The following is a 57,671-nucleotide window of genomic DNA, read 5'->3' on the forward strand; positions in this document are numbered from 1 at the left end:
CCTAAGACCTCAAAACGCACGCCATCAAAAAACTCCCCAACTGTTTTACTTCCCGCGGAAAATCTGGCGCGGGTGAGAGCTTGGTGCTCCCAAACCCATGCGGCGTTATCACCCTCACGCAGTTGGTATTTTTTAAACGCGTCGGCATTCGTTACTAAAAATCCTGCAGAACCATTAGGACGAAGGCGTGTATCGATTTCAAAGAGGCTGCCAGCGGATGTATAGGCAGTTAACCAATTAATCATCCGCTTAGCGAGTAAGGCATAAATTTCTTGAGCAGCAAAATTAGCTTCTTCAGCTTGATATAAGAAAACGATATCTAAGTCAGAGGCGTAACCCAACTCTTTGCCGCCCAACTTGCCATAGGAGATCACTGCAAATGGCACTGCTGCATCGGGCGGTAACTCAAACTTCTGAGCGACACTAGGCCAAACACGCTCAAAAGTAGTCTGCAATATTAAGTCCGCTAAAGCAGATAAATGATCGCTGACCTTTTCAACCGATAGTTCGCAATCAACACCAATACCCAAATCTGCCAACAAAGTAATAAAGGTTTCAGTGTGGTGAGTGATGCGCAAAATATCCATGGCCTGCTCTGAGCCATCACCATCAGCCATCACATCGTCCAGACGCATATCTAAAGTCGCCTTTACTTCCCGCCAATATTGCTCCGGATGTTCAATCAGCGCCTTCTCGGTGCGCGAGTTGAGTAAGTAATCCAATAGATGCGGATGCCTGGTTAAATACTCCGCACCCCATTGAGAGGCTTTGAGCAAAGCCAATACATTCGACAGCGCCTGTGGATACTCGGCAAGAATCGACAAATAAGCGCTACGGCGGGCAACCGCCTCCAATAAATCAAAGAAGCGGAGCAGGGTCTGATCCGAACTCATTCCAACAGGCTGCTCCGCTTGCAAACTATCCGCAGCTTTACGAATGAGGTTGTTGAAAATGATTCTGCTTTTCTCTGGTAACTGTCTTTGCTTGGAACCATCCGTCCAAGATAGCCAACGTGCTGCAGACTCCGGGAACAGCGTGCTATCTGGCTCCCACCCAGCAGGCAAGGATGTACTGTCTAGACGCGCAGCATCATCGAGTACAAATGCTTTCTCAAAATACTGGGCCACGGCCGCTTGGTGTCGGTCAAGCCCAGATAGGAAATTGGACTGCTCTTGAATTTGATTGGGGCCAGCCATGCTTCCCGCTAAACGAGTGCGAGCACCCTCATCTTCAGGCAAATAATGTGTCTGCTGATCCTCCCATACCTGGATCCGATGCTCTAAGCGACGCAAGTAAACATAGGCTGTCTTGAGGTCATCCACTTCATCGGCCGGCAAAATTCCCTGCTGCTTTACCAAGTCCAACACCTCTAGAGTAGGTCGAATACGAAAGCGGGGATCCGTACCCCCGCGCATCAATTGAAACATTTGTGCCAAGAACTCAATCTCTCGGATACCGCCCCGGCCCAACTTAATATCTCTAGATCGACCATGATGATTGGATGAGCGCTTCTCAGCCTCATGCTGTATCTGTGCATGCAATTCACGGATGGAAGCAATCACGCCGTAATCCAAATGACGGCGATAGACAAAGGGACGAATCAGTTGATCGAGCTCGCGTTCACAATAGGCAAAAGCTGGTGAGTCCGGTAAGGGCGAAATTAATCTACCCTTAATCCAGGCGTAACGCTCCCACTCCCTACCCTGAACCAACAGATATTCTTCGAGCATATCGAGACTGCAAACCAGTGGGCCTGAATCTCCATTGGGTCTGAGGCGCATGTCTACCCGAAATACAAACCCGTTTGCATCGTGCTCTGCCAATAACTTAATCAGGCGCTTACCCATTCGAGTAAACCACTCGTGATAAGACAAGCTCTTAGGACCGCCCCGAGTATCACCTTCGTGCTCGTATAAAAAGATGAGGTCGATATCTGAAGATAGATTGAGCTCGAGACCACCTAACTTACCCATGCCCACCACCATCAAGGGCATCTCTGAATCTGTCACGGTACTCCACGGCAAGCCGAAACGACGTCGCAAATCTTCGCGGATGTAGGCAATTGATAGAGCCACCACCTCTCCAGCAAAATGACTCAATGCGTGGGTCACCTCACTCAGATCCGCCATCCCATTGAGATCTCGGTAGGCGATCCAGAGCATCAGACGCTGTCTTGCCAGCCTCAGATCAGCCATAAACTGAGCCTCATCTTGCTCCGGCAAGGCCAAAGCGTCCTGGCAAGGTCTCAATAAACTCCGAATCCCGGCAATATCCACTTTGGAATCTCTTTTTGACTCGAGCCAATCGACCCATTCAGGGCGAGAATGAAGCCAACGTTGAGCGTAGCTAGAGTGCTGCTTGAGGAATTCAATTTGGGCAGAAAAACTGGTCATTTACCCATCTTAATCCGACTCTGGACCCAAATGACAGAAGCTTGAAGATGAGCCAATAGGTGACGGATAATAGGGCTCATGCTTCGAAACATCATCCGGACTCGCCTGCAGAGCGTGCTTCAAAAACGTCCTCCAGGATCTGGCGGTCGTTGGCGCAAGCGCGCCCTCATCCTTGCCGGCGTTACGGTGGCATTTTTTGTGCTTGGCCATCTTGGAGTGCGTTTTGTTTTGTGGCCTCAAATTGAGAAATCAAAACCCACCTTAGAGCGCTTAATGAGTGCTCGCTTAGGCACCAGCGTTACGATGGATGCGGTGCAAGTTTCGTGGACCGGAATTCGTCCCAGCTTTGCGATTGAAGGACTGCGCTTTAACAACACAAACGCTGCTACTCCAGCCCTACTCATTAAAAATATCCAGGGGCAACTGAGCTGGCTATCTTTTTATCACCTGGCACCCTATTTTCACGAGATCACATTTGATCAGGTTCAGCTATACGCTCAACGAAATGCAAAAGGCGTAGTTACGATTGCCGGAATTCCGATTCATGGCAATGCAGATAATTTTGCGACCGAAAACTGGCTGCTTGCTCAAAACGATATCCAAATTAACAATGCCACAATTTTTTGGGAAGACCAACAAAGTCGCAAGTTAAAAACTTCAATTGATATTCTCAGCCTGCAACTGAGTAATGGTATTCGTAGTCATGAAGGACGGCTAATCGCACAAACACCCTGGAGCCCAAAACCAATTAACCTCCAAGCTGACTTTGTGCATCATCTTGCTGGGCAAGCAGGCGATTGGCGCGATTGGGTCGGAAATTTTTCATGGGACCTCGCAGAACTTAACCTCGATCAAATTTCTCAAGACTTAAGTCTTCCGCTGTATGACCTAGGAGGTAAGCTCAACTCCAAGGCTAGTCTAAAGCTCGACGGCGGCAAGGCCAATGGCGGACAAATGTCTTTAGCCGCCGACAATCTACGAGTTCAACTATTCAAAGGTGAGGATCCTGTTGAGTTAGGCAGACTAGAAACTAACCTAGTGCAAGAAACGGATGGTGGACTCAATTCCATTACAACCAAAAATCTGGCCTGGCGCAATATTGACAGCCCGAAAACCGCTCCTCTTGAAAAAATAAGCCCAATTACTTTCCGTTGGCGTCCTCCAAAAGATGGTGGTGAGATCAAAGAGTTCGGCTTCTCCTCACCCAAAATACAAGTAGAAGATATTGCACTCTTCGCGCTCAACCTTCCTCTTCCAAAAAAGATTCATCAGTGGATCAAGATTTCTGAAGCGGATGGTGAATTGCAGAACTTGGAAATTAATTGGTCTGAGAGCCAATCTGCTTTATCAGCTTTACCTATTCCAGGGAATTGGTTCTCTGCTAACAAGCTTGATTTCACTATCAGCGCAAGACTCAATGACATTAGCTTTACAGGGGTCAACAAATCGATGCCCTCAGCCTCGAATTTATCTGGCAACTTAGTTAGCAATCAGAAGCAAGGTAACTTCACGCTAGATTCAAGCAATCTTGAGTTGGAGATGTATGATTTTCTATCCGATCCCGAGATTCAATTAGACCGCGCAAAAGGCGATATCAATTGGTCAAAACAAAAAGGGGGGTGGCTGATCAATGCTAAAAAAATGCAGCTCAGTAACCCTGAAATCACTACCAATTTTGACCTAAGCTATTTCATCGGCGCAGCTCAGCAGCCTGACCAAATGACTCTAGATATGACGTTCGCTAAAGCCAAGTTAGCGACCGCACATCGCTACCTTCCAGTTGGGATGGATAAAGACAGCCGCCTGTACCTGAGCAAAGCTTTTGAATCCGGCGAGATTCAAAATGGTGTTTTGCACATTAAAGGGGATCCAAATCAGGCGCCTTACCCAAGCGGAACTCTTGGTGAACTTAGCCTGCACTTACCTTTCTCTAAGGCCAGCTTTAAGCCAGCACCCTTGCTTCCAAAAAGTCAGGGGGTTTGGCAAGCATTTAGCAATGTCAGCGGCAATATCGACATGAAGCAGTCCACCCTCATGATTGATGTTGATAAAGCAAGCTACAAGAAGGTAGCCCTTTCGAATGTCAAATCGCAAATTCCCAATCTCAGCGCTAAAAACTTGACCCTACTCATTGATGGCTCGGTTAATGGTGACGGATCTGAAATCCTGGAATATCTATTTACTTCTCCAGTAGGTGTGCAGCAAGCCAATCTAGCTAAAAATCTCACCTTAAAGGGTCCGGTTAGCGTAGGTCTTGATTTAAAGGTTCCGCTATCCGGAGTTGGTGATGTCAATTTCGATGCAAAAATTAACCTCCCCGGAAATCAAGCTCAATGGGGGCAAGCTCCCCCATTAGACAATCTGCAGGGTAAGGTGCGGATTACCGAAGTCAACCCAGAGTTTGAAAATGTCACCGCAAACTTTTTGGGCGGAGCTTTGAAGATTGCTAGTGCGCCCTCCACCGCCGGCAACACCAGCTTTAGCATTAGCGGGGATATCAATGCTAGCTTTATCAAGGATTACATTTCGGGAAATTTAAAATCTCAAGCCCATTCAGCATTACTGGCTGCGATGAGTGGCTCAGCTAAATATGAAGGCTTTATCAACTTTAATAAGGCGGGGAGTCAAACTAATCTGAAATTTGATTTACGAAATTGGGCGAGTTCAGCGCCTACGCCAGCTAAGAAAATAGCTGGAAGCCCCATGCTCGGCGAGCTCAACTTCAAAACTTACCCAGCAAGTAAAGGCAATTTAGTTCGCGCTGATTGGTCTGGAAAATTGGGTGATCAGTATTTTCTGCAAGGAAACCTAAATTCCTCTAATGATGTAAAAAATGCATTGGGAGTGGGATCTCCAACACCTTTGCCCCAACAAGGACTTTCTCTACATGTAGCAAGTAATGAGCTAGATCTCGATCAGTGGGTAGAATTTTTAGGCGCAGGCAAATCAAAAAATAAGGTGGGTGTCTCTAAAAATTTAGATACCTCTGATGAAGACATCCAAGTCTCTGCCCAAATAAAAAAATTAATTGCCTTTGATCGCGAATGGACTGATGTCAATCTGCAGTCTCAGAAAAAAAATATGGCTTGGCAACTGCGTTTGAATGCGCCCCAAATTGCGGGTCAAGTTCAATGGCAGACCAGCAGCAGCGATCATCCTAGTGGATTTATTTCCGGAAGACTTGCGCGCCTGAAAGTCCTAGATCAGCGCACGTTTTCAGAATCACAGACTAAGCAAGATGGGTCACAAAAACCCTCTCCTCCGAAGACCCCAGTCAGCCCAAATGCTATTCCTAGTCTAGATTTGGTGATTGATGATTTAAGCTGGACAAGGGCGAAACTTGGCGCAGTAAAGATCAAGTCTAGAACTAGTCAGGACCTCTTGAAGGTCGAGTCTATTCAGATCAACAACCCCCAAGGCAACTCAATCATTAAAGGTCAATGGAGTGGCCGCACTGCCAATACTGCAGATCAGAGCGCTATCACCGTAAATATGAATATCCAAGATGCCGGCCAAGTTATTGCACACTGGAGCAATACCAAATCCGTAGAGGGCGGGGAAGGAAAGCTGAACGCCTCACTCTCATGGTCTGGACCACTCTTTTCTCCGGACTACAACTCCCTTGCTGGCGACATCAGTCTTGATCTTGCCAAAGGTCGCTTACTCGAAGTCAATACCGATGGCGCTAAATTGCTAGATGTTCTGAGTCTACAAAGCTTATTTAGATTTGCAACTCTAGACTTAAAAGGTAGTCTAGGAAACCTAGCCACTAAAGGCACACCGTTTAACTCTATTAATAGTAATTTTTCAATCTCACAAGGCATTGCACAAACCAAGCAATTCACCATGATTCTGGATCAAGCTCGTGTTGCAATGGCGGGCCAGATTAATGTTCCTAAAGAAACTCAAGATTTACGTATCACCATCTTCCCAACTATTGATGCCACAGCCGGCTCACTGGCAGCATTTGCGATTAATCCCATCATTGGTCTGGGGGCGGTCGTAGGTCAGTACCTCATTACCAATCAAATTAATCGCAGCATGCAAACGGATTATTTAATTCAGGGCTCCTGGGACAATCCAGAAGTGATTCCGCTCGATCAAAAGGGTCAACCGCTTGATGCAAAGACGCTAGAGACAATTCGCACTAAAAATCTTTTAAAAGAACAAACTAAACCCAGTTCACCGAACTCTGCACCGGCAAGCCCACCTGTGAACCAGAATACCTCCACCCAAATATCAGGCTAAAGAGATGAATGCATTTAGCGATCCCTCTGAACTCAATTTGGCATCGATACAAATGGTATCGACTCCCAAGCTTAATGAGAATCTAGACGTTGCAGCAAGTTTGATAAAAGCCGCTGCGAATAGCGGAGCTCAGCTTGCCGTTCTTCCAGAATATTTTTGTTTGATGGGTCTGAAAGATACCGATAAGGTAAATGCGCGCGAGGCTCCAGGCTCAGGCCCAATTCAAGAGCGTCTTGCCGCGATTGCTAACGAAAATAATATTTATCTCGTTGCCGGCACCATTCCGTTAGAGGCAAAAGAGTCCAACAAAGTTCTGAATACCTCTCTGGTGTTTGATCCTCACGGCAAACAAATTGGTCGTTACGACAAAATGCATTTATTTGGCTTTCAAACTGTGACGGAGCGTTACGAAGAATCAGAAACGATTGCAGCAGGCAATCACCCAGGTCAATTCAAAATTACAGTTAGTGAAATTGAATGGTATTTCGGTTTAAGTATTTGTTATGACTTACGTTTTCCAGAGCTGTATCGCGCCCTTGGGTCTGTAGATTGCCACATCATCCCAGCTGCGTTTACCTACACAACCGGCAAGGACCATTGGGAAATTCTGTTGCGTGCCCGCGCTATTGAAAACCAGTGCTATGTACTATCTTCAGCTCAAGGTGGCTTACACTTAAATCAGCGTCGCACCTGGGGTGAAAGCATGCTGATTGACCCTTGGGGTCAAATATTGAGCAATCTTCCTGAGGGGGAGGGTTTTATTCAGGGCACACTCAGCAAAGATAAATTAAAAGAGGTACGCTCTAAGCTACCTGCACTAAAACATCGCAGGCTTTAAACCAGAAAGTTCAGCAAAATCAAGATGAGAGCACCAGAAGCATTATTTCCGAGTGATTGGACTAAACCCAAAAAACAGGCCGACCTTCTTAAGCTAGCTAAATCCATTCTGCTCGAGCCAACTGGCCTTTCTGAGCAAGATTTGCATCACACCTTCGGCAATATGTTTACGCACCAACTAGATGATGCTGACCTTTACTTCCAGCACACTCGTAGCGAAAGTTGGAGTCTTGAAGAAGGTATTGTGAAATCCGGTAGCTTCAGCATTGATCAAGGCGTCGGCGTACGCGCGATTTATGGCGACAAAACTGCCTTTGCTTATTCAGATGAAATTAATCTAGAGGCATTAAATAAGGCGGCCAAATCCACTCGCGTAATTGGCCCCCAAGGCGGCACACGTGCCGTAGCGAGCAAAATTTTTACACCCGTTTCCAATGGGCTCTACTCAGACTTAAATCCCCTGGATTCACTAGCGCCCCAAGAAAAGATCGCCTTGCTTGAAGGTATTGAGCGTCGTGCAAAAGCGCGTGATCCTCGGATTATTCAGGTTATGGCTAGCCTAGCTGGCGAGTTTGATGTGGTGCTTGTAGTTCGTGCGGATGGCTTACTAGCTGCTGACGTTCGTCCGTTGGTACGTGTATCAGTACATGTGATCGCCGAACAAAATGGTCGTCGCGAATCTGGATCATCGGGCGGTGGTGCGCGCCATGATTACCACTACTTCAATACCGAACTCGTCAATCAATATGTTGATGAAGCAGTTGATGGCGCACTGATTAATCTAGACTCTCGCCCCGCCCCCGCTGGCCCAATGACAGTAGTCATGGGCCCGGGATGGCCTGGAGTGTTGTTACACGAAGCGGTGGGTCATGGCCTTGAGGGCGACTTCAATCGCAAAGGTTCATCTGCTTTTGCTGGTTGCATTGGACAGCGTGTTGCAGCTAAGGGTGTCACCGTGGTCGACGATGGCACACTTTCTGGTCGTCGCGGCTCACTCAATATTGATGATGAAGGTACGCCGACCCAGTGCACCACGCTGATTGAGGATGGTATTTTGAAGGGCTATATTCAAGATAGCTTGAATGCTCGTCTTATGAATATGCCTCTGACCGGAAATGGTCGACGCGAAAGCTTTGCATCTCTACCAATGCCTCGCATGACTAATACCTATATGTTGGGCGGCAAAGATGATCCCCAAGAAATCGTGGCCAGCATTAAACGCGGCCTGTATGCAGTCAACTTTGGGGGCGGCCAAGTTGATATTACTAGCGGCAAATTTGTGTTTTCAGCCTCAGAAGCCTATTGGGTAGAAAACGGCAAAATTCAATATCCAGTCAAAGGCGCAACCATTATTGGCAGTGGTCCAGAGTCCTTAAAACAGGTCTCCATGATCGGAAATGACCTGAAATTAGACGGCGGTATTGGGGTTTGTGGCAAAGAAGGTCAGAGCGTTCCGGTGGGCGTTGGACAGCCAACTTTACGTATCGATAGCCTAACTGTCGGAGGAACTGCTTAATACGGCTTAAAATAGTCGTATGAGCCAACAAAACACCAATCCCGCAAACTGGTACGCTGCCGTCGACAAAACGTCAGACACAGATGATCAACGCATTCACAACATTACTGTTCTGCCACCGCCAGAGCATTTGATTCGCTTCTTCCCAATCTCGGGAACCCCTACTGAAGCACTCATTAGTAAAACGCGTAAAAAGATTCGCGACATTATTCATGGAAAAGATGATCGTCTACTCGTCATCATCGGACCTTGCTCGATTCATGATCCTCGTGCAGCAGTAGAGTATTGCCAACGATTACTAGCTGAGCGCGCGCGCTTTGCTGGCGAGCTTGAAATTGTGATGCGTGTTTATTTTGAAAAACCACGCACGACTGTTGGCTGGAAGGGTTTGATTAACGACCCTTACCTAGATGAGAGCTATCGCATTGAAGAAGGTTTGCGCATTGCCCGTCAAGTATTGATGGAAATTAATCGCCTAGGTATGCCCGCTGGTAGCGAATTCTTAGATGTGATTTCTCCACAGTACATTGCTGACCTTATTTCTTGGGGCGCTATCGGAGCTCGCACAACTGAGAGCCAAGTTCATCGCGAACTCGCTTCAGGCCTCTCCGCACCAATCGGCTTTAAGAATGGAACCGACGGCAACATCAAGATTGCTACCGATGCAATTCAAGCAGCTAGCCGTCCTCACCACTTCTTGTCAGTCCATAAGAATGGTCAAGTTTCTATTGTAGAAACTAAAGGCAACAAAGACTGTCACGTTATTTTGCGTGGTGGTAAAGAGCCAAACTATGAAGCGCAGTATGTTCAAGTAGCCTGCTCCGAGCTAGAAGCAGCAAAGCTTCCAGCCAGCCTGATGGTTGACTTGTCGCATGCAAACTCCAGCAAAAAACATGAGCGTCAAATTGTGGTGGCAGAAAATATTGCCGAGCAAATTGAATCTGGTTCAAATCAAATTTTTGGTGTGATGATTGAAAGCCACCTTAATGATGGCGCCCAAAAATTCTCACCAGGTAAAGATGATCCAAGCAAATTGGAGTATGGCAAGAGCATTACTGATGCCTGCATTAACTGGGAAGACTCTGTTAATGTCTTGCAGCGCTTAGCTTTGGCCGTGAAGAATCGCAGAAAAGCAAAGAAGTAAGTTAAAAGTAAAGCAAGACTTCCCTACCAGCATCAAAAGAGACTAATTTATTTAGCCTCTTTTTTTTCGTGCTTCCAGAGAACGTCTTGACCACCCGCCGCACGATTGAGAACGCGTGCTAATACAAACAGCAGATCGGATAAGCGATTAACGTATTGGCGCGGAGCATCGTACAGAGGCTCTTCCCAACCCAAACGCACAATCGAGCGTTCGGCACGTCGGCAAACAGTGCGACAGACGTGCGCCTGAGCTGCTGCACGAGTACCGCCTGGAAGAATGAATTCAGTTAAAGGGGGTAAAGTCGCATTGTATTTTTCCAGCCAAACGTCTAACTGGGCTACATGCTCTGGCTTGAGCAAGGTGTAATTCGGAATACAAAGCTCGCCACCCAAGTCAAATAAGTCATGCTGCACTTGCAAAAATAAGACCCTCAACTCCTCTGCCAGACTCTCAGGGATCGATTCAGTCATCAAAACACCGATTTCGGAGTTCAATTCATCGACATCGCCCATGGCGCAGATGCGCAGATGATCCTTTTCCACTCGGCTACCATCGCCAAGCCCGGTCATGCCTGCATCACCAGTTCTGGTGGCTATTTTTGAAAGTCGATTTCCCATAAAACTAATTATAGGTAAATGGCTAAAATGATTCCTATGAATATGGTGACCCCACCCCCCGAGCTTGCGGCAATTACCGCCCTTCAATCCAAACTGGTATCGGCCTTGCGCCCCATCCTCCCAGAGCATGCCTTGCTATGGGAGCCTGAGGATACGATTCCCTATGAATGTGATGGCTTGGCAGCCTATCGACGCATGCCTTTGGCGGTTGCCCTGCCAGAGACTGAGGAGCAGGTTGCCCAGATCCTGAAGATTTGCTTTGCAATGCAGGTGCCCATCGTTCCTCGCGGATCTGGCACAGGCCTATCTGGCGGTGCCATGCCCATTTCCCAGGGTTTAGTGCTCTCATTGGCAAAGCTCAAAAAGATCATCAGCATTGATCCCTTCACCAGAACTGCAGTGGTGCAACCAGGCGTACGAAATTTAGCTATCTCAGAAGCGGTTGCCCATCTCGGCCTGTATTACGCTCCAGACCCCTCTTCACAGATTGCCTGCTCTATTGGTGGCAATGTGAATGAAAACTCTGGTGGTGTGCACTGCCTCAAATACGGACTCACACTTCACAACGTACTCAAAGTTCGCGGCATTTTGATGAACGGTGAAATTGTAGAGTTTGGCAGCCTTGCGCCAGATGCTCCAGGACTCGATTTATTAGCAATCGTGATGGGCAGTGAAGGCATGCTCGCAGTGGTGACTGAAGTCACAGTCAAGCTGATTGCTAAACCAAAATTGGCACGCGTCATCATGGCGAGTTTTGACGATATTGAAAAAGGCGCCGACGCGGTTGCTGCCATCATTGCCGCAGGTATCATTCCCGCCGGCCTAGAAATGATGGACAAGGCGACTACTCGTGCCGTAGAGGAGTTCGTGCACGCGGGCTATGACCTTGAGGCTGAGACTATCCTCCTATGCGAGTCTGATGGCACACCTGAAGAGGTTGCAGAAGAAATTGAACGCATGACTAAAGTGTTGGAACAAGCAGGTGCTAGCGGCATTCAGATTTCTCAAAATGAAGCGGAACGCCTGAAGTTTTGGAGTGGGCGAAAGAATGCCTTCCCTGCAGCCGGAAGATTGGCTCCCGACTACTACTGTATGGACGGAACAATTCCACGTAGAAATATTGGCACCTTACTCAGACGTATTCAGGGCATGGAAAAGAAATATGGTCTTGCCTGCTTAAATGTATTTCATGCTGGTGATGGCAATATGCATCCCCTCATTTTATTTAACGGCGCCGACCAAGAAGAATGGCATCGTGCTGAAGAATTCGGCACTGCAATCTTAGAAGCCTGTGTTGAGCTTGATGGCACGATTACTGGCGAGCATGGTGTTGGCATTGAGAAGATCAATTCCATGTGCGTTCAATTCGGCGAAGGTGAACGTGAATCTTTCTGGGGCGTTAAAGCCGCATTTGACCCAGAAAAACTCCTTAATCCCGATAAAGCGATTCCAACTTTAAATCGCTGCGCTGAATACGGTCGCATGCGTATTAGTGGCGGCAACTTACCGCATCCAGAGTTGGAGCGCTTCTAATGTCTACATCTCACAATACGCACATTGATTTATTTCGCGAACACATTCTGGCGGCAGCTAAAAATAAAACACCTCTATCAATTGAAGGTGGTGGCACGAAGTCTTGGTATGGCAATGCTAATTCCTTTGACAAGTTAGATACCCGTCCGTACTCTGGGATCTTGGAGTACCAGCCTGAAGAGTTGGTAATTACGGCTTGTGCTGGTACACCATTAAAAGAAATTGAAGCAGCTCTGGCTGAGAAGAATCAAGTACTGGCTTTTGAACCACCCCATTTTGGTGATAACGCAACTTTTGGTGGCGCCATTGCTGCAGGCTTAGCAGGGCCCGGCCGAATTAGCGTTGGCAATTTACGTGACTTTGTTCTTGGTGCACGTATCCTGGACGGCAAAGGGCAAGACTTATCGTTTGGCGGCAAGGTCATGAAGAACGTAGCTGGATATGACGTTTCACGCTTGCTGCCTGGATCCATGGGAACCTTATCACTACTGCTCGAAGCCTCCGTAAAGGTACTGCCACGACCAGCCGCCACAACATCCCTACGCTGCAACATTACTCAGGCACGCGCACTACAACTCTTAAATGAATGGGCAGGACAACCTTTACCACTTTCAGCCAGTTGCTGGATTGGAAACTCAAAAGGCGGTGATGGTGAGCTCACCATTCGATTGGCTGGTGCAGCTGCTGCCGTTAAGGCAGCAATTCCTTTGATGGGTGCAACAGTCAATGCAATAGAGTTAGACCCAACGGTGGCAACGGCATTCTGGAATAATTTACGCGAACAACAATTACCTGCATTCACAAATCTTCAGGCTGATGAAACTTTGTATCGTCTCGCACTTCCTGCGGCCTGCGGACCACTCGCTTTAGAAAATGTAAGTGGTGACATTGTTTTGGAATGGCATGGTCAACAACGTTGGTTTGCAGCGCCAAGTGATGATGCTACCTTTGCATCCATTAAAGCTTTAGCTAATTCCAATGGTGGACATGCGACACGCTTTAAGCAAGGAAGCAGTGTGGACCAAAGCAAGCAACGCTTTACTCTTCTGAGTGAGCAAGCGCACTCAACTGCTTTAGAGGCAGTACAAGTACGCCTACGAGCCGCCTTTGATCCAGCAGGCGTATTTGCTACTTCACGCCTACCTTAAGTACTTTAAGTCTTCCTATGCAAACTCAACTCGCTCCCCAATTCGCCAATACTCCCGAAGGTATAGAAGCTGCTCGGATTCTTGGAAAATGTGTGCACTGTGGTTTCTGCACCGCAACTTGCCCTACTTATCAAATTCTCGGGGATGAACTCGACGGTCCGCGTGGTCGCATCTATCTAATCAAACAGATAGCAGAAGGCCAAGCTCCAACTGAAAAAACACGCTTGCATTTAGATCGCTGCCTCACTTGTCGTAATTGCGAGAGCACTTGTCCAAGCGGTGTGCAATACGGCAACTTAGTCGATATCGGTCGCAAGTGGGCAGAAGAAAATACACCTGAGCGCCCCATTGGTCAGCGCCTCACCCGCTGGGCACTCAAAGAAGGCTTAACTAGTCCTAAATTATTTAATTCAGCATTGGCAATTGGTCGCTTAGTTCGCCCACTCATGCCGGCCGGTATCCAACGCAAGATTCCAGAAGCTAAAAATAAAGCGTTAGCTAGCAGCACAGATCCCTACGCTAGGCCACAAGTAAGTCACTCTCGCAAGATGCTATTGCTCGAGGGATGTGTCCAACCAGGCATGCTGCCAAATATCAACTCTGCGACAGCTCGTGTCTTAGACGCACTCAAGATTGAATTGATTAGCGCGCCTAATGCTACTTGCTGTGGCGCATTACGCTACCACCTCAATGATCAAGCTGGCGGCCTAGATAACGCCAAACAGAATATCGATGCCTGGTGGCCGCAAGTCGAGCAAGGTGTTGAAGCCATTGTGATGACTGCGTCTGGTTGTGGTGTGATGGTCAAGGACTATGGACATCTCTTTGCTAATGATCCGCAATATGCAAGTAAGGCAAAAAAGATCTCCGATCTCACTAAAGATATTTCAGAAATCTTGCCAGCACTTGAGGCTGAACTGATTTCTCTAGTAGGAGCAGATCCAAAGCCTGGCGTGGTGTATCACCCGCCCTGCACGCTACAACATGGTCAACAAATTCGAGGCAAAGTTGAAGGTCTTTTGACTAGCATTGGTATTGGTGTTCGCCTCTGTGCTGATAGTCATCTGTGCTGTGGCTCAGCAGGAACCTATTCGGTCACCCAACCAGAGCTATCGGAGCAATTACGCAAGAACAAGCTTGCACACCTCAATGCCGCTTGCGAAGAATCGGGTGCCGAGGTAATTGTTTCTGGAAACATTGGTTGCATCACCCATCTCCAGCAGCAAGATACTCCGGTCTTGCATTGGATCGAGATCGTTGATCAGCTCGTCAGCCAAGCAGGCCGAACTAAATAATGAGTCAAGTTACCACCAACCTGATGTTGGTAAAACAGCGCCTTGAATTAGCAGCACTAGCAGCCAAGCGCGAACCCGAAGATATTTTGCTGCTTGCGGTAAGCAAAACCTTTCCTGCTCTAGCAGTTGAGGAAGCAATGCATGCTGGACAGACTGCTTTTGGCGAGAACTATGTTCAAGAAGGTGTTGAGAAAATTCAGCAACTTGCTAAATTACGACCTTGGCTAGAGTGGCACTTCATTGGCCCACTTCAAAGCAATAAAACACGCGATGTTGCAGAACATTTTGACTGGGTACACAGTATTGACCGCCTCAAAATTGCAGAGCGTCTATCCAGCCAGCGTGGAGAGTTTCCAGACTTGGGTGACTTGCAAGTATGCGTTCAAATCAATGTGAGTGCAGAAGAGTCCAAAAGTGGTATAGCGCTTGATGAAGTAGAAGAGCTCTGCACCGCCGTTACCAAGTTACCGCACCTTGTACTTCGCGGACTCATGGCCATTCCCGCACCTAGCGTTAATGTCATTGAACAGCGTCAAGCTTTCGCCGCCGTTCGGGAGTGCTTTGTTGGGATTAAAGCCAAGCATAGCCATGATCTTGGGTATGATTTCTTTGATACCCTTTCGATGGGGATGTCGGATGATATGGAGGCTGCAATTGCTGAAGGCAGCACCATGGTACGTATAGGAAGCGCCATTTTTGGGAAGCGCGATAAGATAAAAGCATGAGCACACAACAAATGAACCAAAACGCGCACATCACCTTTATTGGTGGTGGCAACATGGGTCGCGCTTTAATTAGCGGATTATTGTCTAATGGCTTTGAGGCTAATCAAATTTCCGTAGTGGAAGCCAATGCCAGCACTGGTTTGCAATTGCATCAAGATTTTGGCGTGCAAATCATTGGTGCTCTGGATCAAATTGCTTTTAACTTCATCAAGAACAATGTCGTAGTGATGGCTATCAAGCCTCAGGATTTCAATGTAGTTGCCAAATCCTTGAGTACCAAGCTCAAGAATGCAACAGCACCGGGTCCATTGATCCTTAGTATTGCCGCAGGTATCCGCCTCAAAGATATGAGTCGTTGGCTTGACCACGAGCGTTGCGTTCGCGCTATGCCAAATACCCCTGCCCTCATTGGTAAAGGCATTACCGGTTTATTTGCAGATGCTGCAGTCAACGCATCCGATCGCGCCCTTGCAGAAACGATTTGTAATGCAGTAGGACAAGCAGTCTGGGTTAATGAAGAGAAACTGATGGATGCGGTTACTGCTGTTTCTGGAAGTGGTCCTGCCTATGTCTTTGCTTTCTTAGAAGCATTGCAATCGAGCGGCGAGAAGCTTGGGCTTGATGCGGCTACTGCTCGCAAACTTGCTTATGCAACTTTGGAGGGCGCTACACAGCTTGCCCATAACTCTGATGAGCATGCAGGTGTATTGCGCGAACGTGTTACCTCAAAGGGTGGCACAACTGCTGCCGCACTAGATACGCTTAAGCAACTCGATTGGCATGGCGCACTTGAGAAAGCAATTGATGCTGCCAGCCAACGTGGCAAAGCCATGGGCGATGAACTAGGCAAGAGCTAAAAGCGAGCCAGGCCCAATAGGATTCCTAGAAATAGGAATCCACCCAGCCAGTTATTGTGGCGGAATGCTTTAAAGCACTCTTCGCGCTTGCGAGTAGAAACCAATTTGAGGTGATATACAGCGCAAGCTAGAGCTAAGAACCAACCTACCCAAAAGTAATTGCTGAGATTTGCCAACTGCGTAACCCAGATCTGACTTAGAAATAGCACGCTGTAACTCAGGGCAATTGCGATCACATCAAAGCGTCCAAATGTAATGGCTGAGGTTCTCAAGCCTAAACGCAAATCATCATCACGATCGACCATGGCATAAGCCGTGTCATAGGCGATAGCCCAGAAAATATTACCGATAAACAAAACCCATGCCTCTAGCGGAATAAAGTCCAATACCGCCGCATAGGCCATCGGAATCCCAAAGCCAAAGGCAATACCAAGGACCGCCTGTGGGATAGAAAAAAAACGCTTGGTAAAGGGGTAGAGAATCGCAACTGCCAAGGCAAAGAAAGAGAGTTCTTTGGTGAGTGTATTCAGAGGTTGAATCAGCAGGAAGGCCATTAGAGCAAGAGTGCCGGCCACCATCAACGCCTCTTTCCCAGAAATCTTGCCACTGGTAATGGGGCGATCTTTAGTTCTCAAGACATGGCGATCAAAATCTTGATCCGCATAATCATTGATAGCGCAGCCCGCGCTACGCATTAAAAAAGTTCCCAAGGTGAAAATAATCAAGAGTTGCCATTGTGGAAAGCCGCCGCTCGCTAGCCAAAGCGCCCATAATGTTGGCCACAATAGAAGCAAAGTTCCGATCGGCTTATCCAAACGGATCAAGTGGGCATAAACAACAATGCGATCACGCATCAGATCAATCGTCTTTCTTAATTACAGTCATGATGTCATTATCAAGCTTTTAGAAATTCTGCACGAGAACCTAACCAGCGCTCAAGATGTCTTTCCACGAGATCACCATGCTCAGCTAGTAAACGCTCTGCTGCAGTCTGCGCCAACTCAATCAACCAGGCATCGCGCTGAAGATCCACAAACCGGAGCATTGCATCACCCGACTGCTTTGCCCCCAATAATTCACCAGGGCCCCGCAACGAGAGATCTCGCTCTGCAATCACAAAGCCATCTGAAGTTTCTCGCAAGGTTTGCAGGCGCTCCTTAGCAGCCAAAGATAGGGGTTCTGCATACATCAAGATGCAGACCGAATCTGCTGAACCACGCCCTACACGTCCCCGTAACTGATGAATCTGCGCATAACCAAAACGCTCCGCATGCTCGATCACCATCAGCGCCGCATTGGGTACATCAACCCCGACTTCAATTACCGTTGTTGCCACTAATAGTTGGATTTCATTGGCTTTGAAGGCCGCCATTACCGCTGCTTTTTCTTCGCTCTTCAAACGGCCATGTACTAAACCCACTTTGAAATTCGGTAGCGCTTGCGTGAGCTGCTCAAAACTTTCAACCGCTGTTTGCAATTGCAATACTTCAGACTCTTCAATTAAGGGGCAAACCCAATAGGCTTGCAATCCCTTAGCCAGCCAATCGTGCAGCCCGCTGATCACCTCATCCCTGCGCGCTGCCTTTACCACTTTGGTGGCAATTGGTTTGCGCCCCGGAGGCAACTCATCAATCACAGAAACATCTAGGTCAGCGTAGTAGGTCATCGCCAAGGTCCGCGGAATTGGAGTGGCTGACATCATTAATTGGTGACAATAAAATAATTCCGAACCAACCCGTTGCTGAATTTCTAAACGCTGTCTCACACCAAAACGATGTTGCTCATCAATCACAGCCAAACCTAATTTAGCGAAACTCACCTTATCCTGAATCAGGGCATGAGTACCAATAATGAGTTGAGCTTCACCACTCTCAATCATTTCTTGTGCAAGTCTTTTTTCCTTGGCCTTCAAGCTACCCGAGAGCCATGCAATCTTGACCCCTAAAGGCTCAAACCACTCCTGCATTTTGAGATAGTGCTGCTCAGCCAGAATTTCTGTGGGCACCATGATGGCAGCCTGGTAGCCATGATCCATCGCACGCGCAGCAGCCAATGCCGCAATCACTGTTTTTCCGCTACCCACATCACCCTGCAATAAGCGGTTCATTGGAAAGGTGTTTGATAGATCAAGTCCAATCTCAGACCAGACACGAGCTTGGGCACCAGTCAGCTCGAACGGCAGGACTTTCAGTAAGCCATCTTCAATACTGGCATTTGTTTTTTTTGTTTTACTTGCTTGCTGATCCCTCGCAAAACTAGGGGCACGCCTCTCTCTCCGAATAGCATGGGCTCGCTTCAAAGAAATCTGCTGTGCGAGCAACTCTTCAAACTGCACCCGGCGCCACGCAGGATGCGTCCGCTCCAGAAGTGATTGGGTATTAGCATCTGCAGGGGGTTGATGCAAATAGGTAATTGCGTCTTGCAGCGGCGGCCAATCATTGGTTGGCAAAATTTCTGCCATGAGTTTGGGCGGCAAAAATTCAGCCAAACTCTCTTTCAAACTAGCGTCACGCAAAGCTTGTAATACCGCCTTACGAATAATGGTTTGTGAGATACCAGCGCTAGCTGGGTATACCGGGGTTAAGCTTGCCGGTAATGGAGAGTCTGGCGTAACCGCACGGACGGTGGGATGAACCATCTCAGAACCTTGATAACCCTCGCGAACTTCACCTCGAACCCGCACATGCGCACCGACTGCCATTTGCTTTTGCTGACTGGGGTAGAAATTGAGGAATCGGAGCTGCAACGAAGCAGTGTCATCTTCAATCGTGACTAAAAGTTGCCTTCTAGGGCGGAACATGACCTGATTGCGAATCACGACACCCTGAGTCTGAATGGCATGGAATCTTCCAAACCCCAAAGCTTCCTCGATAGTGAAGAGCTCAGTCTCGTCCTCGTAACGGGATGGCAGGTGCAAAGCAAGTGCCATAGGGCTGTTTAAACCCATCTTTTCGAGTGCAGTTGGCGGTCGCTTAGTCGTCATCGTTAAAATCCAATACCTGATGGTAATGCTATGCAACTTTCCGACTTCAATTACGACCTCCCACCCGAACTAATTGCCCAGCATCCCCTGGCCAATAGAACGGATAGTCGCCTCCTAGAACTGAGGGTGAATGGGGATAAGGCCGCCCAATTGATCGATCGGCAGTTCTCCGACATTCTTAACCTTATCAAGCCTGGGGATTTACTCGTCTTTAATGACACCAAGGTTATTCCAGCTCGCCTGCACGGTAAAAAAGAGACTGGTGGCAATATTGAACTCCTAATTGAACGCATTAGCGGAGATAAACAGGCCTGGGTACAAATTAGAGCCTCGAAGGTTCCTAAGACTGGCAGCATTGTTCATATACACAATAAGGCTGGGGAAACCTTCCCAGTAGAAATGATTGGCTATGATGGCCGATTCTATGAAGTGCGCTTCCCTGAGAATGTATTTGAATTGCTTGAGCGCTTCGGTGAATTACCACTACCGCCATATATTGAGCATCAGCCAGATCAAGAAGATGCTAATCGCTATCAAACCGTCGTTGCCAAGAATCCCGGTGCCGTCGCGGCTCCTACAGCAGGATTGCACTTTGACGAAGCGATTCTCAAAAAGCTAAATGAACTCGGGGTTAGGCAAGCTACCGTTACCCTACATGTGGGTGCTGGCACCTTTACGCCAGTTCGTGAAGAAGACCTCAGTAAACACAAAATGCACTACGAGTGGTTTTCGGTTCCAGCGGAAACTATTGAGGCAATAGAGGTTACTCACAAAGCAGGCGGCAAAGTCATTGCAGTCGGGACAACCAGCCTGCGCGCCCTAGAGAGCCAAGCTCAAAGCCAACAAGCTAGCGGCGAAACGAATTTATTTATTACGCCTGGCTACACATTCAAAATCGTCGATTGCTTGCTCACAAACTTTCATCTGCCAAAATCAACCCTATTAATGTTGGTGAGCGCCTTTGCTGGCATAGACAATATCCGCAATGCCTATCAACATGCCATTCAAAATGAATATCGCTTTTTTAGCTACGGCGATGCGATGTTCTTAACCAGACAAACTCATGACTAAACCTGTTCACTTCAATATCTTGGCGCGTGACTCTGCAAGCCCTGCACGTCTTGGCCAGCTTGACCTTCCCCATGGTAGTGTGCAAACGCCGATCTTTATGCCGGTCGGAACTTATGGCACCGTGAAGGCTATGACACCTCGCGATTTAAATGAGGCCAAAGCCCAAATTATTTTAGGTAATACCTTTCATCTGTGGCTACGACCTGGTTTGGATGTGATTAAAAAGCATGGTGGCTTACACCGCTTTATGGGTTGGGACAAGCCGATCCTCACTGACTCTGGCGGCTTTCAGGTCTTTAGCTTGGGTGCTCTGAGAAAAATTTCTGAAGAAGGTGTGACCTTTGCCTCCCCGATCAATGGCGATAAATTATTTATGTCACCAGAAGTGTCGATGGAAATTCAGGCGGTACTCAATAGCGATATTGCTATGCAATTTGATGAGTGCACGCCTTACGAAGTTAAGGGGCAAGCAACTTCAGAAAAAACTGCGCGCGCTTCACTAGAAATGTCCCTGCGTTGGGGTGATCGCTCCTTAAAGCGCTTTCGCGAGCTCGAGACAGGCAATGGCCTTTTTGGCATTGTCCAAGGCGGCATGTTTGAGAATTTGCGTGAGTTTTCTTTGGATGCGGTCAGTCAACAGGGTTTTGACGGCATTGCCATCGGCGGCCTCTCCGTTGGCGAGCCGAAACCTGAGTTTGAGCGCATTCTCAATTTCACAGCCCCTAAGTTGCCGGAGCACATGCCCCATTACTTGATGGGCGTTGGTACGCCTGAAGATCTGATGCTAGGCGTCAGCCTGGGTATCGATATGTTTGACTGTGTGATGCCAACTCGCAATGCCAGAAATGGTTGGCTCTTTACCCGCTTTGGCGACTTGAAGCTGCGCAATTCAGGGTACAAGGACGACGATCGTCCTGTTGACCCTACCTGCGCCTGCTACACCTGCAAAAACTTCACCAGATCCTACTTAAATCACCTCCAAAAGGCGAATGAGATCCTGGGATCACAGCTCAACACCATCCACAATCTCTCCTACTACCTCCAACTCATGGAAGAGGTCCGAGAATCCCTGGCCAAAGACCGTTTTAGCGCCTATCGAGAGGAATTTCATCGGAATCGCCAGCGTGGCGTTGAGCCTGGACAGGATTAATAGCCTCAGGGCAGTAAATCAGCCCTCAAACCCCCATACAGTTTAGAATTGCGGGTTTACGGCTTCGCTTTAAAAGCCTAAAACTGAAGCAGTTTCCAATTGGTAATTAATGGAGGTTTTGTATGTGGATTAGTAACGCTTTTGCCCAGGCTCCAGCCGCGGGTGCAGATTCTGGCGGCTTGATGAGCTTCCTTCCCCTCATTTTAATGTTTGCAGTGTTGTACTTCATCATGATTCGCCCACAAATGAAGCGTCAAAAAGAAACTAAAGCAATGCTTGAGTCTCTTGCAGTTGGCGACGAAGTAGTGACTGTTGGCGGCATCATCGGCAAAGTAACTGCATTGAAAGATCAGGTAGTGACTGTTGAAATTTCTGCTGGTACTGAAGTGCAAATGCAAAAAGGCGCCATCACAACAGTATTGCCAAAAGGCTCACTGAAGTCCGCTTAATACGTTTGTTTAAAAGTATCTCAATATGAATCGCTACCCTCTCTGGAAATACATAGTCATCCTATTTGCTTTATTAATTGGAGGACTATATTCATTACCCAATTTCTACGGAGAGGCACCAGCGGTTCAAGTCTCGTCCGCCAAACCAACCATCAAGGTTGATTTGGCGACACAGTCTCGTGTCGAAAAGATTCTGACTGAGGACAACATCAGCAACACCGGGATATTTTTTGAATCTACTGGCAATGTAGGCTCAATCAAAATTCGTTTTAACAATACCGATATTCAACTGCGTGCTCGCGACTTGTTGCAGCAGAAATTGAACATCGATCAAAATGAACCCAATTTCACAGTTGCATTAAATTTACTCTCCAATACGCCAAGCTGGTTAAATGCACTCAATGCATTACCAATGCCTCTTGGTCTTGATTTGCGTGGCGGGGTTTACTTCTTGCTGCAAGTAGACATGAAGGGCGCCGTTCAAAAGAAGGTAACTTCCTTGGCAACGGATATTCGTAGTCAGCTTCGTGACAAATCGATTCGCCAACAAGGTATCGAGCGTGGTCAAGACTCCATCACCCTGACTTTTGGCAGCACAGAAGATGCTGAAAAGGCGCGCTCCGTCTTGATGACTAGCCAGCCTGATCTGACCTGGCAAATTAAGCCAACTGGCCTATCCCCAAAACTCATTGGCGAATTTAAACCCACTGCCTTAAAAGAAATTCAAGATAACGCGGTTAAACAAAATATTGTCACGCTCAATAAGCGTGTAAATGAATTGGCTGTTAAAGAGCCAGTCATACAACAACAAGGTGCTGAACGGATTGTCGTGCAGTTACCAGGCGTGCAGGATACCGCTCGTGCAAAAGACATTATTGGCCGCACTGCCACCCTCGAATCTAGACTCGCTGATCCAATCGTTTCCACGATTGCGGTTGGTGAAACTCCACCTCCAGGTATGGATGTTTTCCGTTTTGGAGAAAATCGTCAGGGCGTGTTCAAAAAATCAGTCATCTTTAGTGGTGATCGCATTACGGATGCGAGCGCCGGCTTTGATCAAAACCAACGCCCTGCTGTCAACATCTCGTTGGATGCTGCGGGTGGTCGGGTGATGCAAGAAGTTACCCGCGAGAACATCGGCAAACCGATGGGCATGATCTTGTTTGAAAAAGGCAAAGGTGAGGTTCTCACGATCGCCACCATTCAAGGTGAGTTTGGCTCTAAGTTTCAGATTACTGGCCAGCCAACTACTGAGAGTGCCAATGACTTAGCTCTCTTGTTGCGCGCAGGCTCATTAGCGGCACCAATGGAAATCATTGAGGAGCGCACGATTGGACCAAGTCTGGGCGCAGAAAATATTGAGAAGGGTTTCAAGTCCCTCATCATTGGTTTTGCGGCAATCTCTGTCTTCATGATTGCCTATTATTTATTGTTCGGCACGTTCTCCGTAGTAGCTCTAGCAGTGAACTTACTCCTCTTGATTTCTGTGTTGTCGATGCTGCAAGCCACCTTAACCCTGCCAGGTATCGCTGCGATGGCTTTGGCGCTGGGTATGGCGATTGACTCCAACGTCTTGATTAATGAACGTATTCGTGAGGAGCTGCGCAATGGCGCCGCTCCGCAAACAGCTATTGCCGTTGGCTTTGATAAGGCTTGGGCAACCATCTTGGATTCAAACGTCACCACCTTAATTGCTGGTCTTGCATTACTTGCATTTGGCTCTGGACCAATTAAAGGCTTCGCTGTAGTGCATTGCCTTGGTATCTTGACCTCCATGTTTTCAGCAGTCTTTTTCTCACGTGGCCTGGTTAACCTCTGGTACGGCAGAGGTAAAAAAGTTCAGAAACTCGCTATCGGCCAAGTTTGGCGCCCACAGGAGAAATAGGCCATGGAATTTTTCCGGATCAAAAAAGATATACCTTTTATGCGCCATGCATTGGCGCTCAATGCGGTTTCTCTAATTACCTTCTTAGCAGCGGTCTTCTTCCTCTGGCATAACGGACTGCATCTTTCGATTGAGTTCACTGGCGGCACGGTAATGGAAGTTACCTATCCACAAACCGCGCCTTTAGACTCGATTAGATCGAATGTCGAAAAGTTAGGTTATTCCGATACGCAGATTCAGAATTTTGGTAGCTCACGCGATGTGATGATTCGCTTGCCACTACAAAAAGATGCCGAAGGCAAAATGATTTCCTCTGCGGATCAGAGTGCCGCAGTGATGCAAGCACTTGAGCCAGCTACTTCTGGCGTAAAGCTACAACGCGTCGAGTTTGTAGGCCCTCAAGTTGGACGTGAGCTCGCAATTGATGGATTGATGGCATTGCTATTTGTGATTATCGGCATCGTGGTTTACCTCTCCTTCCGCTTTGAGTGGAAGTTTGCAGTCGCCGGCATCATTGCGAACTTACATGACATTGTCATTATTCTGGGCTTCTTCGCATTCTTCCAGTGGGAGTTTTCACTCTCCGTACTAGCTGCGGTATTGGCGGTATTGGGTTACTCAGTAAACGAGTCAGTGGTGATCTTTGACCGTATTCGCGAGAATTTCCGCAAGTATCGCAAGATGAACACCCGCGAGATTATTGATAACGCTATTACCAGCACAATCAGTCGTACCGTGATTACTCACGGCAGTACTGAGATGATGGTTTTGGCGATGTTGATTTTTGGAGGCCCCACCCTCTTCTACTTTGCTTTAGCCCTCACCATCGGCATTTTGTTTGGCATCTACTCTTCAGTATTCGTAGCAGCGGCATTGGCTATGTGGCTTGGCGTAACCCGCGAAGACTTGGTGAAGGGTGAGCGTAAGCCGGATGATGCTGCCCGTAACGATGATCCAAACTTTGGTGCGCAGGTCTAAGTTTTTACTAAGTAGCTAAATTCGTAGTTAATTTAGCGTGAAATTCTGATGCTCAAGGGCGGCTAATATTTTCTTAGTCGCACCTTGATGCTCAATCGCGTAGGCAGTTGCGGCGCTCGACATCTTTGCCAGTTCGGCGGTATTCAGTAACAATTCTTTCAAAGCATCCATCAGGGCAATTGGTTCGCTCATGATGAGCTCACCCCCGAGACGCTTTGCCGCACCCATCTCTATCGCATCTAATGCAGCCTGCTGGAAGTTATAAGTATGCTCACCGAGCAATACGGGGCAACCAGCAGCACAAGCTTCAATCAGATTCTGGCCGCCAAATGGCAAGAGGCTGCCACCCATCACCACCAAATCAGCGGCACTGTAATACATTGGCATCTCGCCCATGGAGTCACCGAGAACCACATCCACATCGATATCGACTTTCGGCATCTCAAGCCACTCTGAACGGCATCGAAACACTAAACCAGCGGCCTGGATTTGATTGGCGACTTCAGAAAAGCGCTCAGGGTGACGAGGGACCAAACATAGCAATGGAGCAACATCAACAGCGTTACTCAGAAGTAAATCCTTCCACGCTCTCAGAATGATTTCCTCCTCACCATCGCGGGTACTTGCTGCGCAGACCATCAAACGCCGATTGGAGTGCAGCTCTTGCTTCCAAGATTTACCCTGATGGACTAAGTCCGGATCCAGCGGTACATCAAACTTGAGGTTACCCATGATCTCTACTTTTTTTACACCGAGACTACGATAACGCTCAGCATCAAGTTGCGTTTGAGCAAAGATGCCGGAAAACGCCTGAAATAAAGATCTTCCGGCATTGCCAAATCGATTGACGCGACGAGCGCTACGCTCAGAAAGACGCGCATTCACGAGAAATAATGGTAGACCGATTTCTGCACAATAAAACACTACGGTCGGCCAAGCCTCCGTCTCCATGAACAAACCAAACTTGGGCTTAAACGCGCGAATGAAATGAGCGACAGACCAGCAAAGGTCGTAAGGCAAATAGACTTGGCGTAGCTGACCCGTAGCAATTGCTTTTGCGAACAAGACAGCGCCAGTGCGACGGCCATTCAGCGTCATATGAGTCAACAAAATCTTTTCACCACGCGCAAGGTATGCCTCTACAAGCGGTTGAGCAGCTCTTGTCTCACCAACGGATACCGCATGAATCCATACCCAACCTTGAGTAACGGATTTTCCATAAGCAAAACCCAAGCGCTCAGCAAAGTGATTTAAGTATTCTGATGAGTGTCGTGTGCGCCAAGCGAGGCGAAGAAATGCTAAAGGCAATAAGAGGTGCCAAAGCAGTTGATAAACAGCAAACCAGAACTTAGGGCGGGCACCGTATTGTGAATCTTGCGGTACGCGCCCAAGGCTTGGAGTCAAACTCACTTTTTCAGACGTTCGGTCAATTCGACCGCCTTACCTAAATAAGAAGAAGGTGTCATCTCGAGCAATAGGGCTTTTGCATCTTCAGGGATTTGCAAGCCACGAATAAAGGTTTGCAAGTCAGCTTGATTGATTCCTTTGCCGCGAGTGAGTTCCTTGAGTTGTTCATACGGGTTCTCGATGCCATAGCGACGCATGACGGTCTGGACGGGCTCAGCCAATACTTCCCAGCACTTGTCTAAGTCTGCAGCAATTGCAGCATGGTTTACTTCTAATTTGCCTAAACCACGCAATGCGCTGTCATAAGCTAAAACGCTATGTCCAAAGGCGGGCCCAAGATTACGCAATACGGTTGAATCCGTGAGATCGCGCTGCCAGCGAGAAATCGGCAACTTCTCAGCTAGGTGGCGCAGCAAGGCATTGGCCACGCCCAGATTACCTTCAGAATTTTCAAAGTCGATTGGGTTCACTTTATGCGGCATGGTTGATGAACCAATCTCGCCTGCTTTAGTGCGTTGCTTAAAGTAACCAATTGAAATGTAAGCCCAGAAATCACGGTCCATATCTAACAAGATCGTATTGGCGCGGGCAATCGCATCAAATAATTCAGCCATACCATCGTGCGGCTCAATCTGAATCGTATACGGATTAAATGTAAGACCTAAACGTTTCTCAACGACATTCTTGGAGAAATTTTCCCAATCAAAATTAGGGTAGGCAGATAAGTGTGCGTTGTAGTTTCCAACGGCACCGTTCATTTTCCCCAAGAGCGGCACTGCGGCAATCGTTGCAATCGCACGCTCTAAACGTTTTGCAATATTAGCCAACTCCTTACCCAATGTACTTGGGGAAGCTGGCTGGCCATGCGTACGAGACAACAAAGGCACCCTGGCATTCTCAACTGCTAAATCCGTTAATACAGAATGAACTTTTCTGAGTTGTGGCAACAAGACTTGATCACGCGCCCCACGCAACATCAAGCCATGCGAAGTATTGTTGATGTCCTCTGAGGTACAGGCGAAATGAATAAATTCACTAGCTTTCAATAGATCTGGGCGACCAGCTACTTTTTCTTTTAAGAAATACTCAACCGCTTTAACATCGTGGTTGGTAACTGCTTCGATATCTTTAATACGCTGCGCATCGGCATCTGAGAAGTTTTCCGGTAGAGCCAATAAAAAGGCTTCATCTGCTGCACTGATTTTGGGTACATCTGGCAGACCTGCAGAAGCCAAAGCCAGCAACCAATGGATCTCCACAAATACCCGCTGACGCATAAATGCAGCCTCGGACAACCAGGGGCGTAGGGCATCTAATTTTCCAGCGTAACGGCCATCTAAAGGGGAAAGAGCATTAAGGGTAGAAATCGGCTGACTCACGAATATTGCCTTTACATTGAATATGTCAATAAACCCTGATTTTAATCGTTCTTGGGGGCAACCCAAATTGGCTGAGATGGCTATACTGGTCAGTATGAAACTTATCGGATCCCTCACTAGCCCCTATGTACGCAAGGTACGCATTGTTTTCTTGGAAAAAAAGGTTGATGTAGACCTCGAACTCGAGAATGTCTGGGCTGCAGACACCAAAATTGCCCTTAATAACCCCTTAGGCAAGGTGCCTTGTTTAATTTTGGATGATGGCGAAGCTATCTATGACTCCCGCGTGATTGCGGAGTATGTCGACACCCTTAGCCCAGTTGGCAAGCTCATTCCAGCAGGTAGCCGAGAGCGCGCTAGCGTCAAAACCTGGGAAGCCCTGGCTGATGGAGTGGATGATGCTGGAATTTTGGCCCGCTTAGAGGTGACTTTGCGCCCAACAGAGCAGCAAAGCTCTGAATGGCTAGAGCGCCAAATGGGCAAAATTGACGCTGCTTTAGCTCAAATGTCCCGCGAATTAGGCGATAACGCCTGGTGTCATGGCAACCAGATGACGCTGGCGGATATTGCAGTGGGCTGCGCACTGGGTTACATGCTGTTCCGCTTCCCAAATATCGCCTGGCAAGCTCAGTACCCAAATCTAGATGCCTTTTATCAAAAGTTGATGCAAAGACCTTCCTTTGCGGAAACAGCACCGCCAGCAGCCTAAATCAGGAAATTACTCATCAAGTAATTTAGGGAACTTAGGCGGAAATAATTCCACCGCCTAAGCAGATATCTCCGTCATACAAAACCGCAGACTGACCTGGAGTCACTGCCCACTGAGCTTCCGGAAAAGCCAATTGAAAACTCAATGGCCCTTCCACTCCAACATCAAGAGCACAAGCGGAGTCTGCTTGGCGATAGCGGGTTTTTGCTGAATACTGCCCCGGAGTAGGAGCTGTACCAGCAACCCAACTGGCATCAATTGCAGTAAGTTGATTAGCTAACAACCAAGGATGCTCATGGCCTTGAGCGACATACAAAGTGTTGTTAACAATATCCTTACGAGCTACATACCAAGCATCACCATTGCCATCTTGGCTACCTCCTAAACCAATGCCTTTGCGCTGCCCCAAGGTAAAGAAGGCAAGCCCCATATGCTCTCCCACCGTTTTACCTTCAGGAGTTTTAATGGGCCCTGGGGTGCGAGGCAAGTAACGGTTTAAGAATTCTCGGAAAGGCCGTTCACCAATAAAACAAATGCCTGTGGAATCTTTTTTACGCGCATTGTGCAAACCAATTTGCTCAGCAATCTTGCGCACTTCAGTCTTTGGAATTTCACCCAAAGGAAAAAGTACGTTTGCTAATTGGCTTTGAGTTAAGCGATGCAGGAAGTAACTTTGGTCTTTACTGGCATCCAGGGCCTTTAATAATTGCACTCGACCGCCTTCATGTCGAACCCGTGCATAGTGGCCAGTTGCAATGGCATCTGCGCCTAGGCTCATGGCGTGATCTAAAAAAGCTTTGAACTTAATTTCCGCATTGCACAAGACGTCTGGGTTTGGGGTCCTGCCAGCAGCATATTCCCGTAAAAACTCAGCAAAAACACGTTCACGATATTCCGCAGCAAAATTGACTGCCTCAACATCAATGCCAATCATGTCGGCCACAGACACAACATCAAGCCAATCTTGACGTGCTGAGCAGTATTCATCGCTGTCATCGTCTTCCCAGTTTTTCATGAAAAGGCCAATCACTTCATACCCCTGCTGCTTCAGCATCCAGGCTGCAACAGACGAATCGACACCTCCAGACATCCCAACAACGACTTTAGATGGCTTGGAGGCGGGTATTGCGGAAGAATTGAGCGGGATCATCAAAAAATGCGAGAATTCAATATAAGCTAAAACCCCATTGTAAAAGCCTTAACTCAAGTTAGCCTCAAGAGCTGGAATAAACATAAGGGTATCCATATATATGTGTATTGGCGTATATATACCTAAAATAGATTTTTTGAATCATTAGCATTTGGAGACATGCCATGCGCATAGGAGTACCGTTGGAAATCAGACCCGGGGAAACTCGGGTTGCCGCCACGCCGGAAACCGTTAAGAAGCTGATTGCTCAGGGCCACACGGTTGTTATTCAAAAGAGTGCGGGCATTACAGCCAGCCAACCCGATTCTGCATATGAGGCTGTTGGCGCAACAATTGGTAGCGCTGCAGATGCTTTTGGGGCGGAAATCGTTCTCAAGGTGCGTGCGCCTGAAACTGCAGAGCTCAAACAAATCAAATCTGGCAGCGTACTTCTTGGCATGCTCGATCCATTTGATAGTGACAATATTGCTGCTATGGCTACTCAAGGCGTGACTGCATTCTCATTGGAGGCTGCCCCACGTACTACTCGCGCTCAAAGCATGGACGTCCTCTCTTCACAAGCCAACATCGCTGGCTACAAAGCAGTGATGGTCGCCGCAAATGAATATCAGCGCTTTATGCCAATGCTCATGACTGCAGCGGGAACTGTTAAAGCAGCACGTGTGCTCATCTTAGGCGCTGGTGTTGCTGGTCTCCAAGCCATTGCTACTGCAAAGCGTTTAGGTGCCGTTATTGAAGCATCAGATGTACGGCCTGCCGCTAAAGAGCAAATTGAATCTCTCGGCGCTAAATTTGTTGACGTGCCTTATGAAACTGATGAAGAACGTGAAATCGCTCAAGGTGTTGGTGGCTATGCTCGCCCAATGCCAGAAGCGTGGATGAAGCGTCAAGCAGCTCTCGTTGCTGAACGCGCCCAACAAGCGGACATCGTCATTACAACAGCTTTAATTCCAGGCCGTAAACCACCAGTCTTATTGCACAGCGACACCGTTGCCAATATGAAACCCGGCTCTATCGTGATCGACTTAGCAGCTGGTCGTGGTGATAACGGTTCTGGCAACTGCCCACTGACAGAAGCAGACAAGATTGTTGAAAAGAATGGCGTGAAGATCATTGGTTACACCAACCTCGCGAGCATGGTAGCTGCGGATGCCTCTGCTTTGTATGCGCGCAACTTACTCGACTTCATGAAACTCATCGTTGATGCAGAAGCGAAGCTAGTAATCCCAGCTGATGACGACATCGTTACTGCCTGCCTCATGTGTCGTGATGGCCAAGCCGTCCGTAAAAACTAATACAGAATATTCAAAGGAAACATCATGGATCTCGCTGCTTTTCAAAGCATCCTTACAGTCCAAAACATCACCGTGTTTGTCTTGGCCATTTTCGTTGGCTACCACGTGGTTTGGAACGTCACCCCTGCACTCCACACTCCACTCATGGCGGTTACTAATGCCATTTCTGGAATCATTATTGTTGGTGCCCTACTTCAAACCGAAGTGATTGGTGGTGATGAGATCACTCTCACCAGCATCATTGGCGCTGTAGCCGTATTCCTGGCCTCAATCAATATTTTTGGTGGCTTTATGGTCACCCGTCGCATGCTTGAAATGTTCAAGAAAAAAGCTCCTAAGGCTGATGCGGCTGGAACCAAATAAAACTAGAACAAGATCTTATAGAGACCACAATAATGTCAAACATAACCGCGATTTCCTATCTCATTTCCTCGGTGCTGTTCATCCTCGCCTTGCGTGGATTGTCATCACCAACAACATCACGTCAAGGCAATACCTTCGGCATGATCGGCATGTTGCTTGCTGTAATCACCACCTTCATGATTCCGGACTTCAAGCCCGTCTTCTCATTAATTATTGGTGCGATTGTTGGCGGTGCCGTCATTGGAACCATTGCTGCTAAGCGTGTGCAGATGACGAAGATGCCTGAGCTCGTAGCACTCATGCACTCCTTTGTTGGCCTGTCAGCGGTATTGATCGCCATCGCAGCGGTTTACAACCCTGCTCATGACCATACTGGCGCACAAAAGATTGAGCTCTTTATTGGCGCATTTATTGGCGCCATTACCTTTACCGCTTCCGTCATCGCTTTCGGAAAACTTTCAGGCAAGGTTAGTGGCAAGCCAGTGACATTTGCTGGGCAACATTTGCTGAACCTCATCCTAGCAATTGGCATGGTTGGCGGCGGCGTCATGTACTTCATGACAGGTAGCCACGAAGCATTCTTAGCGATGTGCGCAATTGCATTGGTCTTAGGCGTGACATTGATCATCCCAATCGGCGGCGCAGATATGCCAGTCGTTGTGTCCATGCTGAACAGTTACTCTGGTTGGGCAGCGGCTGGTATTGGCTTCACATTAAACAACCCCGTATTGATTATTGCTGGTGCTTGCGTAGGATCTTCTGGTGCGATTCTGTCTTACATCATGTGTAAGGCTATGAACCGCTCTATCTTGGCGGTATTGCTTGGCGGCTTTGGCGCCGAAGCTTCTGCTGGTGGTGCCGATGATGGCGGTCCAAAGAACTACAAAACTGGCTCACCAGAAGATGCGGCTTTCCTGATGGAGAATGCTGACACGGTTGTGATTGTTCCTGGCTACGGTTTAGCTGTTGCCCGTGCCCAGCACGCTCTAAAAGAATTAACCGAGAAGCTCACACACCACGGTGTAACAGTGAAGTATGCGATTCACCCAGTAGCAGGCCGAATGCCTGGTCACATGAACGTACTCTTGGCTGAAGCTGAAGTTCCATACGACCAAGTATTTGAAATGGAAGACATCAACAGCGACTTTGGTCAAGCTGACGTAGTACTAGTACTCGGCGCAAATGACGTGGTTAATCCTGCTGCTCGTACACCAGGTAGCCCAATCTTTGGCATGCCAATTTTGGAAGCATTTAAAGCAAAAACCATTATCGTGAACAAGCGCTCTATGGCTGCAGGTTATGCCGGGCTTGATAACGAACTCTTCTATATGGACAAAACCATGATGGTCTTCGGCGATGCGAAGAAGGTTGTTGAAGATATGGTGAAGTCAGTTTCTTAAAGACCGCACACTAGCTATGAAATAAATAACCGCCTTCGGGCGGTTTTTTTATTGTCCAAGAATCCAGCCTATCCCGATGCCAATAAAAAAACGCCTGGTCTTTTGAACCAGGCGTTTTAGTTTCTACAGCCAGATAGCTGAGGAAATATACGGCTATTACATCATGCCGCCCATTCCACCCATACCACCCATGCCGCCCATATCAGGCATGCCGCCACCAGCGGAATCTTCCTTTGGAGCTTCGCAGATTGCGCAATCAGTAGTCAACAATAAGGCTGCAACAGAAGCAGCATTAACCAATGCAGTTTTTGTTACCTTAGTTGGATCGATCACGCCTTGAGCTACGAGGTCACCGTATTCACCAGTTGCTGCGTTGTAACCGTTATTGCCCTTGCTAGCCAATACTGCATTAACAACTACGCTGGCTTCATCACCCGCGTTAGAAACGATGATGCGGATTGGCTCTTCCATTGCGCGCAATACGATGTTGATACCAGCGTCTTGGTCAGCGTTATCACCTTTCAAGCCTTTGATACCTTGCATTGCACGTAACAGAGCAACGCCACCGCCAGGAACAATACCTTCTTCAACCGCTGCACGAGTTGCATGCAATGCATCATCAACGCGGTCTTTCTTTTCTTTCATTTCAACTTCAGTAGCAGCGCCAACACGAATCACTGCAACACCGCCTGCCAATTTGGCAACACGCTCTTGCAATTTCTCTTTGTCGTAGTCGCTAGTGGCTTCTTCGATCTGAACACGGATGTTCTTCACACGCGCTTCGATTGCTTTAGCATCGCCCGCACCGTCAATGATGATGGTGTTTTCTTTGCCAATTTCGATACGCTTTGCCTGACCTAAATGCTCGAGAGTTGTTTTCTCGAGTGTGAGGCCGATTTCTTCAGCGATCACAGTACCGCCAGTCAAGATTGCGATGTCTTCCAACATAGCCTTACGACGATCACCAAAGCCTGGGGCCTTAACAGCACAAGTCTTGATGATGCCGCGAATATTGTTGACAACTAAAGTTGCCAAGGCTTCGCCTTCAACATCTTCTGCGATGATCAACAATGGACGACCAGACTTCGCTACCTGCTCGAGAACTGGGAGCAAGTCACGAATGTTGCTAACTTTCTTATCAAACAAGAGAACGTATGGGCTTTCCAATACGGCAACTTGCTTTTCAGGCTGGTTGATGAAGTATGGAGAGAGGTAGCCACGGTCAAACTGCATACCTTCAACCACTTCAAGCTCATCTTCCAAAGATTTGCCATCTTCAACAGTAATAACGCCTTCTTTGCCCACTTTTTCCATTGCTTCAGCAATGCGCTGACCAATACTGTGGTCGCTGTTAGCTGAAATAGAACCAACTTGAGCGATTTCTTTAGTAGTTGTGCAAGGCTTGCTGATTTTCTTGAGCTCTTCGATTGCAGCTGTTACCGCTTTATCAATACCGCGCTTCAAGTCCATTGGATTGTGACCAGAAACTACGTATTTCATACCTTCGCGAACGATAGACTGAGCCAATACAGTAGCGGTAGTTGTACCGTCACCAGCGATGTCATTAGTCTTGGAAGCAACTTCCTTAACCATCTGAGCACCCATGTTTTGGAGCTTGTCTTTGAGTTCGATTTCTTTTGCAACGGATACACCATCCTTAGTGATGGTTGGGCCGCCAAATGAACGCTCGATAACGACGTTGCGACCTTTAGGCCCCAAAGTTGTTTTTACTGCGTTCGCCAGAATATTTACGCCTTCTACCATCTTGGTACGGGCGTTATCTCCAAATACGACGTCTTTTGCTGCCATGATTGAGTTCCTTTCTTAGGTACCGATTACTTCTGTACAACAGCCATGATGTCTTCTTCGCGCATTACGAGAAGCTCGTCGCTGCCGACCTTAACTGTTTGACCTGCATATTTGCCAAATAACACGCGATCGCCAACCTTGACGTCTGGTGCATTCAACTTGCCGCTGTCATCACGCTTGCCTGGGCCAACTGCCAATACTTCGCCTTGATCCGGCTTTTCAGCAGCAGCATCCGGAATGATGATTCCAGAGGCAGTTTTTGATTCTTGATCTAAACGTTTAATGATTACGCGATCATGTAAAGGACGCAGATTCATTCCTTCTCCTATGTTAGTAAGTGTTAACTAATTAAAAAACCAATATAAATCATAGTGTTGCAATCTCTTAACACGAGAGTAACAAGCTTTTAAGCTGAAATAGCCCGTTTTAGCACTCGCGCGTAGGGAGTGCTGATTATATAGGTCTGATTCTATGGATTTCAAGGGTTAAATCACCTTAAATTTCAAAAGGACATCTTGCACTTTCTATAATGGAGGCAGGCAAGTAGGTGGATTCCTACAAATAAATAAGCTTTAAGCCCTTACCCCTCCAATCTGTCCTGCCTAGACTGGCTATTCAATGATTGGAGAATGCTGATGAGCCCGAAATCCCGGCTGTACACGCTTGTAAAGGCTTGGAAGAACAAACCCTTCCAAGAAGTGCGCGATGCCTGTGGCCAGCCTTGGCTTGGTCTTAGCGGCGAAGCGCTCGAAGAACACCAATCCTGGTCCCAGCGACAAGCGATTAGTAACGAACCCATCTTTAATAACCAAGGAACAAAGCTGACGAGCTCTTTATTTAGACCATAGCTGACTGCTACTGACACACAGCTCCTCAGATTATTCATGGAGGGTTTAGACACCATTACGTATTGGTATCGTAGCGGTCGCTTTATTCCGGGCGTCTTGCCACTGCCAGCGGAACACCTGGCTTCTAGCAAATTCATAGATGCTTTAAGCGACCTGATTCTGAACTCTCGGCTGCCCGTTGGCCTCGTGAGTTTGGGTATTCACAAACTCAATGATGCCGATCGCATGGATTCCTGCATGGAAGGCCTATTGCGCATGCGCCGTCTTGGAGTTCTGATTCACCTCTTGCAATTTTCTGGGGCCAACTTACAAATCCAATGGATTGAGAAGATGGAACCCGAGGGTATTCATATTGAGATGGGGCAATTTCGAGCCGATGGCTTACCCCACCGAATGACTTCCCTGGACGATAAATTCCACACCCAAATCTACGCCAGCAACATCACGCTGGTGAAGGATTTAGAAAATGTCATGGCAATCGGAGCACACCATAGCTATGGCGGACTGATGATGCCACCAGTAAGTCGACATCAAATCCTACACATCAGTGATAGCCGCATCGCTAAGGCCATTTTTTCGCTGCACCCTCATAAAACCCAAAACGGAGACAAGTAATGAGAAAACGCGTGATGTTGGTAGATGACCATCCAGCTATGCTGATGGCATTAAAAAGTATGTTTCAGGATCAATTGCTTTTTGAAATAGCGGGGCAGGCACAGCATGGTGAAGAGTGCCTACGCTCAATCAAAGAAGTCAATCCTAATATGGTGATATTAGATCTGGATATGCCCAAGACGGATGGCTTTGATGTGATTCGTAGGATTGGCTTGATGTACCCAGAAGTCCGCATCCTAGTGCTGTCCAGCCTGGATGAGGCGGTCTACGGTGGCAGGGTGCGCTCCCTCGGCGCACATGGTTTTGTGAATAAGACTGCAGGGGCAGATGTGATCCTTGCTGCATGCGTTGCGATCTCGCAGGGATACACCTTCTTTACGCATGGAAAAAACGGAAATACCTCTCTCAGTGACAATGACAAATTGGCACTGATATCCGATCGCGAACTGCAGGTCATGAAGTATCTCGGCAAAGGCAATACCAACCAGCAGATATCGGACTTACTTCACATTAGCAACAAAACTGTAGCTACCTACAAGACTAGAGTCTTTGACAAACTCGGCATTAATAATATTGCCGATTTGATCTTGTTCTGCCGCATGAACAACATCATCGAAAGCTAAAGACGGTATGCATCGGTTCATATTGAAAAAGTTATTCATGTTCTGCTGTGTCTATGCTGGTCTGGCTGATGCCGGACCCTTCAGCGCTGCTGAGCAATCATGGATCGATGCCCATCCAGTCGTACGATTTAGCATTCATGAGAAATACGCCCCCTACCTCACCCACTCAAATACAAATGGGGGTTCGGGGCCCTTTAAAGCACTGCTCTCAAAAATTGAAGAATGCACAAGGCAGCAATATGTAGCAGTATGGAGAAAATCAGACGCAGAAGGTTTAAATCAACTTAGCAAAGGCGAAGTGGATTTCATCATCGATCCACCAAATATTAATGACCATGTCATGCAATTTGGATCTCTATCTGAAGCCATCTTTTGGGGGCATGATGCAGTCGTTACCAAGAACTCAAGCAAAATAGACTCACGTAATCTAAAAATTGGGTATTTCGACCGAGGCCTCGAGAATGCACCCTCTAGTACTGATGCTAGCAGTAAAGGCGAGGAAACAGACTCTCCCAATGACTTAATTCAGTCACTTATTAAAAGTGATATTGAGGCACTGGTCATGCCCATTCGCTTGGCTCGGCGATTAATACAAGACACTCAAAATTCAGATCTAAAAATAGATAGCCTATACAGTCGAGATCCATTTGCGTATCGCTGGTTAATCTCATATCAAGATGCTCCATTGCACGATGTACTGAAGCACTTTCTAAATGACTTAGATCCAATTGCCTCAGGTCAGCTTTTTGCCTTAGGCGATGAAGCTCAGTCAAAATCCAGCCTACTTCCTTGGCTCAGTGCGATCTTAGCGCTCACTATTGGTGGAGCTATGTTCTACCAACTGCAGAGAAAATATTTTCATCAGAAGCAAGCTGCGGTTGAGCTACTGCAGTCTAAAGAATTGGCCGAAAAAGCCAATGCTGCTAAGTCCGCTTTTCTTGCAACTATGAGTCATGAAATTCGCACGCCCATGAATGCCATTCTAGGAGTCCAAGAGCTCCTTCTGGGTAGCGCCCAATTTCCCAAAAAAGATAAGTCGCTATTAAAAAGTGCTCAAGCATCTGCTGAGTCTCTTTTAGGCATGCTAAATCAAGTATTGGATATTTCTAAAATTGAGGCTGGCAAGCTCACCCTCAATCTAGAGCCATGTAATCCACACCAATTGATCATGGATATTCATGCAGCGTTTTCTACTGTAGCTAAAAAGCAGGGACTCTTGCTCCACACTTCAATTGATCCCAGAATTGCAGCAGTACTCATGATTGACTCCCTACGTCTACGACAAGTTCTCCAGAATTTACTCAGCAATGCAATTAAATTCACCAGCGAAGGCGAGGTGTACTTTTCCATCACCGTCCTTGCAGATGATCACGCAGGTCAGCTACTAGAGTTTAGGGTAATTGATACTGGGGTAGGTATGGGTGGTGATCAAATCAAATTAGCTCTCCAAGCCTTTGAGCAATTGCCCGCCTCTCAAGAATCCTATCTATGCGAACAACAGAGGGGCACGGGCCTTGGTCTTACTATCACCAATCATCTAGTGAACTCCATGAATAGCCATCTCTATTTTGAGAGTGCCCCAGGATTTGGAAGCAATGTCCATTTTTCTGTAGCCCTACCGAGAACTAGCATTGCCGCACCTCAGGCTAGCAGCTTTGACTCTCGGGCAGCGCCATCTAGGAGCCTGATCTCTAAAAGGGTGGGTCGAAAGAATTGCGCAATTCAGGCTTTGGTGGTTGAAGATCATCCGGCTAGCCGTCAAATTTTGTCACTACAGTTAGAGGCACTCGGAATTAGCGCCTGTGTTTGCGAGAATGCCACTATTGCACTAGAGCTTCTGAAGGACCATCATTTTGACCTGATGCTGACAGATCAATCCATGCCCGGCATGCAGGGCTCTGAATTGGCGAAACAAATCCGGTCCCTAGGTAATCGTGACTTAATCATTATTGGCGTCACAGCCGACATATACGCTCTAGACTCGCGCCATCAATTTTTATCCTCCGGCATGAACGGAGTACTCATCAAGCCATTAAGCATAGGCGCCCTTGAGAATGAACTTATGCGCTATTTTGAAACTAGCCAAAATAAGCCCCGTAAAAATGAAGAGTATTCGTTTGATGCCTTCTCTAGTCTCATCAAAGACGATACCCTTCAAATCATTGTGATTTTGGAGGAAATTGAAAAAGTTCATCTGGATACTCTGAATCAATTGTGCCTAGAAGGCAATCAAGTCCTCCTAGATGAGGCGCAATTTCGGAGCCTAGTTCATAAAGTAAAAGGTGGGGCGCAACTGATGCAAGCCACCGGATTTATCGATGCCTGCCAATCTCTTGAAGTTGACGGCCCGCTCTCAGATCGTGTTGAGCAGTTCATCAACCTTCTACAAGAACAAAACCAAATCATCAAGACTTACAAGAAAAAATACCGTCAGTAATTTGAGGTGCTCGTGGCATTTTGAGCAGCAAGGTTTATTCTATGGGGAATGCGCACCCAAAATGCTTCGCCCTCTAATAAGACTCTAGTCAATAGTCTATTGGCCTGCGTCTTCGCCTGCTTATTATTCAGCCCGCAGGCATATTCTGCTGATGCAGCCCCCCAATCGGGAACTCTGAAGTACATTCCCAAAGCTGTAGCCGCCAGCCTTGAAAAAAATCAGATTCCCAAAGAGGCAATCAGCATTTCAGTAGTTGAAATTAAGCCGGGACAAGGGGGTAAGGTCACGGCAAAAACAGAAGTCGATTGGCGCTCTCAACAGGCAATGAATCCCGCATCAACCATGAAGCTAGTGACTACACTCACAAGCTTAGATATTTTGGGGCCTCAGTATCGCTGGCGTACCAATATTTATACCGATGGACTGATTCGTCAAGGGACCCTCAAAGGCAATCTCTATTTGCAAGGCGGCGGTGATCCCAAGCTGATTCCTGAAGAATTTTCTAAAATGATGAAGGCGTTACAAAATCTGGGCATTCAAAAAATTGATGGCAATCTATTCTTTGATAGAGGTGCCTATGCTCCCAGCGTCATGGAGCACAACACCATTGATGGAGAATCGCTACGCGCCTATAACGTGCCGCCCGATCCCCTGCTCTACGCTTTTAGAACCCTTTCGTTTCAGCTAGGAAAATCGCGCACTGCGGACTTTATCGATATCAGCTACACACCACCACTATCCCAGCTTAAAGTGATTAACCAAATGCAGTTAGTTAATCAGTCTTGCGATAACTGGAAAAGCAATCTTCGATTTAACCTAGATCCTGAGGGCGACGGAGCCCCTACCAACCAACTTCTGACTGCGCAGTTCTCTGGCAGCTTTCCTAGTGCTTGCAGGGGGGTGAACTATAACGTCGTTGCTTTGGATGCCAATACCTTTCTTACTCAAGGTTTTGCTGCTGCCTGGGAGCTCGCTGGCGGCACTTGGGCTCAAGCACCTACCGGAAAGTCCGGCACAGTTCCATTGGCATCACGACTACTACTACAGTTTGAAGGCATTCCACTGGTAGACGATGTACAAGATATTAATAAGTACTCCAATAATGTGATGGCTAGGCAATTGATGTTGACCTTAGCATTAGAGAAGATGGGTAAACCAGCAACTACCGAAAATGGTGAGCTTGTGATTCAGAGTTGGTTAAAAGGCTTAGGCCTTCAGTTTCCAGAGCTCGTCATTGAGAATGGCTCCGGACTATCCCGCAATGAAGCAATCTCTGCTGAACATTTGACACAACTATTAGTTGTCGCTCGCAATCTATCTGCAGCGGATACTTTTTACAACAGCCTACCAATTGCAGGCACTGATGGCACGATGAAAAACCGCCTTATGGCACATTTGCGAAAATTTTTGCATTTAAAGAAAAGACCTGAGGCGCGAATCAAAACAGGAGCACTTGTCGACGTCAGGGCAATATCAGGTTACGTAATGAGTAAGTCTGGAAGGATGTACGCAGTAAGCTCATTCATAAACCATCCCAATGCCTTAAAGGGCTTAGATGCACATGATCAACTATTAGCGTGGCTACTAGATGATGGGCCTGAGCCAAAACAGGCACGCTGAAGTCTATCCCGCACCCCATCCCACTCCTCGCCTGCAGGCGGCTCCGGAAACAGAATCAGATCCCAAGCCTGCTGATCTAAATCTCGCAAAGAGCGATACAAGCGACTCGCAAATGTAGCGCTATCACTAGGCACGATGACTTCCTCAAAATGTACTGATGGATGACCATCCTCGCTTAATGAGGAATCTGAATCCCATACCGCAACCGCTACCCGCGATTTGATATCCGGAAACTCACTGAGTGCATCCAAGACTCTGCCTGGCGCATACATTCTGAGTGGAGTTGTCGGGGCGTAATGGGCGCGCAGACTGCCAGAGACCCTAGGAATGTCCTTACCCTGCTTTATTGAGTCACTTTCACCAGGTAAATAGACTTTGATACCCGTCTTAGAAAGAATTTCTCCAGGAGTAATCAGCCCTGGGCGCAATAACACTGGATGATCACCAGAAGATAAATCAATGATGGTTGATTCAATGCCAACTTCGCAATCACCACCATCCAAAATCATGAGGCCCAACATACCTTCAAACTCGTTACGAACATCAGCAGCGCTTGTGGGGGAGACTTTACCGAAACGATTTGCGGATGGAGCAACAACTCCTCCTTTAAATTTACGGAGTAACTCTTGTGCAATAGGATGTGCGGGTGCACGAATCGCAACTGTATCCTGACCACCGGTAAGTTCATTTAAAACACTTTTATCTTTTTTAAAGACCAATGTCAGTGGGCCAGGCCAAAATGCATTAATGAGCTTTAATGCATCTTCTGACAAATCTCTTACCCATGGTGCTATTACCGGCATCCAGTCAACTTGCTCTTGATCAAACTTATCAGGAGCTGCCAAGTGAACGATTAACGGGTGATTGGATGGTCTGCCCTTAGCAGTAAAAATTTGCTTGATTGCATCGGGGTTTTTTGCATCCGCCCCTAAGCCGTATACCGTCTCAGTCGGAAAGGCAACGAGACCACCATCTCTCAAAGTTTGTACTGCTTCGTTAATTACTGCAGATGATTGCAGGGCACTACTATCGCTGGACATTCTAGGGCTCGATCCCTAATTCAAGGGCAACAGCCATGCAATTTTGGCGTGCTTGATTAAGCGACTCACCCAAACAATTAATATGGCCCATCTTGCGACCCATACGTGGATCAGATTTACCGTAGAGATGTAACTTAGCATCTGGATGGGAGAGCACCTTGTCCCAAGCTGGCTCTCTTGCCTTATCTTCACTACCCTCGTACCAAAGATCTCCTAAGAGATTGAGCATGGAAACGGGTGCTAGCAAGCGTGTGTCACCCAGAGGTAAGCGAGCCATGCTTCGTACCTGCTGTTCAAACTGACTGCTAACACAAGCATCCATGGTGTAGTGGCCTGAGTTGTGTGGACGCGGAGCAATTTCGTTTGCAACAATGTCGCCACTCTTCAGCACGAAGAACTCGACACACAACACACCAACATAATCAATCTTACGAATCAGTGCTTTAGCAGCTTCAATAATTTTCTTTTCTTGCGGTGGCTTGAGTGATGGCGCAGGCACAGTAGAAGTATGCAAAATACCATCGCGATGAATGTTCTGAGAAACGGGATATGCCACTACCGCATCATCGTATCCACGCACTACTAAAGCAGATACCTCAAAATCTAAATCCATGCGCTTTTCAAGAACACAAGGCACTTTACTTAATTCAGCCCAAGCAGCGACAAGATTGGCAGAGTCATAAACAGTAATTTGGCCTTTACCGTCGTAACCCATACGAGCAGTTTTCAAAATACCAGGAAAGAGATCTGCAGGAACGTGTGCAATATCTGCATCACGCTCAACTACACAGTAGGGAGCAGGACCAATATTGGTTTCCGCTTTCCAAGTCGCTAAGAACTTTTTCTCAGCAACACGGTTTTGAGCCAGAGATACGCAACTGCTGCGAGGCGCCACAAAGACACCCAAAGACTCTAGCTCATCTAAAGCTTGTGCAGGAACATTCTCAAATTCCGTACTAACGGATTTGCATAATGACGCCATCTCTTTTAGTGCAGCAGAGTCGGTGTAATCAGCTTGAATGAATTTTTCTGCGATGGAGCCAGCAGGACTATCTGATCCAGGATCAAGAACACAGACCTTGTACCCCATAGCTTGAGCGGCCTGCGTAAACATCCGCCCCAATTGACCACCACCTAAAATTCCTAGATACGAGCCCGGCAAAATGGGCTCTAAACGATCTGCCATCTTCTTAATATCCTGGCAAATTCATGGAGCGAGCTGTATCAGATTGCTTTGCACGAAACTCCTCTAGTCGCTTTGCTAACTCAGGATCATTAACAGCCAAATTAGCAATCACATGTAAAGCTGCATTTGCAGCACCCGCTTCACCAATAGCAAATGTCGCTACTGGAATGCCCTTAGGCATTTGCACAATGGAGTAAAGAGAGTCTTCACCACGTAAATACTTGCTGGCAACTGGAACGCCATAGATTGGCACAATGGTTTTCGATGCCAACATCCCCGGTAAATGCGCAGCACCACCAGCGCCAGCAATAATGGCTTTGAGTCCATTTTTAGATGCATTTTCTGCATAGGCAAACATATCGTCAGGCATGCGATGAGCAGAAACTACTTTAGCCTCGTGAGCAATACCGAATTGCTCGAGCATTTGAGCAGCGTGTTGCATAGTGTCCCAATCAGAATTGGATCCCATCACTAGTCCGACTACTGGCTTTTTGCTCATTTACCTCTCCAAATGCCCTGATTTACATCGTTAATCTATCTAAGACCTTATTATCCCAGCCTTTTCAGGGCTCCCAGGAATTTAGGCCTTAGTTAAACGAGCAAGGGCTTCACGGTACTTTTCCGCTGTTTTATCAATTACATCCGCTGGCAAAGCAGGTGCTGGGGCTGTTTTAGGCCAAAGCTTGCCATCGACCACGGCTGTTTCAAGCCAGTCCCGCACAAATTGCTTGTCATAAGAAGGAGGATTGGCACCCACATAGTAGGTTTCAGCAGGCCAAAAGCGCGATGAGTCGGCAGTGAGGATCTCATCCATTAAGACCAACTGACCCTCATCATCCAAACCAAACTCAAACTTAGTATCAGCAATGATGATTCCGCAAGTCGCAGCATACTCAGAAGCTTCTTTGTACAAACGAATACTGACTTCACGAATCTGATTAGCGAGTTTCTCGCCAATCATCTCGATTACTTTATCAAAAGAGATGTTTTCATCATGCTCGCCAACTTCTGCCTTAGCAGCGGGGGTAAAAATAGGCTCAGGCAACTTCTGCGCATTTTCGAGGCCTGCTGGTAATGCAATACCGCAAACCTTGCCCGTTTCCTTATAGTCTTTCCAACCACTACCAGCCAGGTAACCACGCACTACCGCTTCGACCAAAATTGGCTTGAGGCGTTTAGCCACTACAGCACGACCCTTAACTTGATCCACTTCTTCAGCAGGAACAACACTTTCAGGATCAATACCTGTCAAGTGATTCGGAATCACATTAGCCAACTTATCAAACCAAAAGTTGGCCATTTGGTTGAGCACAATACCCTTCTCAGGGATAGGCTGGCCCATGACAACGTCAAAGGCAGATAAGCGATCAGTAGTGATCATGAGTAGCTTGTCATCGCCTAGTGCGTATACATCGCGCACCTTACCCTTGGAGAGTAAAGGTAATGACTTAATAGAAGTCGCGTACAAAGCTGGCATTTTTATCTCACTTAACGATCTGGGCTAATTTGCCACTCTTGTACAGCTCAGCCATTTTTTCCAAAGGAATTGGTTTGATTTTCGACGCTTGGCCAGAACTACCAAAAGCATTAAAGCGAGCGATGCACACTTTTTTAGCTGCTTCACGTGCAGGCTTCAGATAATCACGTGGATCAAACTTGCTTGGGTTCTCAAACATATAACGGCGGATCGCACCAGTCATAGCCAAACGAATATCAGTATCAATATTGATCTTACGAACGCCGTTCTTGATGCCCTCTTGAATTTCTTCAACAGGCACGCCATAAGTTTCTTTCATATCACCACCGAATTCACGAATCTCAGCAAGCAATTCTTGTGGAACACTAGATGAACCATGCATTACTAAGTGGGTATTCGGAATACGTGTGTGAATTTCTTTAATGCGCTCGATAGCCAAGATATCGCCTGTAGGCTTTTTAGTAAATTTATAAGCGCCGTGACTAGTACCAATCGCAATCGCCAAGGCATCACACTGGGTAGCTTTGACAAAGTCAGCTGCTTGCTCAACATCGGTCAACAACTGCTCGCGCGTCATCTTGCCGTCGGCACCATGACCATCCTCTTTATCGCCCTGCATAGTCTCCAAAGAACCAAGCACGCCTAGCTCAGCCTCAACTGTAACCCCAATAGAGTGGGAGAACTTCACCACCTCTCTAGAGACATCCACGTTGTATTCATAACTAGCAACAGTTTTGCCGTCAGCTTCCAAAGAGCCGTCCATCATCACACTAGTAAAGCCGCTCTTAATCGCAGCCATGCACACTGCTGGACTTTGGCCATGGTCTTGATGCATCACGACTGGAATATGTGGATAAGCTTCAACTGCAGCAGAAATTAAATGACGTAAAAAAGATTCGCCAGCATATTTACGAGCCCCAGCAGAGGCTTGCATGATGACTGGGGAATCAGCTTCATTAGCCGCCTCCATAATTGCCGTAACTTGCTCTAAATTATTCACATTGAAAGCTGGCAGGCCATAGCCATTTTCAGCGGCGTGATCCAAGAGTTGTCGTAAAGATACTAAAGCCATGATGGTCTCTTAATTAAAAATGTTAGTAATAAATAGTGTGAATCAATAATATAAAAAGTGAATTACTTCACCTGAATAATCTTGAGTGAATTTGTTCCACCCGGTTCACCCATGGGCTCACCCGAAGTTAAAACCACTACATCACCCTTCTTTACCGCTCCCAACTTCTTCAGACAGTCCTCTACCTCTTGCAAGGCAGTATCTCGCTGCTTGGTGTAATCCAAGCCGATGGGGAAGACGTTGCGATAAGTACTCAAAGCACGCTGAGTTGAAATCTTTGAAGTTAAGGCAAAAATAGGTAAATGAATATTGTGACGACTCATCCAAACCGCAGTAGATCCTGAATCTGTCAAAGCGGCAATCGCGTTCGCGTTGAGGTGGTGTGCAGTAAATAGCGCGCCCAAGGCGATTGTCTGATCAATTCGTGAAAAGGTTTGATCTAAGAAATCAGTATCTAACTTCACACGGTCCGACTTTTCCGCTTCAACACAAATCTCAGCCATCGCCTTGATAGTTTGCACGGGATACATACCAGCAGCAGACTCCGCAGATAGCATGACCGCATCTGTACCGTCCAGGACTGCATTGGCCACATCGCTCACTTCAGCCCGTGTAGGCACTGGGGCATTAATCATGGACTCCATCATTTGCGTTGCAGTGATCGTAAATTTATCAGCTTCGAGTGCCAGTTTGATCATGCGCTTTTGCAAGGCCGGGACGGCTGCATTGCCAACTTCAATCGCCAAGTCACCGCGAGCGACCATAATGCCGTCGCTCTCTGCGATGATGCTATTCAATGCAGCTGGCTCAATCGCTTCAGCACGCTCTACTTTTGCAATCGTGCGAACTTTTCCAACGCCATGCTTTGCGCTAGCGGCATCTGCCAGCTTGCGAGCATAAGCCATGTCTGCGCCATCCTTTGGAAAACTAATCGCCAAAAAATCCACGCCCATTGCAATCGCAGCGTCCAAATCCGCGATATCTTTTTCTGTCAATGCTGGCGCAGTCAAGCCGCCACCCGCACGATTAATACCTTTGTTATTGGAGAGTGGTCCGCCTTGCTCAACGAGGGTGAAAATTTCCCCACCCTTCACACTCTCAACACGAAGTACAACTAAGCCATCATTTAATAAGAGGCGATCGCCAGGCTTGACATCTTGTGGCAGCTCTTTGTAATCCAGACCTACGCGCCCTTGATTGCCAAGATCACAAGCAACATCCAAAATAAATTGAGCGCCTTCTTTTAAAAGAATTTTGCTGTCGACAAATTTACCCACGCGAATTTTTGGACCTTGAAGATCAGCCATGATGCCAACCTCCTTACCAACTTCGGCAGAAATACTGCGCACCAAATCGTGACGCGCTTTGTGGTCAGCAACAGTGCCGTGAGAAAAGTTCATTCTCACAACATCCACACCTGCACGAATCATCTCGCGCAAAACTTCAGGCTTTTCAGATGCAGGCCCCAAGGTGGCAATGATCTTTGTTGCTCTCAACATATTTAGTCTTTCGCTCTTTCAGCCAATACCGCAAAGGCTGGCAAGGTTTTACCTTCCAAAAATTCTAGGAACGCGCCGCCGCCAGTAGAGATGTAATCCACTTGATTTTCAATACCGTACTTCGCAATTGCAGCCAAGGTGTCGCCACCACCTGCAATTGAGAAAGCTGGTGAATGGGCAATTGCTGCTGCCAGCATCTTGGTGCCACCACCAAACTGGTCAATCTCAAATACGCCTAATGGTCCATTCCATACAATCGTGCCAGCATGCGCCAACATAATAGATAAGCGCGCGGCTGTTTTAGGGCCAATATCTAAAATCATGTCATCTTCTGCAACTTGATCCGCAGGCACACGATTTGCACGCGCCAATGGAGAGAGTTCATTCGCAACCACGACGTCCTCAGGAATGGGAACATGCGCACCACGTTTTTCCATAATCTCCATGATTTCTCGCGCTTCATCAACCAAGTCTGGCTCTGCTAAGGACTTACCAATAGGCAAACCTTTGGCCAACATAAAGGTGTTTGCAATCCCGCCACCAACAATTAGCTCATCCACCTTGTCAGCCAAGGCCTTGAGGATAGTAAGCTTAGAGGAAACCTTAGAACCCGCCACAATCGCGACCAATGGACGCTTTGGGCTGGCTAGAGCGCGACTCAAGGCATCCAACTCTGCAGCCATCAAGGGTCCGGCACAAGCAATCGGCGCAAACTTGGCTACACCATTCGTTGTTGCCTCAGCACGATGGGCGGTACCAAAAGCATCGTTTACATAAACATCGCAAAGAGCCGCAATCTTTTTAGCCAGCTCATCGTTATTCTTTTTCTCACCTACGTTGAGGCGGCAGTTTTCCAGCAACACCAACTCGCCTGGATTGACTTCAAAATTTCCGCCTACCCATTCACTGATTAAGGGCACCTTGCGATTGAGGAGCGTGGCAATTCGATCAGCCACCGGCGCCAAACTGTCTTCGGGCTTAAATTCACCTTCAGTTGGACGGCCCAAGTGGGAGGTCACCATGACGGCCGCACCAGCATCCAAACACATTTGCACTGCCGGCATGGAGGCTCTAATTCGGGTATCTTCCGTAATATTGCCAGCCTCATCCTGGGGAACGTTGAGGTCGGCCCGGATGAGAACCCGTTTCCCCTTAAGAAGACCCGCTGCAGCGAGTTCACTAAGACGTTTTACTTTAAAGAGTGTTTCCGGCATGAGAATAGACAAATTTAGTGGTTTAAAGGGAATGCTCCATTCTAAATCGTCTGGGCTTTCCACCCCAAAGGATTTGGGCTGCCTCGCCACGCTCCCTGCTCTACAATAAAGGCTGAGAGGTATTCTAGGCCTTGGGGCTCCCAGGTGGCTTGGGACCCTGTTTTACCGGATTGAATCACCCAATTTATTACATATTTAAAAGGTAGAGAAAATGTCGATGTCCGACCGCGATGGCTTTATTTGGTCCGATGGGAAGCTCGTTCCCTGGCGTGAGGCCAATGTTCATGTCCTAACCCATAGCCTCCACTACGGAATGGGTGTATTTGAAGGCATTCGCGCCTACAAAACTCCCCAAGGCACAGCCATTTTCCGCCTGCAAGAGCACGTAAAGCGCCTATTCAATGGAACCAAGATTTTCCAGATGAATATGCCTTGGACTCCCGACCAGATCACCAGCGGCATTATTGAGGTTGTTAACAGCAACAAGCTTGAGGCTTGCTATATCCGCCCAATCATCTTTATTGGCTCCCAAAAACTTGGCATCTCTCCAAAAGGCAATAGCATCCATACTGCGATCGCTGCATGGGAGTGGGGTGCCTATTTGGGTGAAGATGGCCTTAACAAAGGTATCCGCGTTAAAACCTCTTCATTTACGCGCCACTTTGTGAATTCCTCATTGGTGCGCGCCAAGGCCTCCGGCTACTACATCAACTCTATTTTGGCTAACCAAGAAGTAACAGCTAATGGCTACGATGAAGCCCTCCTACTAGATACAGAAGGCTATGTATCTGAAGGTTCTGGCGAAAATATTTTTATCGTGAATAACGGCATTATTTACACGCCTGATCTAGCCTCTTGTTTAGATGGCATTACTCGCAACTCCATCATGCAAATAGCCAAAGACTTAGGCTATGAGCTGCGTGAAAAGCGCATTACTCGTGATGAAGTGTATTCCGCTGATGAGGCTTTCTTCACCGGTACCGCTGCTGAAGTAACGCCGATTCGTGAGTTAGACGATCGCACCATTGGTGATGGTAAGCGCGGTCCGATTACCGAGAAAATTCAGAAGACTTACTTTGATGCGGTCTACGGTAGAAGCGATAAGTACAAGTCTTGGTTAACTTACGTTAAGTAATAGGAATTCAGAGAATGAGTGAAGCCCAAATTGTGATGGTGAATGGCAATACTGATTTGCCTCTACATTGCCCAACCAATAAAACCCCTAGCTGGAATTCACATCCACGTGTATTTCTAGATGTTGCAAAAACGGGTGAAGCAAAGTGTCCTTACTGCGGCGCTGAGTACAAACTCATTCCTGGCACCGAACCCCACGGGCACTAAACCTCTCAGCACCCCAGCAAGGGGTGCTGTGTCGGGATACCTCATATGAATCGTATTCTGATCATTGCCCCCAACTGGATTGGGGATGCCGTAATGTCCCAGCCGCTGCTGGCCAGTCTCAAAGCGATTTACCCACATTCTCAGATTGATGTTTTAGCGAGCACTTGGGTTGCACCCATTTACCGTGCTTGCACTGAGGTTCATCAAGTTATTGAGGCGCGGCTAGAGCACAAGCAATTGCAATGGAGCACACGCAAGCAACTTGCTAAGCAATTGGAATTGAATCTCTACAACGCTTGCTTTGTACTTCCCAATAGCCTGAAGTCTGCACTGATTCCTTGGCTTGCCAACATTCCGCTACGTATTGGCTATCGCGGAGAGATGCGTTTTGGACTTATTAATTTCGCTTTAGATAATCCGAGTAAAACCAATCGCCCGCCGATGGTCAATCATTACCTTGCGTTATCCAATGCAATGGACTATTCGCAAGATATGGATACCAATCAGTCTGCGAGTCCCCAGCTCAACATCTCACCAAAAGCTAAACAGTCTGTCAGCACTAAGTTACAAGCAGCAGGAATTTATACAAAATTAATCTATGTGCTTTGCCCAGGTGCTGAGTACGGAGTAAGCAAACGCTGGCCCACCGAACACTTCACCACCCTTGCTCAGCAGTTAATTCTGAACCAGCCAGAAGCTCATGTCATTCTTTTAGGCAGCAAGGGGGATCAGGTATTGGGCGAGGACATTCAAACCAAAGCTGGTCATGCCCAGCAAATACATAATTGGTGCGGCAATACTTCACTCGATGAGGCAATAGCACTCATCGGCATGAGTACGGCGCTGGTTAGCAATGACTCTGGCTTAATGCATATCGGCGCAGCACTGAAAGTTCCGCAAGTAGCGATCTTTGGCTCAAGCGATCCGCAGCACACGCCACCGCTATCCGATAAGGCTCAGGTCATTTGGCTTAACTTGCCATGTAGTCCTTGCCATAAAAGAGAGTGCCCACTGGGGCATCTCAAATGCTTGAAGGATATTTTTCCTGCCACCGTTTTGAGCACGATTCAGAAGCAAACTTAATTTCTCCTCAACATCAGCTATTAGGAAGTAAGCCATGACAAAACTAGCCAGACTTTTTCAAAATGCCGATGAGGTAGTGGATGCATGGCGTGATGCTCTAAAACATCGTGACGTGAAAGGTGCTCTGGCAATCTGGCTAGATGACGACTCCATTACTTGCGTCCTACCTGAAGGCCAGCGCCTAAGTGGTCACGCAGAAATTCGGGAGGGCTTAGAGCGTCTACTGGCTAAACAGGCTTTATTTCTTGAGCCGATTGCCTGTATCGGCCACTCTGTCTTAGGCGCAGCTGTATATGACACCACTGAAGCAGTCCATCTGCGCGCCGATCAAATTGAGGCGGAGTTCTTTCTCAACATTACCCTGGTGCTACTGCAAGATAGCCAGGGCTGGCGGATTGCGCACCTGCATGCAAGTCACTCGACTGAAGAAACCTTTGATACACCCTCCACCCCACATGGACTCCATTAATTAGTCATGGCACAAAGATGGCCGTCTCATGGATGAGCAGGTTCTTCGGTCTCTGATCAAGTGGCCTAATGTTCCACACTGCTTTGGCTGGCTAGCACTAGATCGTCGAGGTCAATGGCGCATGCGTGATGAATTCGCTCAAGCCAATCAATTAGCTGGAAGTGTTATTCAGCACGTAGCTCTCAATGAATTTATCTCCAGAAATTACGCCTGTGACTCTTTGGGGAGGTATTTTTTCCAGAACGGACCCCAAAGGGTTTTTATCACACTAGATGCGACCCCATTCATTGCCAGAATCATTCCTAGTCAAAGTGGTCCTCAACTATTAACCCAAGGCGGCACAGAGATAAAACCGCATGGCGCCCTGAGTGATGAAAAAGGTAATATCTATATCACTGGATTGGTTACGCAATCACTCTCGGATCAAATCGATAGCGCTGCATTTACCAAGACAGAATCCCCGTCAGTCGCTCTTTTACACGACCATGACTTAGATCTCTTCTCAGAACAATCCAAAGTTCAGGAAGATGCTTGCAGTTTTAGGGGCTCTTGGCTGTGGGATGGCAAAGAGCTACCAATTGAGCCCATTCACTCAATTGAACTAAGCAAACGCTTTCACTTCATAAAGTCGCCAAGTCATTAACTCGGCATATTTTTACCCTGCTCTTTCAACTCTTCTTGATATTGCTTTTGCATTTCACGCAGGCGAGCATCAATACTAGAGGCCTGATAAAAGTCTGCGCCACCAGAGGATCTCGCAATCTTAAGTTGCTCAATGGCGGATGGCCAAGCACCCTCAAGCGCATACTTTTCTCCAAGGGCGTAATGGCGCATCGGCACGTTCTTTGCCTGGTCATAGGCATTCGATAGCATGGTCCACCACACCACCTCATTGGGCTGTAATCTCGTGCGTGCCTTTAACCAGCTAATTGCGTCGTTAGTTCGACCTAGTTTCAAATAGGCATTCATCATCGCTGCACCAGCTGCATAGGACTGCGGATAAGCTTTTAAGGTTGTTTGGGCTATTTGTAGAGCCTCCTCAGCCTTTCCTTTTGCTAAGGCCAACTCTGAGGATGTAATGTCTAAAGAGAGACTTTGCCGCACGATGGGGGAACCTGGCGCACTAGCGCTGTTGGCTAGATTACGTGCTTGCTGTAGGTAAGTCGAAGCCTGATCAAACTTTCCTTGTTTTTGAGCTACAAGCGCAAGCCCATAAAAACCTTCCATTTGTTTACCGGGGGCTGACTGTTTACTCAAACCCACAAAGGTATTTTTTAAGTCGTACATCTGACTGGAACTTCCAGATTGCTCCATGCGAGCACGTGCCTTAATGAAATAAAACTCCACTGCCGTTGGTACATTTCTATTGGCGATATTACGAGCACGATCTTGCATATCTGCAATACGGTCAGTGGTTAAAGGGTGGGTACGTACATAGGAAGGAACACCGCTATCCATAATGCCGGTTGCCTTTTGTAAGCGCTGAAAAAAGCCCGGGGCGCCATTAACGTCATAACCACTCGCCGCTAGAATCTGAAATCCAATACGATCTGCCTCGCGCTCAGCATCTCTTGAGTAAGAGAGCTGGTTATTTACCGCTACTGCCTGGCCGCCTTGCATCAAACCAGAAGCAGCGCCTGGATTGCGTGAAGCGGCTAAGGCGCCCAGCAATATACCAGCTAAAGCAATCATCGTATTGGTAGTTTGCTTATCCATTTGACGCGCTAAGTGGCGTTGCAACACATGACCGGTCTCATGCCCCATGACCGAGGCTACCTCTGAATCTGTTTCAGCACTAACCAATAACCCCGTATGAAATCCAATAAACCCACCTGGTAATGCAAACGCATTAATACTGCTGTCTCTAACAGCAAATACCTCAAAGTTATAGGCACCACTGCCTTGCTCGTTGGCTCCACCCAATTGCAAACGTTTTGCAGCTTGCAACAGTCGTCGCTCCATTTGATTCAAAAAATCATAAATTGGTAAGTCGTTGGAATAATCCACATCTGGACGAATCTGGCGCATGATCATCTCACCATACTTTTTCTCATCCATGCGGCTCAAACTATCGCCACCAGGGTCGCCCATATCTGGAAGTACAAAGCTTGCTTGTGTTTGGGGTGTATTTCTAGATGGTAGATTCGAAGAGCGGGCATCGGGTGACTGGACTGCTCTACCCAAATTTTGTAAAGCCGCAGATTCACCCTGGACTGATACATCCCCCGTTACGCCTGAAGGAGTAGGTCCAGCAGCATAGACGAAGCCTGCACTTGGCCAAGCCAAGGCCAGAATGAGCTGGCCAGCCAAAATTCGCTTAAATATCGATGATTTTTGTGATGTCTTTATGACTTGCATCCCTATATGGTAAAACTTATCCCATGAACAAACTAACTCATTTTGATGCCAGCGGCCAAGCCCATATGGTCAACGTTGGAGACAAGCCCAATACCCATCGGATTGCCATTGCTACAGGCAGAATCACCATGCTACCCGAGACTTTCAGCATGATTGAGGCAGGCACCCATAAAAAAGGCGATGTTCTGGAAATTGCCCGAATTGCCGGTATTCAAGCATCGAAAAAAACATCAGATTTAATTCCCCTTTGTCACCCATTAGCGCTGACGCACGTCAGCCTCGAATTTTCTCTCAATAAAGATAGCAGCAGCATTTCCTGCCAAGTCAGAGCTGAAACTACCGGCCCCACTGGTGTAGAAATGGAAGCCCTCACCGCAGTTCAGGTTGCCTTACTCACAATCTACGATATGGCGAAAGCGGTTGATAGAGGCATGGTGATGGGCGATGTCCACCTGCTAGAGAAGAGTGGCGGCAAAAGTGGGGAATGGAAGGCGGCCTAGTAGTCACTAACTCACTCCGACAATGACAAACAACTAAATCCTTCTTGCTCGTCCCTTGCTCGAGTGAGGGATGTATGGCAACAATCAGATTGCATGGCAAGAAGTGGCAAGCTAGGGTTTATAAAAAAGGTTATCCAACTGCAATACGCTCATTCTTAGTCCGCAAGGATGCCGAGAAGTGGGCTAGACAAATAGAAGCTGACATGGATAAGGGGAGCTATATCAACAGCATCTTGTCCGAGAAAACTACCTTTGGTGAACTTATAGAGAGATATCTTAGGGAAGTCACGCCACTGATGCGTGGAGCCAAGGCAGACTCGATTCGCCTCAAAGCAATCATGAGAAAGCCGATTGCCAAAGAGAATATGGCAACTCTGACATCAAGCAAGATTGCCAAGTATCGAGATGAGCGATTAACTGAGATTGCACCCAGCACAGTAGTGAGAGAGTTAGCTTACTTTTCATCCATCATTAATCACGCTCGTAGGGAATGGGGAATCAATACACCCAACCCTGTACTCTCAGTAAGAAAACCAACCCAACCCCAGGGAAGAAGTCGTGTGCTCTCATTTGATGAGGAACGACTGCTTCTTCAAGCCTGCGAACCTAAAGCAAATCGAAACATCTACACCCGTCCTTTTGTCATCCTTGCAATTGAAACCGCAATGCGTAGAGGAGAAATATTAAGTCTTCGTTGGGAGAATATTGATTACTCAAAACGTACGGCCTTTCTGCAATTAACCAAGAACGGAGAATCTCGAACCGTACCACTATCTACAAGAGCCATAGAAACTCTACAAGCCCTCCCCATGAGTATTGATGGCCGAGTATTCACTATTAACTTTGCAGCCCTAGAAACCAACTTTAAACGAGCTATAAAGCGAGCAGGGTTACTTGACTTGCGTATACATGACCTACGGCATACAGCGGCCACCCGCCTTTCTGAAAAGCTACCCAACCTACTTGAATTAAGTGCGGTTACAGGACATAAAAATTTATCGATGCTCAAAAGGTATTACCATCCAAATCCACAAGAATTAGCGAAGAAAATTGCTTAAAAATAACACATACATTTCAAAGATTTATGTTCGTCTTTCACAAAAGTATTTTGTAATTTCTTACAAATAAATTTATATATAGATATAAAAATTTAGATAAATATTTATTTAATTTTAAGTATTGTGTTTTGTATTTCAGGTCTGTAGGATGTTAAGTGTAGGTTGAGGCTATCAATACCAATAAACCTTCATGAGGAAAAAATTTGGTCTTATCAGCAATGCAGCGGATAAGTATTTTTTGTTTTCCTTATGGAGATTTTGCAATGAGTTTATTGGTCAGCACAAAACACGATAGACCCGAAGATTGGCGTGGACAACAACAGCTAATTGAATATCTAACCTCGTTAGGTCAACTAACCCATTCAATTACAATTAGCCTAAAGCCAGTCTATCTTCGCTCCCATATCTGGGAAAGATATGAATATGAAAAAGCTGCAATCTATTTCGTAAGAAGGCTTAATAGCCTCTTTTTTGGCAAGAAATTTAATCGTAGGAAAAAAGCTCTTCCTTTAATCACCAGCTTTGAAGCCAAGCGTGACTTTGAAAATCCTCATCTACACATTGCTGTTGGCTGCCCAGAGAGCTCTAGTAACGAAGAATTTGAGAGAGCAATACGAGATGCTCATAGAAAAGTAAGGCTATTTAATCAACAAATACATATACAACCATATCGCTCTTCTGGTTGGATTGGGTATTTGAGTAAAGAAGGGCAAGATTCACTAGTTTTAAGTTGCTGTTATAGCGGTAAGTAGGTTTTCATCCAGGCAGGTGATTACTGAGCAGTAGATAGGTATCCATGTGATTGCCTTGTTTACTCCATTCCCAAACAGAATGTATCAACTATGCCTCCACTCATTACCTTATACATACCTACTTGAGTCTTATCTCCTACCTCTACTAGTGTTATTACTCTGTATGTATGATGCTCTGAGATTATTTGTATAAGTCTTATTTCGGCCGCTTGATACAGTCCAATATACTGAACGATAACTAATTAAAAAATAGAACCATACAGCCAAGGAATGAAGATGAACGCTAAGCTAGTTTTTGCAACTTTATTTTTTACGCTATTTATCACCGCTTGCTCAGATGACAGCACATATCTCAGCTGTCAAATTGAGGGGAAAACCGACTACCTTAATGAAACATTTAGAGAAATTCAATTTATTTCAATAACAAAAGGCCCTGTCAGCGACCTGCTTGAATTTAGTAACCCAGGAAAATTTCCGCCCTCACTAGGGATAACAACGACACCAGAACAATACTTTGGGGCGGCCCATAATTATGGGGAATACAAGAAAATTACTTATGATGAATTCTTTAGGTTAAATATTAATCGAAAAACTGGTGCACTAATAGCTATACAGACTGTTAAGTATGCCGATGGATTTCAAGATGGATTTACCGCTTCTGGCAATTGCGAACGAACTAAGAAGAGACAACTTTAACTCCTATCATATGCCTTGCAGTCGTTTCCTTTATATTCATAGCTTATTACAACTTTATTCTCAATTTTAAAAATTGTTGTGCAAGCATTTGTATATCCAATTGAGGGTGTGCCACCCACTAAAGTCGTATAAGCCTTACCATTGATATAAGTTGTATTGGCTCTGGGTTGCTGACCAGGAATAACGCCTGATTCTGAGCGTGAATAAGTTAAATACCGAATGCCTTCATTCTCATAACTACCCTGAGGGATGCCCCATACTGCGACAAGCTCCTTTTCTGTTTTGCCGATAGTTGTTTTTAGTATCTTTTCGTAGTTAGCTGTAGTGGCACAGCCAACCAATAAAGCAACAAAAGCAAATAAAGAAAATTTTATATTTGTCATGTTTAGATATTAATGACTCACATTTCGAATATTAGATAATCTATCACGATGAAATTTCCTAAAGCGGAAAAATTTAGAAGCAACTAAAGCACTCATTTATTTATATTACTTTCTATGAGTTTCCCCCCCTACCCCCTATAAACCTTATTTCAATTTGACCTTGAACTTTTGCTCGACTCTTGCTCTAATTAAACCTTCTTAACTGGGATAGATGTAAGAAAGTTAAGTTGTAAGTCATTGATTTCACCGCAGTTCAAGTTACCTTACTCACCATCTACGATATGGCGAAAGCGGTTGATAGAGGCATGGTGATGGGCGATATTCACCTGCTAGAGAAGAGTGGCGGGAAGATACGTTGTCGGCGCTGTAAAGCCCAATCATCCAGAACAAAACTACAGTGCTCTAAACCAGCTTTAAAAGGCAAGGCGGCATGTCAATTTCATGGTGGATTGAGTACTGGTCCAAAAAGTAAAGAAGGTAAAGGCCGTATTCGAGCTACACACTTCAAGCATGGTGAAGAAACTGTAGAAGCCAAAGCCGAGCGCAACGCAAAGAGTCTGATGTTCCGATACCTGACAGACATAGGTAACCACTGTGATATGTTCTACAAGCAAATTAAGGCACGGGGCCGACCCCCTTCGGGATATATACAGCTAGACCTAGCAGACCCAGAACAATTAGCTATGGCGGTACTTAAAACACAGTTAGGCAAATAACCAAGCTAAGCGGCAAAGGATGTGCACACTACAAAATCTTAGTACCGCTTAAATCTGATTTCATCTTATCCAATACGCTATTCCAATCACCAATAGAGGTTTGTCTATAGAGCTTCATAGCTGAATACCACGGACTATCGTCTCTATCTAAAAGCCACCTCCAATCTGGCACATAAGGCAGCAGTAATAATGTTTTCTTTCCAAGAGCTCCGCCTAAATGTGCCACGCTTGTATCTACACTAATGACCAAATCTAAGTTATCAATTAATGCAGCGGTATCAAGAAAATCATGTAAATAACTAGCAAAATTTAGAATGTGGGGATTTGAGTCAAGCGTTAATTT

52 protein-coding genes and 1 pseudogene (2 of these 53 only partly in view) are annotated in these 57,671 nt (G+C 46.9%); 34 read left to right on the forward strand and 19 right to left on the reverse strand.

Annotated features, from left to right (window positions below):
• Positions 1-2,393 carry the 5' portion of a bifunctional [glutamate--ammonia ligase]-adenylyl-L-tyrosine phosphorylase/[glutamate--ammonia-ligase] adenylyltransferase gene (gene glnE / locus FD971_RS08370; RefSeq protein ID WP_215333869.1) on the reverse strand. It extends 424 nt beyond the left edge of the window, so only the first 2,393 of its 2,817 coding nucleotides appear in the window; its start codon is at positions 2,391-2,393; its stop codon lies off the left edge, out of view.
• Between the two features lie 78 nt (positions 2,394-2,471).
• Here glnE and FD971_RS08375 point away from each other — a divergent pair, with 78 nt between their 5' ends.
• Genes FD971_RS08375 through FD971_RS08390 form a run of 4 tightly spaced genes read left to right on the forward strand, consistent with a single transcriptional unit; the run spans position 2,472 to position 10,138 of the window.
• Positions 2,472-6,641 (forward strand): YhdP family protein, encoded by a 4,170-nt coding sequence (locus tag FD971_RS08375; protein ID WP_251368615.1) that lies wholly within the window; start codon positions 2,472-2,474, stop codon positions 6,639-6,641.
• A gap of 4 nt (positions 6,642-6,645) precedes the next feature.
• On the forward strand, positions 6,646-7,479 hold the full coding sequence (locus FD971_RS08380) for a carbon-nitrogen hydrolase family protein (protein WP_215333870.1): 834 nt from the start codon (positions 6,646-6,648) through the stop codon (positions 7,477-7,479).
• 24 nt (positions 7,480-7,503) lie between these two features.
• On the forward strand, positions 7,504-8,994 hold the full coding sequence (tldD, locus tag FD971_RS08385; protein WP_251368616.1) for a metalloprotease TldD: 1,491 nt from the start codon (positions 7,504-7,506) through the stop codon (positions 8,992-8,994).
• A gap of 19 nt (positions 8,995-9,013) precedes the next feature.
• Entirely contained in the window at positions 9,014-10,138 is a 1,125-nt protein-coding gene (locus FD971_RS08390) for a 3-deoxy-7-phosphoheptulonate synthase (RefSeq protein ID WP_215333871.1), read from the forward strand.
• A 47-nt stretch (positions 10,139-10,185) separates the two neighbouring features.
• Here FD971_RS08390 and FD971_RS08395 read toward each other — a convergent pair whose 3' ends face one another.
• Complete coding sequence (locus FD971_RS08395) at positions 10,186-10,755, reverse strand: cob(I)yrinic acid a,c-diamide adenosyltransferase (RefSeq protein WP_215333872.1); 570 nt, start codon at positions 10,753-10,755, stop codon at positions 10,186-10,188.
• Positions 10,756-10,782: 27 nt separating this feature from the next.
• Between FD971_RS08395 and FD971_RS08400 the strand changes: the two genes are divergently transcribed.
• The 5 genes from FD971_RS08400 to proC are packed head-to-tail and all read left to right on the forward strand — an operon-like array spanning position 10,783 to position 16,313.
• Positions 10,783-12,288 (forward strand): FAD-linked oxidase C-terminal domain-containing protein, encoded by a 1,506-nt coding sequence (locus FD971_RS08400; RefSeq protein WP_215335317.1) that lies wholly within the window; start codon positions 10,783-10,785, stop codon positions 12,286-12,288.
• Positions 12,288-13,436: a glycolate oxidase subunit GlcE gene (gene glcE / locus FD971_RS08405; RefSeq protein ID WP_215333873.1), complete on the forward strand. Its 1,149-nt coding sequence runs from the start codon at positions 12,288-12,290 to the stop codon at positions 13,434-13,436. The genes FD971_RS08400 and glcE overlap by 1 nt, the downstream gene beginning before the upstream one ends.
• A 17-nt stretch (positions 13,437-13,453) precedes the next feature.
• Positions 13,454-14,731, forward strand: coding sequence for a glycolate oxidase subunit GlcF (gene glcF / locus FD971_RS08410; protein ID WP_215333874.1), 1,278 nt, complete (start codon positions 13,454-13,456; stop codon positions 14,729-14,731).
• Positions 14,731-15,456: a YggS family pyridoxal phosphate-dependent enzyme gene (locus FD971_RS08415; RefSeq protein ID WP_215333875.1), complete on the forward strand. Its 726-nt coding sequence runs from the start codon at positions 14,731-14,733 to the stop codon at positions 15,454-15,456. Before glcF ends, FD971_RS08415 begins: the two co-directional genes overlap by 1 nt.
• Positions 15,453-16,313: a pyrroline-5-carboxylate reductase gene (proC, locus tag FD971_RS08420; RefSeq protein ID WP_251368617.1), complete on the forward strand. Its 861-nt coding sequence runs from the start codon at positions 15,453-15,455 to the stop codon at positions 16,311-16,313. Before FD971_RS08415 ends, proC begins: the two co-directional genes overlap by 4 nt.
• Here the strand turns inward: proC and ubiA are convergent.
• Both ubiA and recG read right to left on the reverse strand, forming a co-directional pair.
• Complete coding sequence (gene ubiA / locus FD971_RS08425; protein ID WP_215333876.1) at positions 16,310-17,167, reverse strand: 4-hydroxybenzoate octaprenyltransferase; 858 nt, start codon at positions 17,165-17,167, stop codon at positions 16,310-16,312. The two genes, proC and ubiA, sit on opposite strands and share 4 nt — an antisense overlap.
• Before the next feature lie 41 nt (positions 17,168-17,208).
• On the reverse strand, positions 17,209-19,296 hold the full coding sequence (gene recG / locus FD971_RS08430; RefSeq protein ID WP_215333877.1) for an ATP-dependent DNA helicase RecG: 2,088 nt from the start codon (positions 19,294-19,296) through the stop codon (positions 17,209-17,211).
• A 30-nt stretch (positions 19,297-19,326) separates the two neighbouring features.
• On the opposite strand from recG, the gene queA reads away from it, so the two are divergent.
• The 5 genes from queA to secF all read left to right on the forward strand — a co-directional run bounded on the left by queA (position 19,327) and on the right by secF (position 24,829).
• The gene (gene queA, locus FD971_RS08435) at positions 19,327-20,367 is read left to right on the forward strand and encodes a tRNA preQ1(34) S-adenosylmethionine ribosyltransferase-isomerase QueA (RefSeq protein ID WP_215333878.1); all 1,041 of its coding nucleotides are present in this window, start codon (positions 19,327-19,329) and stop codon (positions 20,365-20,367) included.
• Positions 20,360-21,517: a tRNA guanosine(34) transglycosylase Tgt gene (gene tgt, locus FD971_RS08440; protein WP_215333879.1), complete on the forward strand. Its 1,158-nt coding sequence runs from the start codon at positions 20,360-20,362 to the stop codon at positions 21,515-21,517. Before queA ends, tgt begins: the two co-directional genes overlap by 8 nt.
• 122 nt (positions 21,518-21,639) lie before the next feature.
• On the forward strand, positions 21,640-21,966 hold the full coding sequence (gene yajC / locus FD971_RS08445; RefSeq protein WP_015421927.1) for a preprotein translocase subunit YajC: 327 nt from the start codon (positions 21,640-21,642) through the stop codon (positions 21,964-21,966).
• Between the two features lie 25 nt (positions 21,967-21,991).
• The gene (secD, locus tag FD971_RS08450) at positions 21,992-23,851 is read left to right on the forward strand and encodes a protein translocase subunit SecD (RefSeq protein ID WP_215333880.1); all 1,860 of its coding nucleotides are present in this window, start codon (positions 21,992-21,994) and stop codon (positions 23,849-23,851) included.
• A 3-nt stretch (positions 23,852-23,854) separates the two neighbouring features.
• Positions 23,855-24,829, forward strand: a complete 975-nt coding sequence (gene secF / locus FD971_RS08455) for a protein translocase subunit SecF (protein WP_215333881.1) — start codon at positions 23,855-23,857, stop codon at positions 24,827-24,829.
• A gap of 27 nt (positions 24,830-24,856) precedes the next feature.
• Here the strand turns inward: secF and FD971_RS08460 are convergent, their stop codons facing one another.
• Positions 24,857-26,239 (reverse strand): 3-deoxy-D-manno-octulosonic acid transferase, encoded by a 1,383-nt coding sequence (locus tag FD971_RS08460; RefSeq protein WP_371743036.1) that lies wholly within the window; start codon positions 26,237-26,239, stop codon positions 24,857-24,859.
• Positions 26,236-27,615 carry an adenylosuccinate lyase gene (gene purB / locus FD971_RS08465; protein ID WP_215333882.1) on the reverse strand — a complete coding sequence of 460 codons (1,380 nt, stop codon included), beginning with the start codon at positions 27,613-27,615 and terminating at the stop codon, positions 26,236-26,238. The genes FD971_RS08460 and purB overlap by 4 nt, the downstream gene beginning before the upstream one ends.
• Positions 27,616-27,709: 94 nt before the next feature.
• Here purB and FD971_RS08470 point away from each other — a divergent pair, with 94 nt between their 5' ends.
• Positions 27,710-28,324: a glutathione S-transferase C-terminal domain-containing protein gene (locus FD971_RS08470; protein ID WP_215333883.1), complete on the forward strand. Its 615-nt coding sequence runs from the start codon at positions 27,710-27,712 to the stop codon at positions 28,322-28,324.
• 34 nt (positions 28,325-28,358) lie between these two features.
• On the opposite strand, the gene mnmA is transcribed toward FD971_RS08470, so the two are convergent.
• Positions 28,359-29,474 (reverse strand): tRNA 2-thiouridine(34) synthase MnmA, encoded by a 1,116-nt coding sequence (gene mnmA, locus FD971_RS08475; RefSeq protein WP_215333884.1) that lies wholly within the window; start codon positions 29,472-29,474, stop codon positions 28,359-28,361.
• Positions 29,475-29,638: 164 nt separating this feature from the next.
• Between mnmA and FD971_RS08480 the strand changes: the two genes are divergently transcribed.
• Genes FD971_RS08480 through FD971_RS08490 form a run of 3 tightly spaced genes read left to right on the forward strand, consistent with a single transcriptional unit; the run spans position 29,639 to position 32,532 of the window.
• On the forward strand, positions 29,639-30,769 hold the full coding sequence (locus tag FD971_RS08480) for a Re/Si-specific NAD(P)(+) transhydrogenase subunit alpha (protein ID WP_215333885.1): 1,131 nt from the start codon (positions 29,639-29,641) through the stop codon (positions 30,767-30,769).
• A gap of 24 nt (positions 30,770-30,793) precedes the next feature.
• The gene (locus tag FD971_RS08485) at positions 30,794-31,132 is read left to right on the forward strand and encodes a proton-translocating transhydrogenase family protein (RefSeq protein WP_011903634.1); all 339 of its coding nucleotides are present in this window, start codon (positions 30,794-30,796) and stop codon (positions 31,130-31,132) included.
• Positions 31,133-31,164: 32 nt separating this feature from the next.
• The gene (locus FD971_RS08490; RefSeq protein ID WP_215333886.1) at positions 31,165-32,532 is read left to right on the forward strand and encodes an NAD(P)(+) transhydrogenase (Re/Si-specific) subunit beta; all 1,368 of its coding nucleotides are present in this window, start codon (positions 31,165-31,167) and stop codon (positions 32,530-32,532) included.
• Between the two features lie 156 nt (positions 32,533-32,688).
• Here FD971_RS08490 and groL read toward each other — a convergent pair whose 3' ends face one another.
• Positions 32,689-34,341, reverse strand: coding sequence for a chaperonin GroEL (gene groL, locus FD971_RS08495; RefSeq protein ID WP_215333887.1), 1,653 nt, complete (start codon positions 34,339-34,341; stop codon positions 32,689-32,691).
• A gap of 26 nt (positions 34,342-34,367) precedes the next feature.
• The gene (locus FD971_RS08500) at positions 34,368-34,658 is read right to left on the reverse strand and encodes a co-chaperone GroES (RefSeq protein ID WP_015421939.1); all 291 of its coding nucleotides are present in this window, start codon (positions 34,656-34,658) and stop codon (positions 34,368-34,370) included.
• 318 nt (positions 34,659-34,976) lie between these two features.
• Here FD971_RS08500 and FD971_RS08505 point away from each other — a divergent pair, with 318 nt between their 5' ends.
• Genes FD971_RS08505 through dacB form a run of 5 tightly spaced genes read left to right on the forward strand, consistent with a single transcriptional unit; the run spans position 34,977 to position 40,484 of the window.
• Positions 34,977-35,189, forward strand: coding sequence for a hypothetical protein (locus FD971_RS08505; RefSeq protein ID WP_215333888.1), 213 nt, complete (start codon positions 34,977-34,979; stop codon positions 35,187-35,189).
• Positions 35,190-35,225: 36 nt separating this feature from the next.
• Entirely contained in the window at positions 35,226-35,804 is a 579-nt protein-coding gene (locus FD971_RS08510) for a hypothetical protein (protein WP_215333889.1), read from the forward strand.
• Entirely contained in the window at positions 35,804-36,427 is a 624-nt protein-coding gene (locus tag FD971_RS08515; RefSeq protein ID WP_215333890.1) for a response regulator transcription factor, read from the forward strand. Before FD971_RS08510 ends, FD971_RS08515 begins: the two co-directional genes overlap by 1 nt.
• A 37-nt stretch (positions 36,428-36,464) precedes the next feature.
• Positions 36,465-38,864 (forward strand): response regulator, encoded by a 2,400-nt coding sequence (locus FD971_RS08520; protein ID WP_251368618.1) that lies wholly within the window; start codon positions 36,465-36,467, stop codon positions 38,862-38,864.
• 48 nt (positions 38,865-38,912) lie between these two features.
• On the forward strand, positions 38,913-40,484 hold the full coding sequence (dacB, locus tag FD971_RS08525; protein ID WP_215333892.1) for a D-alanyl-D-alanine carboxypeptidase/D-alanyl-D-alanine-endopeptidase: 1,572 nt from the start codon (positions 38,913-38,915) through the stop codon (positions 40,482-40,484).
• On the opposite strand, the gene FD971_RS08530 is transcribed toward dacB, so the two are convergent.
• The 7 genes from FD971_RS08530 to FD971_RS08560 form a co-directional block, all read right to left on the reverse strand.
• On the reverse strand, positions 40,430-41,524 hold the full coding sequence (locus tag FD971_RS08530; RefSeq protein WP_215333893.1) for an L-threonylcarbamoyladenylate synthase: 1,095 nt from the start codon (positions 41,522-41,524) through the stop codon (positions 40,430-40,432). The genes dacB and FD971_RS08530 overlap by 55 nt on opposite strands.
• A 1-nt stretch (position 41,525) precedes the next feature.
• Positions 41,526-42,710, reverse strand: a complete 1,185-nt coding sequence (locus FD971_RS08535) for a 5-(carboxyamino)imidazole ribonucleotide synthase (protein ID WP_215333894.1) — start codon at positions 42,708-42,710, stop codon at positions 41,526-41,528.
• 4 nt (positions 42,711-42,714) lie between these two features.
• Positions 42,715-43,209 (reverse strand): 5-(carboxyamino)imidazole ribonucleotide mutase, encoded by a 495-nt coding sequence (gene purE, locus FD971_RS08540; protein ID WP_215333895.1) that lies wholly within the window; start codon positions 43,207-43,209, stop codon positions 42,715-42,717.
• Positions 43,210-43,290: 81 nt separating this feature from the next.
• Positions 43,291-44,187 carry a phosphoribosylaminoimidazolesuccinocarboxamide synthase gene (locus tag FD971_RS08545; protein WP_215333896.1) on the reverse strand — a complete coding sequence of 299 codons (897 nt, stop codon included), beginning with the start codon at positions 44,185-44,187 and terminating at the stop codon, positions 43,291-43,293.
• Positions 44,188-44,194: 7 nt separating this feature from the next.
• Positions 44,195-45,259, reverse strand: coding sequence for a class II fructose-bisphosphate aldolase (gene fba / locus FD971_RS08550; RefSeq protein ID WP_215301995.1), 1,065 nt, complete (start codon positions 45,257-45,259; stop codon positions 44,195-44,197).
• 62 nt (positions 45,260-45,321) lie between these two features.
• A complete protein-coding gene (pyk, locus tag FD971_RS08555; RefSeq protein ID WP_215333897.1) occupies positions 45,322-46,758 on the reverse strand; it encodes a pyruvate kinase in 1,437 nt (478 codons plus the stop codon).
• A 2-nt stretch (positions 46,759-46,760) separates the two neighbouring features.
• Positions 46,761-47,972, reverse strand: coding sequence for a phosphoglycerate kinase (locus FD971_RS08560; RefSeq protein WP_215333898.1), 1,212 nt, complete (start codon positions 47,970-47,972; stop codon positions 46,761-46,763).
• A 211-nt stretch (positions 47,973-48,183) separates the two neighbouring features.
• Between FD971_RS08560 and FD971_RS08565 the strand changes: the two genes are divergently transcribed.
• Genes FD971_RS08565 through FD971_RS08585 form a run of 5 tightly spaced genes read left to right on the forward strand, consistent with a single transcriptional unit; the run spans position 48,184 to position 51,508 of the window.
• Positions 48,184-49,107: a branched-chain amino acid transaminase gene (locus tag FD971_RS08565; protein ID WP_215333899.1), complete on the forward strand. Its 924-nt coding sequence runs from the start codon at positions 48,184-48,186 to the stop codon at positions 49,105-49,107.
• Positions 49,108-49,121: 14 nt separating this feature from the next.
• Complete coding sequence (locus tag FD971_RS08570; RefSeq protein ID WP_215333900.1) at positions 49,122-49,313, forward strand: zinc-finger domain-containing protein; 192 nt, start codon at positions 49,122-49,124, stop codon at positions 49,311-49,313.
• A gap of 45 nt (positions 49,314-49,358) precedes the next feature.
• Positions 49,359-50,396: a lipopolysaccharide heptosyltransferase II gene (gene waaF / locus FD971_RS08575; protein WP_215333901.1), complete on the forward strand. Its 1,038-nt coding sequence runs from the start codon at positions 49,359-49,361 to the stop codon at positions 50,394-50,396.
• Positions 50,397-50,430: 34 nt separating this feature from the next.
• Positions 50,431-50,865, forward strand: a complete 435-nt coding sequence (locus FD971_RS08580; RefSeq protein ID WP_215333902.1) for a nuclear transport factor 2 family protein — start codon at positions 50,431-50,433, stop codon at positions 50,863-50,865.
• 28 nt (positions 50,866-50,893) lie between these two features.
• Positions 50,894-51,508: a DUF2946 family protein gene (locus FD971_RS08585; protein ID WP_215333903.1), complete on the forward strand. Its 615-nt coding sequence runs from the start codon at positions 50,894-50,896 to the stop codon at positions 51,506-51,508.
• Here the strand turns inward: FD971_RS08585 and FD971_RS08590 are convergent.
• Entirely contained in the window at positions 51,505-53,223 is a 1,719-nt protein-coding gene (locus FD971_RS08590; protein ID WP_215333904.1) for a M48 family metalloprotease, read from the reverse strand. The genes FD971_RS08585 and FD971_RS08590 overlap by 4 nt on opposite strands.
• Positions 53,224-53,246: 23 nt before the next feature.
• Here FD971_RS08590 and moaC point away from each other — a divergent pair, with 23 nt between their 5' ends.
• The 4 genes from moaC to FD971_RS08610 all read left to right on the forward strand — a co-directional run bounded on the left by moaC (position 53,247) and on the right by FD971_RS08610 (position 56,229).
• Complete coding sequence (gene moaC / locus FD971_RS08595) at positions 53,247-53,723, forward strand: cyclic pyranopterin monophosphate synthase MoaC (protein WP_215333905.1); 477 nt, start codon at positions 53,247-53,249, stop codon at positions 53,721-53,723.
• Positions 53,724-53,797: 74 nt separating this feature from the next.
• The gene (locus FD971_RS08600; protein ID WP_215333906.1) at positions 53,798-54,781 is read left to right on the forward strand and encodes a site-specific integrase; all 984 of its coding nucleotides are present in this window, start codon (positions 53,798-53,800) and stop codon (positions 54,779-54,781) included.
• Between the two features lie 203 nt (positions 54,782-54,984).
• Positions 54,985-55,533 (forward strand): hypothetical protein, encoded by a 549-nt coding sequence (locus FD971_RS08605; RefSeq protein ID WP_215333907.1) that lies wholly within the window; start codon positions 54,985-54,987, stop codon positions 55,531-55,533.
• A 276-nt stretch (positions 55,534-55,809) separates the two neighbouring features.
• Positions 55,810-56,229, forward strand: coding sequence for a hypothetical protein (locus tag FD971_RS08610; protein WP_215333908.1), 420 nt, complete (start codon positions 55,810-55,812; stop codon positions 56,227-56,229).
• Here the strand turns inward: FD971_RS08610 and FD971_RS08615 are convergent.
• Positions 56,226-56,612, reverse strand: a complete 387-nt coding sequence (locus FD971_RS08615; protein ID WP_215333909.1) for a hypothetical protein — start codon at positions 56,610-56,612, stop codon at positions 56,226-56,228. The two genes, FD971_RS08610 and FD971_RS08615, sit on opposite strands and share 4 nt — an antisense overlap.
• A gap of 245 nt (positions 56,613-56,857) precedes the next feature.
• Here FD971_RS08615 and FD971_RS08620 point away from each other — a divergent pair.
• Positions 56,858-56,962, forward strand: a pseudogene (locus FD971_RS08620) (cyclic pyranopterin monophosphate synthase MoaC); the annotation flags it as partial.
• Complete coding sequence (locus FD971_RS09955) at positions 56,939-57,328, forward strand: HGGxSTG domain-containing protein (protein WP_371743079.1); 390 nt, start codon at positions 56,939-56,941, stop codon at positions 57,326-57,328. The pseudogene FD971_RS08620 and the gene FD971_RS09955, both read left to right, overlap by 24 nt.
• 28 nt (positions 57,329-57,356) lie before the next feature.
• On the opposite strand, the gene FD971_RS08625 is transcribed toward FD971_RS09955, so the two are convergent.
• Positions 57,357-57,671, reverse strand: partial view of a tetratricopeptide repeat protein gene (locus FD971_RS08625; protein ID WP_215333910.1) — the 3' portion only. Its footprint extends 1,464 nt past the window's final position; 315 of the gene's 1,779 nt are visible here — the last part of the coding sequence; its start codon lies beyond the right edge, outside the window; it ends in the stop codon at positions 57,357-57,359.

This window comes from Polynucleobacter sp. AP-Ainpum-60-G11 (genome assembly GCF_018688375.1).
GTDB lineage: Bacteria > Pseudomonadota > Gammaproteobacteria > Burkholderiales > Burkholderiaceae > Polynucleobacter.

Bases quoted from the DNA above. Each gene is read 5' to 3' on its own strand.
- FD971_RS08375 (WP_251368615.1), top strand. From the start codon at position 2,472: ATGCTTCGAAACATCATCCGGACTCGCCTGCAGAGCGTGCTTCAAAAA.
- FD971_RS08380 (WP_215333870.1), top strand. From the start codon at position 6,646: ATGAATGCATTTAGCGATCCCTCTGAACTCAATTTGGCATCGATACAA.
- tldD (WP_251368616.1), top strand. From the start codon at position 7,504: ATGAGAGCACCAGAAGCATTATTTCCGAGTGATTGGACTAAACCCAAA.
- FD971_RS08390 (WP_215333871.1), top strand. From the start codon at position 9,014: ATGAGCCAACAAAACACCAATCCCGCAAACTGGTACGCTGCCGTCGAC.
- FD971_RS08395 (WP_215333872.1), bottom strand. From the start codon at position 10,755: ATGGGAAATCGACTTTCAAAAATAGCCACCAGAACTGGTGATGCAGGC.
- FD971_RS08400 (WP_215335317.1), top strand. From the start codon at position 10,783: ATGATTCCTATGAATATGGTGACCCCACCCCCCGAGCTTGCGGCAATT.
- glcE (WP_215333873.1), top strand. From the start codon at position 12,288: ATGTCTACATCTCACAATACGCACATTGATTTATTTCGCGAACACATT.
- glcF (WP_215333874.1), top strand. From the start codon at position 13,454: ATGCAAACTCAACTCGCTCCCCAATTCGCCAATACTCCCGAAGGTATA.
- FD971_RS08415 (WP_215333875.1), top strand. From the start codon at position 14,731: ATGAGTCAAGTTACCACCAACCTGATGTTGGTAAAACAGCGCCTTGAA.
- proC (WP_251368617.1), top strand. From the start codon at position 15,453: ATGAGCACACAACAAATGAACCAAAACGCGCACATCACCTTTATTGGT.
- ubiA (WP_215333876.1), bottom strand. From the start codon at position 17,167: ATGCGTGATCGCATTGTTGTTTATGCCCACTTGATCCGTTTGGATAAG.
- recG (WP_215333877.1), bottom strand. From the start codon at position 19,296: ATGACGACTAAGCGACCGCCAACTGCACTCGAAAAGATGGGTTTAAAC.
- queA (WP_215333878.1), top strand. From the start codon at position 19,327: ATGCAACTTTCCGACTTCAATTACGACCTCCCACCCGAACTAATTGCC.
- tgt (WP_215333879.1), top strand. From the start codon at position 20,360: ATGACTAAACCTGTTCACTTCAATATCTTGGCGCGTGACTCTGCAAGC.
- yajC (WP_015421927.1), top strand. From the start codon at position 21,640: ATGTGGATTAGTAACGCTTTTGCCCAGGCTCCAGCCGCGGGTGCAGAT.
- secD (WP_215333880.1), top strand. From the start codon at position 21,992: ATGAATCGCTACCCTCTCTGGAAATACATAGTCATCCTATTTGCTTTA.
- secF (WP_215333881.1), top strand. From the start codon at position 23,855: ATGGAATTTTTCCGGATCAAAAAAGATATACCTTTTATGCGCCATGCA.
- FD971_RS08470 (WP_215333883.1), top strand. From the start codon at position 27,710: ATGAAACTTATCGGATCCCTCACTAGCCCCTATGTACGCAAGGTACGC.
- mnmA (WP_215333884.1), bottom strand. From the start codon at position 29,474: ATGATCCCGCTCAATTCTTCCGCAATACCCGCCTCCAAGCCATCTAAA.
- FD971_RS08480 (WP_215333885.1), top strand. From the start codon at position 29,639: ATGCGCATAGGAGTACCGTTGGAAATCAGACCCGGGGAAACTCGGGTT.
- FD971_RS08485 (WP_011903634.1), top strand. From the start codon at position 30,794: ATGGATCTCGCTGCTTTTCAAAGCATCCTTACAGTCCAAAACATCACC.
- FD971_RS08490 (WP_215333886.1), top strand. From the start codon at position 31,165: ATGTCAAACATAACCGCGATTTCCTATCTCATTTCCTCGGTGCTGTTC.
- groL (WP_215333887.1), bottom strand. From the start codon at position 34,341: ATGGCAGCAAAAGACGTCGTATTTGGAGATAACGCCCGTACCAAGATG.
- FD971_RS08500 (WP_015421939.1), bottom strand. From the start codon at position 34,658: ATGAATCTGCGTCCTTTACATGATCGCGTAATCATTAAACGTTTAGAT.
- FD971_RS08505 (WP_215333888.1), top strand. From the start codon at position 34,977: ATGAGCCCGAAATCCCGGCTGTACACGCTTGTAAAGGCTTGGAAGAAC.
- FD971_RS08510 (WP_215333889.1), top strand. From the start codon at position 35,226: ATGGAGGGTTTAGACACCATTACGTATTGGTATCGTAGCGGTCGCTTT.
- FD971_RS08515 (WP_215333890.1), top strand. From the start codon at position 35,804: ATGAGAAAACGCGTGATGTTGGTAGATGACCATCCAGCTATGCTGATG.
- FD971_RS08520 (WP_251368618.1), top strand. From the start codon at position 36,465: ATGTTCTGCTGTGTCTATGCTGGTCTGGCTGATGCCGGACCCTTCAGC.
- dacB (WP_215333892.1), top strand. From the start codon at position 38,913: ATGCGCACCCAAAATGCTTCGCCCTCTAATAAGACTCTAGTCAATAGT.
- FD971_RS08530 (WP_215333893.1), bottom strand. From the start codon at position 41,524: ATGTCCAGCGATAGTAGTGCCCTGCAATCATCTGCAGTAATTAACGAA.
- FD971_RS08535 (WP_215333894.1), bottom strand. From the start codon at position 42,710: ATGGCAGATCGTTTAGAGCCCATTTTGCCGGGCTCGTATCTAGGAATT.
- purE (WP_215333895.1), bottom strand. From the start codon at position 43,209: ATGAGCAAAAAGCCAGTAGTCGGACTAGTGATGGGATCCAATTCTGAT.
- FD971_RS08545 (WP_215333896.1), bottom strand. From the start codon at position 44,187: ATGCCAGCTTTGTACGCGACTTCTATTAAGTCATTACCTTTACTCTCC.
- fba (WP_215301995.1), bottom strand. From the start codon at position 45,259: ATGGCTTTAGTATCTTTACGACAACTCTTGGATCACGCCGCTGAAAAT.
- pyk (WP_215333897.1), bottom strand. From the start codon at position 46,758: ATGTTGAGAGCAACAAAGATCATTGCCACCTTGGGGCCTGCATCTGAA.
- FD971_RS08560 (WP_215333898.1), bottom strand. From the start codon at position 47,972: ATGCCGGAAACACTCTTTAAAGTAAAACGTCTTAGTGAACTCGCTGCA.
- FD971_RS08565 (WP_215333899.1), top strand. From the start codon at position 48,184: ATGTCGATGTCCGACCGCGATGGCTTTATTTGGTCCGATGGGAAGCTC.
- FD971_RS08570 (WP_215333900.1), top strand. From the start codon at position 49,122: ATGAGTGAAGCCCAAATTGTGATGGTGAATGGCAATACTGATTTGCCT.
- waaF (WP_215333901.1), top strand. From the start codon at position 49,359: ATGAATCGTATTCTGATCATTGCCCCCAACTGGATTGGGGATGCCGTA.
- FD971_RS08580 (WP_215333902.1), top strand. From the start codon at position 50,431: ATGACAAAACTAGCCAGACTTTTTCAAAATGCCGATGAGGTAGTGGAT.
- FD971_RS08585 (WP_215333903.1), top strand. From the start codon at position 50,894: ATGGATGAGCAGGTTCTTCGGTCTCTGATCAAGTGGCCTAATGTTCCA.
- FD971_RS08590 (WP_215333904.1), bottom strand. From the start codon at position 53,223: ATGCAAGTCATAAAGACATCACAAAAATCATCGATATTTAAGCGAATT.
- moaC (WP_215333905.1), top strand. From the start codon at position 53,247: ATGAACAAACTAACTCATTTTGATGCCAGCGGCCAAGCCCATATGGTC.
- FD971_RS08600 (WP_215333906.1), top strand. From the start codon at position 53,798: ATGGCAACAATCAGATTGCATGGCAAGAAGTGGCAAGCTAGGGTTTAT.
- FD971_RS08610 (WP_215333908.1), top strand. From the start codon at position 55,810: ATGAACGCTAAGCTAGTTTTTGCAACTTTATTTTTTACGCTATTTATC.
- FD971_RS08615 (WP_215333909.1), bottom strand. From the start codon at position 56,612: ATGACAAATATAAAATTTTCTTTATTTGCTTTTGTTGCTTTATTGGTT.